General features: G+C 46.6%; 54 protein-coding genes and 1 tRNA gene (1 of these 55 only partly in view). 8 read left to right on the top strand and 47 right to left on the bottom strand.

Going from position 1 to position 57671, the window contains the following annotated elements; all coding sequences use genetic code 11:
- Positions 1-454 precede the first annotated feature (454 nt).
- From GUA98_RS24845 to GUA98_RS30065, 4 genes are all read right to left on the bottom strand, one after another.
- A complete protein-coding gene (locus GUA98_RS24845) occupies positions 455-622 on the bottom strand; it encodes a CxxH/CxxC protein (RefSeq protein WP_068964251.1) in 168 nt (55 codons plus the stop codon).
- A 281-nt stretch (positions 623-903) separates the two neighbouring features.
- Positions 904-1425 carry a hypothetical protein gene (locus GUA98_RS29795; protein WP_227780104.1) on the bottom strand — a complete coding sequence of 174 codons (522 nt, stop codon included), beginning with the start codon at positions 1423-1425 and terminating at the stop codon, positions 904-906.
- Between the two features lie 276 nt (positions 1426-1701).
- The gene (locus GUA98_RS24855) at positions 1702-2973 is read right to left on the bottom strand and encodes a S1C family serine protease (protein WP_193724736.1); all 1272 of its coding nucleotides are present in this window, start codon (positions 2971-2973) and stop codon (positions 1702-1704) included.
- A gap of 52 nt (positions 2974-3025) precedes the next feature.
- Positions 3026-3151, bottom strand: coding sequence for a hypothetical protein (locus tag GUA98_RS30065; protein WP_265333661.1), 126 nt, complete (start codon positions 3149-3151; stop codon positions 3026-3028).
- A 489-nt stretch (positions 3152-3640) separates the two neighbouring features.
- Here GUA98_RS30065 and GUA98_RS24860 point away from each other — a divergent pair, with 489 nt between their 5' ends.
- On the top strand, positions 3641-3853 hold the full coding sequence (locus tag GUA98_RS24860; protein WP_095290595.1) for a hypothetical protein: 213 nt from the start codon (positions 3641-3643) through the stop codon (positions 3851-3853).
- On the opposite strand, the gene GUA98_RS24865 is transcribed toward GUA98_RS24860, so the two are convergent.
- The 27 genes from GUA98_RS24865 to rpsF form a co-directional block, all read right to left on the bottom strand.
- Positions 3822-4628, bottom strand: coding sequence for an MBL fold metallo-hydrolase (locus GUA98_RS24865; RefSeq protein ID WP_153980480.1), 807 nt, complete (start codon positions 4626-4628; stop codon positions 3822-3824). The two genes, GUA98_RS24860 and GUA98_RS24865, sit on opposite strands and share 32 nt — an antisense overlap.
- A gap of 6 nt (positions 4629-4634) precedes the next feature.
- Entirely contained in the window at positions 4635-5378 is a 744-nt protein-coding gene (gene yycI / locus GUA98_RS24870; RefSeq protein WP_095290591.1) for a two-component system regulatory protein YycI, read from the bottom strand.
- A 234-nt stretch (positions 5379-5612) separates the two neighbouring features.
- The gene (locus GUA98_RS24875) at positions 5613-6893 is read right to left on the bottom strand and encodes a YycH family regulatory protein (protein ID WP_193724737.1); all 1281 of its coding nucleotides are present in this window, start codon (positions 6891-6893) and stop codon (positions 5613-5615) included.
- Positions 6877-8727 carry a cell wall metabolism sensor histidine kinase WalK gene (gene walK, locus GUA98_RS24880; RefSeq protein WP_193724738.1) on the bottom strand — a complete coding sequence of 617 codons (1851 nt, stop codon included), beginning with the start codon at positions 8725-8727 and terminating at the stop codon, positions 6877-6879. The genes GUA98_RS24875 and walK overlap by 17 nt, the downstream gene beginning before the upstream one ends.
- Positions 8727-9449 carry a response regulator YycF gene (gene yycF, locus GUA98_RS24885; RefSeq protein ID WP_193724739.1) on the bottom strand — a complete coding sequence of 241 codons (723 nt, stop codon included), beginning with the start codon at positions 9447-9449 and terminating at the stop codon, positions 8727-8729. Before yycF ends, walK begins: the two co-directional genes overlap by 1 nt.
- Before the next feature lie 248 nt (positions 9450-9697).
- Positions 9698-11230 (bottom strand): peptidoglycan DD-metalloendopeptidase family protein, encoded by a 1533-nt coding sequence (locus GUA98_RS24890; protein WP_154894422.1) that lies wholly within the window; start codon positions 11228-11230, stop codon positions 9698-9700.
- A gap of 542 nt (positions 11231-11772) precedes the next feature.
- Entirely contained in the window at positions 11773-12534 is a 762-nt protein-coding gene (locus tag GUA98_RS24895) for a hypothetical protein (protein WP_193724740.1), read from the bottom strand.
- A 172-nt stretch (positions 12535-12706) separates the two neighbouring features.
- Positions 12707-13993, bottom strand: a complete 1287-nt coding sequence (locus GUA98_RS24900) for an adenylosuccinate synthase (protein WP_193724741.1) — start codon at positions 13991-13993, stop codon at positions 12707-12709.
- A gap of 440 nt (positions 13994-14433) precedes the next feature.
- On the bottom strand, positions 14434-15795 hold the full coding sequence (gene dnaB, locus GUA98_RS24905) for a replicative DNA helicase (protein WP_095290580.1): 1362 nt from the start codon (positions 15793-15795) through the stop codon (positions 14434-14436).
- A 1-nt stretch (position 15796) separates the two neighbouring features.
- Positions 15797-16240 carry a 50S ribosomal protein L9 gene (gene rplI, locus GUA98_RS24910; protein WP_095290578.1) on the bottom strand — a complete coding sequence of 148 codons (444 nt, stop codon included), beginning with the start codon at positions 16238-16240 and terminating at the stop codon, positions 15797-15799.
- Complete coding sequence (locus GUA98_RS24915; protein ID WP_127537597.1) at positions 16237-18225, bottom strand: DHH family phosphoesterase; 1989 nt, start codon at positions 18223-18225, stop codon at positions 16237-16239. The genes rplI and GUA98_RS24915 overlap by 4 nt, the downstream gene beginning before the upstream one ends.
- A gap of 11 nt (positions 18226-18236) precedes the next feature.
- Complete coding sequence (locus GUA98_RS24920) at positions 18237-19148, bottom strand: DUF2232 domain-containing protein (RefSeq protein WP_127537598.1); 912 nt, start codon at positions 19146-19148, stop codon at positions 18237-18239.
- A gap of 5 nt (positions 19149-19153) precedes the next feature.
- Positions 19154-19456, bottom strand: a complete 303-nt coding sequence (locus tag GUA98_RS24925) for a MazG-like family protein (RefSeq protein WP_095290575.1) — start codon at positions 19454-19456, stop codon at positions 19154-19156.
- Between the two features lie 183 nt (positions 19457-19639).
- Entirely contained in the window at positions 19640-20065 is a 426-nt protein-coding gene (locus tag GUA98_RS24930) for a CBS domain-containing protein (RefSeq protein WP_153980486.1), read from the bottom strand.
- A 175-nt stretch (positions 20066-20240) separates the two neighbouring features.
- On the bottom strand, positions 20241-21275 hold the full coding sequence (locus GUA98_RS24935; RefSeq protein WP_127537600.1) for an LCP family protein: 1035 nt from the start codon (positions 21273-21275) through the stop codon (positions 20241-20243).
- 258 nt (positions 21276-21533) lie between these two features.
- The gene (locus tag GUA98_RS24940; RefSeq protein WP_193724742.1) at positions 21534-23126 is read right to left on the bottom strand and encodes an MFS transporter; all 1593 of its coding nucleotides are present in this window, start codon (positions 23124-23126) and stop codon (positions 21534-21536) included.
- 282 nt (positions 23127-23408) lie between these two features.
- Entirely contained in the window at positions 23409-25841 is a 2433-nt protein-coding gene (locus GUA98_RS30070) for an alpha/beta fold hydrolase (RefSeq protein ID WP_193724743.1), read from the bottom strand.
- Positions 25842-25946: 105 nt separating this feature from the next.
- Positions 25947-26840 carry a D-alanyl-D-alanine carboxypeptidase family protein gene (locus GUA98_RS24950; protein WP_193724744.1) on the bottom strand — a complete coding sequence of 298 codons (894 nt, stop codon included), beginning with the start codon at positions 26838-26840 and terminating at the stop codon, positions 25947-25949.
- Between the two features lie 302 nt (positions 26841-27142).
- Entirely contained in the window at positions 27143-28969 is a 1827-nt protein-coding gene (locus tag GUA98_RS24955; RefSeq protein ID WP_193724745.1) for an oligopeptide ABC transporter substrate-binding protein, read from the bottom strand.
- 17 nt (positions 28970-28986) lie between these two features.
- Positions 28987-29892 carry an ABC transporter permease gene (locus GUA98_RS24960; RefSeq protein WP_153980491.1) on the bottom strand — a complete coding sequence of 302 codons (906 nt, stop codon included), beginning with the start codon at positions 29890-29892 and terminating at the stop codon, positions 28987-28989.
- A gap of 27 nt (positions 29893-29919) precedes the next feature.
- Positions 29920-30882: an oligopeptide ABC transporter permease gene (gene opp4B / locus GUA98_RS24965; RefSeq protein WP_153980492.1), complete on the bottom strand. Its 963-nt coding sequence runs from the start codon at positions 30880-30882 to the stop codon at positions 29920-29922.
- Positions 30883-30889: 7 nt separating this feature from the next.
- A complete protein-coding gene (locus GUA98_RS24970) occupies positions 30890-31822 on the bottom strand; it encodes an ABC transporter ATP-binding protein (protein ID WP_227780107.1) in 933 nt (310 codons plus the stop codon).
- 4 nt (positions 31823-31826) lie between these two features.
- Complete coding sequence (locus tag GUA98_RS24975; protein ID WP_193724746.1) at positions 31827-32825, bottom strand: ABC transporter ATP-binding protein; 999 nt, start codon at positions 32823-32825, stop codon at positions 31827-31829.
- A 727-nt stretch (positions 32826-33552) separates the two neighbouring features.
- On the bottom strand, positions 33553-34143 hold the full coding sequence (locus tag GUA98_RS24980) for a M15 family metallopeptidase (protein WP_193724747.1): 591 nt from the start codon (positions 34141-34143) through the stop codon (positions 33553-33555).
- A gap of 190 nt (positions 34144-34333) precedes the next feature.
- Positions 34334-34606 carry a 30S ribosomal protein S18 gene (gene rpsR, locus GUA98_RS24985; RefSeq protein ID WP_062327715.1) on the bottom strand — a complete coding sequence of 91 codons (273 nt, stop codon included), beginning with the start codon at positions 34604-34606 and terminating at the stop codon, positions 34334-34336.
- Positions 34607-34660: 54 nt separating this feature from the next.
- The gene (ssb, locus tag GUA98_RS24990; protein WP_128104227.1) at positions 34661-35143 is read right to left on the bottom strand and encodes a single-stranded DNA-binding protein; all 483 of its coding nucleotides are present in this window, start codon (positions 35141-35143) and stop codon (positions 34661-34663) included.
- 48 nt (positions 35144-35191) lie between these two features.
- Positions 35192-35485, bottom strand: a complete 294-nt coding sequence (rpsF, locus tag GUA98_RS24995) for a 30S ribosomal protein S6 (RefSeq protein ID WP_153980495.1) — start codon at positions 35483-35485, stop codon at positions 35192-35194.
- A 199-nt stretch (positions 35486-35684) separates the two neighbouring features.
- Between rpsF and GUA98_RS25000 the strand changes: the two genes are divergently transcribed.
- The gene (locus tag GUA98_RS25000; RefSeq protein ID WP_153980496.1) at positions 35685-35879 is read left to right on the top strand and encodes a YjzC family protein; all 195 of its coding nucleotides are present in this window, start codon (positions 35685-35687) and stop codon (positions 35877-35879) included.
- A 403-nt stretch (positions 35880-36282) separates the two neighbouring features.
- Here the strand turns inward: GUA98_RS25000 and GUA98_RS25005 are convergent.
- The 4 genes from GUA98_RS25005 to GUA98_RS25020 all read right to left on the bottom strand — a co-directional run bounded on the left by GUA98_RS25005 (position 36283) and on the right by GUA98_RS25020 (position 37901).
- Positions 36283-36373 (bottom strand) — tRNA-Ser (locus GUA98_RS25005).
- A 102-nt stretch (positions 36374-36475) separates the two neighbouring features.
- On the bottom strand, positions 36476-36685 hold the full coding sequence (locus GUA98_RS25010; protein WP_095362223.1) for a DUF951 domain-containing protein: 210 nt from the start codon (positions 36683-36685) through the stop codon (positions 36476-36478).
- Complete coding sequence (locus GUA98_RS25015; RefSeq protein WP_153980497.1) at positions 36675-37634, bottom strand: mechanosensitive ion channel family protein; 960 nt, start codon at positions 37632-37634, stop codon at positions 36675-36677. The genes GUA98_RS25010 and GUA98_RS25015 overlap by 11 nt, the downstream gene beginning before the upstream one ends.
- 15 nt (positions 37635-37649) lie before the next feature.
- Positions 37650-37901: a DUF3343 domain-containing protein gene (locus GUA98_RS25020; RefSeq protein ID WP_193724760.1), complete on the bottom strand. Its 252-nt coding sequence runs from the start codon at positions 37899-37901 to the stop codon at positions 37650-37652.
- 162 nt (positions 37902-38063) lie between these two features.
- Between GUA98_RS25020 and yyaC the strand changes: the two genes are divergently transcribed.
- A complete protein-coding gene (gene yyaC / locus GUA98_RS25025) occupies positions 38064-38669 on the top strand; it encodes a spore protease YyaC (RefSeq protein ID WP_095362187.1) in 606 nt (201 codons plus the stop codon).
- Here yyaC and GUA98_RS25030 read toward each other — a convergent pair.
- From GUA98_RS25030 to rpmH, 12 genes are all read right to left on the bottom strand, one after another.
- Positions 38644-39144, bottom strand: coding sequence for a DUF4446 family protein (locus tag GUA98_RS25030; protein WP_193724748.1), 501 nt, complete (start codon positions 39142-39144; stop codon positions 38644-38646). The genes yyaC and GUA98_RS25030 overlap by 26 nt on opposite strands.
- Before the next feature lie 186 nt (positions 39145-39330).
- Positions 39331-40485 (bottom strand): aminotransferase class V-fold PLP-dependent enzyme, encoded by a 1155-nt coding sequence (locus GUA98_RS25035; protein ID WP_193724749.1) that lies wholly within the window; start codon positions 40483-40485, stop codon positions 39331-39333.
- A gap of 184 nt (positions 40486-40669) precedes the next feature.
- Entirely contained in the window at positions 40670-41515 is an 846-nt protein-coding gene (locus GUA98_RS25040) for a ParB/RepB/Spo0J family partition protein (RefSeq protein ID WP_193724750.1), read from the bottom strand.
- Positions 41508-42269 (bottom strand): ParA family protein, encoded by a 762-nt coding sequence (locus GUA98_RS25045; protein WP_095293506.1) that lies wholly within the window; start codon positions 42267-42269, stop codon positions 41508-41510. Before GUA98_RS25045 ends, GUA98_RS25040 begins: the two co-directional genes overlap by 8 nt.
- 189 nt (positions 42270-42458) lie before the next feature.
- Positions 42459-43277 carry a nucleoid occlusion protein gene (noc, locus tag GUA98_RS25050; protein WP_153980500.1) on the bottom strand — a complete coding sequence of 273 codons (819 nt, stop codon included), beginning with the start codon at positions 43275-43277 and terminating at the stop codon, positions 42459-42461.
- A 498-nt stretch (positions 43278-43775) separates the two neighbouring features.
- A complete protein-coding gene (gene rsmG, locus GUA98_RS25055; protein ID WP_193724751.1) occupies positions 43776-44501 on the bottom strand; it encodes a 16S rRNA (guanine(527)-N(7))-methyltransferase RsmG in 726 nt (241 codons plus the stop codon).
- Positions 44501-46390, bottom strand: a complete 1890-nt coding sequence (mnmG, locus tag GUA98_RS25060) for a tRNA uridine-5-carboxymethylaminomethyl(34) synthesis enzyme MnmG (protein WP_193724752.1) — start codon at positions 46388-46390, stop codon at positions 44501-44503. The genes rsmG and mnmG overlap by 1 nt, the downstream gene beginning before the upstream one ends.
- Positions 46391-46601: 211 nt before the next feature.
- Positions 46602-47978: a tRNA uridine-5-carboxymethylaminomethyl(34) synthesis GTPase MnmE gene (gene mnmE, locus GUA98_RS25065; protein WP_193724753.1), complete on the bottom strand. Its 1377-nt coding sequence runs from the start codon at positions 47976-47978 to the stop codon at positions 46602-46604.
- Positions 47979-48126: 148 nt separating this feature from the next.
- Complete coding sequence (gene jag / locus GUA98_RS25070; RefSeq protein ID WP_095293511.1) at positions 48127-48828, bottom strand: RNA-binding cell elongation regulator Jag/EloR; 702 nt, start codon at positions 48826-48828, stop codon at positions 48127-48129.
- Entirely contained in the window at positions 48825-49703 is an 879-nt protein-coding gene (locus tag GUA98_RS25075; RefSeq protein WP_154894407.1) for a YidC/Oxa1 family membrane protein insertase, read from the bottom strand. Before GUA98_RS25075 ends, jag begins: the two co-directional genes overlap by 4 nt.
- Before the next feature lie 74 nt (positions 49704-49777).
- Positions 49778-50128, bottom strand: coding sequence for a ribonuclease P protein component (gene rnpA / locus GUA98_RS25080; protein ID WP_095293513.1), 351 nt, complete (start codon positions 50126-50128; stop codon positions 49778-49780).
- 280 nt (positions 50129-50408) lie between these two features.
- Positions 50409-50543, bottom strand: coding sequence for a 50S ribosomal protein L34 (gene rpmH / locus GUA98_RS25085; RefSeq protein WP_024629517.1), 135 nt, complete (start codon positions 50541-50543; stop codon positions 50409-50411).
- 806 nt (positions 50544-51349) lie between these two features.
- Between rpmH and GUA98_RS25090 the strand changes: the two genes are divergently transcribed.
- From GUA98_RS25090 to dnaN, 5 genes are all read left to right on the top strand, one after another.
- The gene (locus GUA98_RS25090; RefSeq protein WP_193724754.1) at positions 51350-52024 is read left to right on the top strand and encodes a GntR family transcriptional regulator; all 675 of its coding nucleotides are present in this window, start codon (positions 51350-51352) and stop codon (positions 52022-52024) included.
- A gap of 211 nt (positions 52025-52235) precedes the next feature.
- On the top strand, positions 52236-53597 hold the full coding sequence (locus tag GUA98_RS25095) for a GntP family permease (protein ID WP_153980506.1): 1362 nt from the start codon (positions 52236-52238) through the stop codon (positions 53595-53597).
- Between the two features lie 63 nt (positions 53598-53660).
- Positions 53661-55208, top strand: coding sequence for a gluconokinase (gntK, locus tag GUA98_RS25100; protein WP_153980507.1), 1548 nt, complete (start codon positions 53661-53663; stop codon positions 55206-55208).
- 755 nt (positions 55209-55963) lie between these two features.
- Entirely contained in the window at positions 55964-57310 is a 1347-nt protein-coding gene (dnaA, locus tag GUA98_RS25105; RefSeq protein ID WP_095362173.1) for a chromosomal replication initiator protein DnaA, read from the top strand.
- A 220-nt stretch (positions 57311-57530) separates the two neighbouring features.
- Positions 57531-57671 carry the beginning of a DNA polymerase III subunit beta gene (dnaN, locus tag GUA98_RS25110; protein ID WP_127537619.1) on the top strand. The gene runs 1002 nt beyond the window's last position, so 141 of the gene's 1143 nt are visible here — the first part of the coding sequence; the start codon lies at positions 57531-57533; its stop codon lies beyond the right edge, outside the window.

A 57671-nucleotide genomic window follows, 5' to 3' on the forward strand; every position in this document is an offset into this window, starting at 1 on the left:
TATCTATTTATGAACGGTGCTTCACCACACCTATAATCTCACTTATTAAACGCAGATCCTCTTGCGAACCTCACTCACCTTATACAGCCTCAAGTAACCATCAATCCGCAGTTAGCAAACCTCACGCACCTTAATACGAGGAGACAAAGAATCTATACATATCAGTTCAGACAAAAAGCGTGTCTACGGTTCGTTAACCCACATATCGGCCCAAATCAACCCATTTAAGACGTATTGTGGTCCTTACATTACGCTTCAAAGAATGACTCTCCCTACCTGACTTCGCCCACAGATAGCAGACTGCACATACCACCATCTCCTCATTCTCTCACAAACACAAAAAGAGCGCTCCGACACGCTCTCCCTGCTTCTTGCCTTTGATGTTCATACCGGATGGCAGGCGAGCGAGTGCGTCCATAAGGGACGCCTCTGCTGCGGATGCCTACACAGTACGCTAGACGACGAGAAACTCAGCCTTTTGTTCGCACTCGGCGCACTTCGCAGGCGGGTCCCAATCGGCAAATTCCGTCTCCTTCAGATCAACAATATCCGGAGCGTCCTCATACTCATCGACAAACATGTCAATGGCAATGTCCACGTGTTCTTTGCATACAACGTACATCCGTTCAAGCATCCTTTCTGTAACCAGCTATGCTCCCGATTCACAACCGCTTATCCATATAGGATAGCCACTTCTCTGTTCTATCACACCTGGGGTGGAAAAGAAACCCCTATCCCTCATTTATCGTGTTTAACCCCCAATAATCTTCCCCAACCGGCAAAAATCAAACCAAAAAAGCGTTCTATTTCGACACAATTCCGTGTCCCTAAAGAACGCTCCAATGATTCCATACAATAGCGCTTATCTATGTTTCAACGCATTCAATCTTCAGTCCAACGTTCTTAGTTCAATCCGGATTGTGCCTTAGTCAGCAGCTTGCCACCCTGGAACGCCAGAATTGCATTAGCTCCCGTATCGCCAGCTCCCTTATAACTGTAGACGACCGTATTCTCCGCTTCGCTCAGCGCTTCACCTTCCCCGCCGATGATCTCCTTCACTTCATCATACGTCATGCCCACCTCAAGCTTCTCATATTGAGCAAATGTAATCCGTATGCCATCCCCCTTGCCGGCAGATCCGTTATTACCTGAAGCAGCAGAACCATTTCCACCCACTTCATTTACTACTGTTACCGTACTATTGAGCTCTTCCAGCTTCTTCTCCAGCGCAGCAATCTTCTCATCCTGCTTAATGCTCTTCTCCCCTTGTGAGGCAAGCTGCTTCTCCAGACTTGCAATTCGTCCCTCCAAACCGCTGTTATCTACAGATCCAGAGGAAGATACCTCAGGTCCACATGCAGAGAGTACGGATAAGGATAGCAGTATAGCCGCTCCTCCGAGCGAAGGTTTCATCAAATGTTTCATTACATAAGCTCCTCTTCTTGCCAGTTGATCTTCCAATCCAACCACGACAAATGCATGTTACTCGCACAATCGTGCACCTTGGCACGTTATAAAATAGTCTATCATAGCCTATCCCTTCTGTAACTGAGACTTTGGCTCTGGTTCAATCCGCTTATTCGGAAAGAAAAACAAAAAAGTCCCCGATTCATGTCAGAAGGCTCCACCATTCCAAATGAATGATGTCTTGCTTCTTTCACGAGCAGGGGACTTCTCGCCCACATTCATTTCAGATTACCTTTACTCCGGTTTATCGGTCAGCTTCACAGAAACCTTCTCGGCATTGCCGTCCCGATAAAAGGTGACTTCAATGGTATCGCCAATCTTCTTCTTATCGTACAGATATTTACGAAGATCCAGCGTAGAGGTAATTTTTTGCCCATCAAATTCCGTAATGACATCATTGAGCTTCAGACCCGCTTCGGATGCCGGACCGGATGCTTCAAGCACGACCACACCGCTGTCCACGTGAGAAGGCAGCTTCAGATCCTTACGCTGCTCGTCATCCAGTGGTGCATATGGATTGCTGAGATCAACAGTGTACACACCCAAGTATGGACGAGACACTTTGCCGTTTAGCAGTAATGAATCGACAGTCTTCATCACTTCGTTCATCGGAATCGCGAAGCCCAAGCCCTCAACGCCTGTATCCGAGATTTTCATCGTATTGATGCCGACCACTTTGCCGTTCAGATCAACGAGTGCGCCACCGCTGTTGCCTTCGTTGATGGCCGCATCCGTCTGGATTACGTTCTGCTCCCAGTCGTATACACCATCCTGATTAATGGACACGGGCAGGATTCGATCCGTATAACTGACAATACCGGATGTCAGTGTACCACCCAATCCCAGCGGATTCCCGATGGCGAGTACCGTCTGGCCGCGCTGAAGCTTGCTGGAATCACCAATCTCCGCTACTGGCCCAATACCTTTTTCATCCTCAACAGACATGACGGCGATGTCACTTACGCGGTCCTTGCCGACCAGTTTCGCCTTGTGTGTTTCGCCTTCGACGGTCACAATCTCCAGATCACTTGCTCCTTCGACGACATGATGATTGGTCATGATATAGGCTTTGCCATCTTCCTTCTTGAAAATGACACCTGATCCAAGCGCCGAATCATCCATAGATAGACTGCTGCCCGTCTTATGGTTCACGATGCTTACGACCGAAGGACGCACCTTGGCTGCTGCCTGGATAATCCGGTCGTATGGATCAGCCGTCTGCGTGGCCTGCAGGTTACCTCCGTTCCCGCCATTGCCTGTAGCGTTGGCCAGAGGAACAGATGCGGGCTGCATGATGAAGCTAAACAGCGTGACGGTCACGATGGAACTGATTACCGAACTAATGACTGCCACCTTCACGGTGGAGCTGATGCCTGAGCGCGACCGGCGTGGATTTTGCCAGCGATCCCGTCCACCGGGGCGGATAATCTGAAGTTTGCCTTTCTGTACAGGCTCGGCGCGTCTTGATACTTTGGTTGAATAAAAATCGTCTCCGAACAATCCCATCGTGATCCTCTCCCCTTCGTTGTCACGCATCCAGATCCTGACTGCCGCCTGATCATTGTGGCATGGCCAACGATGGTGTTCTCACATAGCCCATTCCGCCGACAGATGAACCTTTCGATTCACTTCTCCAAGTCCATTCTGTCGTCTCCGTTACGTGAAGACCCCAACGGTTTTCCATGCTTTCTAGCATTTTTCAAGCTTGTTTTGCATATCGCTGCATCCCCGCTATCCCGAAATGAAGCGTCTATGTACAACAGAACGGACACTCCCATCCTGTCTATGACTCTACCAGCAACGTTCTCGCATTCTACGACATGCCAACTTCCCGAGCAAACAAGCCTCTCTTTCAAGGCCCCATATATACTAAACACGCCAAATTCAAAAAAGTTGCATAATTACGAAGATTGACGCAAATTTCTGCTAAAGCAGGTTTAACAATAACGGACCTACAATAAAACGTCCATAGTAACTATCACCACAAAACCCGGTTCGCTAAGCGTACTTTTCCAATTTCCCAAGAACTTTTTCGGCCCAGAAAGCCACAGACTTCAGCATACACGCCTCGCAACTTAAATTATAGCGGCAAAAAGAGGAATGTTTTCCATCCAGCCTGACTACAATAATAGTAAAAGACCAATTCGAAGGTTCATAGAAGGAGGATTCACTTATGGAACGCACGCGTACTCTTACAGCCATGGATGAGGTTCATATGGCGGCCAAGCTGGCCGATCTCAAGGAAGAACATTATCGGAATACCCTAGCGTTAAGCACCATCATTGAGCTGCTGATCGACAAAGGCATTTTGACCCGTGAGGAAGTGGAGCGCAAAGCCGCCGAGCTCGACAGCTTTATGGCTCACCCACCCTATCCCATGGCGTAGGCCGATCATAATACGTATCACAGAGTTTGAACTCATTGTCTTTGTAAAAACAGCCCCGGCTTTCCATCGCTTCACGCACCGTCATTTTCGCGAGGTCCATCATATTATGGTCCCGGCTGAGATGTGCCAGATACGTACGTTTGATGCGTCCGTTCATCAGTTCACTGAGCGCTGCCCCTGCCGCTTCGTTCGACAAATGCCCAATGTCGCTCAGAATGCGGCGCTTGGTGTTCCATGGGTAACGCCCCATGCGCAGCAATTCGACATCGTGATTCGCCTCCAGCACAAGCACATCGGAATCTGCGATCGCATCGCGAACCTTGTCGCTCATATAGCCAAGGTCTGTTGCGACGGACAGCTTCTCGCTGCCATCATCGAACGTATATCCCACAGGCTCCGCTGCGTCATGAGAAATGCCAAAGGATTCCACGCGCAAGGAGCCAAAATCATGCTGCTCCCCTGTCTCGAACACCCTCCGGTTTTCCTCTGGAATGGCCCCAACCGACTTCTCCAGTGCCGCCCACGTATTCGTATTTGCATAGATTGGTAAATTATATTTCCGAGACATCGCGCCTAGTCCTTTAATGTGATCGGAATGTTCATGTGTAACCAGAATCCCGTCCAGCTCTGTCCCTGAAATCTCCCGTTCCAGAAACAAGGCTTCCAGACGCTTCGCACTAAGGCCCGCATCAATCATGAGGGACGTGCCCCCATGCTGTATAACCGTGGCATTCCCTGTCGAACCGCTGGATAACACGGTAAAATATATCCCCATAACGCATTACTCCCCTGGTTTGTCTGTCTTGGGACTGAATACATCCCCACTGATGCCCTGCACGTACAACACTTCGCCACTTTCCAGCACGAACCGCCATGCCGGCATCGCTACCTGTATATCGGAATTGAACAACTGGCCGTAATAGCCCAGCTGTATGTCTTTGACAATTGCATCATTCGGCAAAAAGTTCTCGATCAGCGTTCCCAGCGCCTTGGGCGCCGGAAGCACCTGCTGATCGCTCTCCTCTGCGGTTGTAATCCGCACCGGAGTCTGACGGTAACCCGTAATTTTCTGATCGCTGTAGAACAGCTCCAGACTGACATTGAAGAGCGGCCATTTCCCGTCGACTAGCGGGTGAAGCACAAACGCCCCATCCTCCGTCATCAGCTGATCCAGCCGGTACGTGCCAATCTGCGGAATTTCATCCGCCAGCACGTCCGCCAGCTCTCTTTGCGAGAAGATCAGCTTGCTGTCCACCGGCTTGTCCAGATCGATTTGAATCCCCGTCTTGTCCTCTTCTATAAACTCATAGGACAGCTTGGGCAGCTTCGGCGTTTCGTTCGGGATGGGTGCCAGCACCTGAATACCCTTCTCTTCCATCGCCTGCTGTGTATTATCTGCCAGCGAGGTGAAGTCCAGATTGGCTCCGGCCGTCTCCCGTGCATCCATCCAGATCTGGTAACCCAGCACCAGATTGAGCAGCAGGAAGGCATAGATCAATACATTTTTCGCCCGTCCCCAATCCAAACCATTCACCTCCGTTAATTGATATAAGACGACTAATCTCACACTGGACCACTACGCGGTCAGAACAACCTTCCGATCGCTGTTACCCCCGGATTTCATGAATTCTCTTCAAAAGGGGAAATCCGGTGGTAAACGCGAACGCTCCGCTTCTCTAGGTTATTTCTGCCCTCTCCGTTATCGTGTGACCTTACACCTCGCTCAGATCAAAAGACTCCGACACCCTACAAAAACCTATCAAGAAACAGTGGTTTCCTCTCCGTTGCTGAAGTGAATCACCCATACAGGGATCAGCTTCAGCCCGCCTTCGATCGTGGACGGACGATACGCCGGGTACACATCGACCACTTGACGGCTCTCTCCAGCGACCTTCTCGATAAGGGCCTTCAGCTTGTCTCCACCTGATAGCTTCACAGGTTTCTTCGTCTCGGCACCTTCGTTCAAGTATTCCAGCGAGCGTTCATAGCTGGACACGGTCTCCTGCTGCATCTCCATACTGATGGTGCCGAAGCGGAACTGCACCGAATCCATAATCGGGAAACTGCCGTAATACTGTTGGAACTCCAGCTGTGTTTTGTTATCCGCAGTATCCAGCATCATGCGTGAGCGACCTTTCCAGCCGCCATGCTGGTTCACAAAATCCACCGCAGACAGCGCGTCCTTCGCCGCATCAATCTGCCCTGCAGGCGGTGCAGCCGGGTCCGTATAACTGATCCAGCGCTGATCCTGCTTCACTTGCAGACTTCGTTTGCTGTCCGTATAGATCTCCGACCCATCCTTTTCCCGAATATTGCGGGTCATGCTGGGATCGAAGAACAGGCTGCGCTGCATCTGTTCCACCGTGAACTGCCCGGTTGGCACATCAGCCTCCACCGCATCCAGTGGCTCTGCCGGAATATAATATCCGCCGTCCGTCAGTGTGTATGGCGTCCAGTTGGTACCGAAATCGACATGCTGCTGTACGTCCTGGACCGTCAGGTCGGCCTGTGCAGCTTCATAGACAACATCACCCTTGGCACTGAAGAACAGGGCATGGGCTTTGGTTTCATTTTTCGCGGTATAGATCGCTATCCGGTTAATGGTTTCCCCCTGAAACAACGAATCCGTACCCAGCCGCATCACTCGCTGCAGCAGGGCAACCGGAATGCCTTCCTTGAACGACAGCTCAATGCCGGGGTTATCCTTGCGGATCTGATCCCAGTTCACAGACTGTAACGTGCGCCGCTGAAAATCATCAAATGTCCGTCCTTGCAGACGTGAATAGATCAGCTGGTAGAAGGTATTGCCTGGATAAAACACGGTATGTTTGTCCTCTCCCAGATGAATCATCATCTGATCGGGGAAGATCAGTTCCTCAATATCTCGCTCCTGACCCATATTCTCGGTCTTCACATAGTTCGTCTCAGACGTCACAATGGAATCCCCGCCTCCGGGCAAACGATAGATCAGAAAATAACTCTGCACCAGACTGGCGGCAACGAGAGAAGCGAGCACCAGGGATTTAATCCGTTCCTTCAAGGTGCTCACCTCCTTCTTCACGCATGGGCAGGGTGAACGTAACGGTTGTGCCGACATCCACTTCCGATTCCAAAGAAATGGTGCCGTCGTGCGCCCTAACAATTTCCCGGGCAATGGACAGTCCCAGTCCTGTACCGCCCATGCTGCGGGAACGAGCTTTGTCCACACGGTAGAACCGTTCAAAGATACGATCAAGGTCCCGCTGCGGAATACCCATCCCCGTGTCTGACACGGAAATGGCAAGGGTATGCTCATCATTGCGTCTGGCTGCAATCGTAATCGTGCCGCCCTCCAGCGTGTACTTCAGCGCATTGGATACGACATTATCCAGAACCTGATCAATCTGGTCCCGATCAAGAGGTACCTCAGGAATGCCATTCTCAACCGACAATACGGGCTGAATATCCTTCTGATGCATCTGGAATGAGAATCGATCCGTTACCTCTTCCAGCATATCCATAATATCCGTCGGCTGTTTGCGCAGCAGTGCTTCCTTGGAGTCGAGCCTGGAGAGATGCAGCAGATCCGTCACCAGACGTATCATCCGCTCCGTCTCATTCTGAATAACGCCAACGAATCGTCCCGCCAGCTGCGGGTCTTCAAGTGCACCATCATCCAGCGCTTCTGCATAACTTTTGATCGTCGTCAGCGGTGTACGCAGCTCATGGGATACATTGGCAACGAATTCACGCCGGGATGCCTCCAGCTCTTCCTGCTCGGTAACATCCTGAAGCACGGCAATCGTTCCCGTAATGCCCAGCTCGCGCCGATGGACTGGCGTAAATGTCATCCGGATCACCACGGGTTCCTCCTGCCCGGCAGGTGCAATCTGCAGCAGTGTCGAGCCTGTAAAGCCACTTGCCAGTGCTTCTGCATCTTCGGGATCAATGCCGAGCAATACGGCAAAATGTCTGCCTTCAATATCCGCAGGGCGCATACCCAGGATGCTGCTGGCCCGGCGGTTGACCAGAATGACTTTGCCATATTCATCAGTCGCGACTACACCATCACTCATGTTCGTCAAAATGGACGTCAGCTTCTCTTTCTCCTCTTCGTTCTGGGAGAGTGCATCCCGCAGGCGACTGGTCATGTAGTTGAACGCCCGGCTGAGCTGTCCAATCTCATCTGTGCCGAATACAGGTGTCTGCTGATCAAAGTTCCCTTCGGCAACGGCTGTTGCCCTGCGGGTAACTTCCTTGATGGGCTGCGTAATGGTATGCGACAGAATGACGCCAAGCACCGCGGTCAGTACCAAGGCAATCAGTATGCCGGAAATAAAAATTTTGTTGATTCCCTCCATGGTGGAGTACAGCTCGTTCATGGAGGCGGCGATGTAGACGGCGCCGATGATCTTGCCGCCGGACATGACCGGCTTGGCCACGACCTTTTTACGGACATTGTCTTCGTCCACAATATATTCCTCGTTATCCCGGATGCCTTGCAGTGCCCGGCTGACAACGGTCTGGGTATTTTTGCGACCCACGTAATCGGAATGTGAACTCAAGGAAGTGGTCAGCACTTTGCCACTGGCGTCCAGCACCTGAATCTCAGCGCCGTTAATGTTGAACAGATTGTTCACCAGTACGCGCAGGTTTTCCGTTTTGTCCTCGCCAGGCTCTGCTTCTCCGCCAGCCATGGTCTCACCCACAAGAACAGACAGCATCTCCGCCCGTGCCTGCAGATCCTCGGTAAAGTTGCTCGTCAGGGAGTTCTTCATCGCACTCACGAAATAAACGCCGATCAATTGCATTGCAATCAAAATTAGCAGTACATAGATAATAATCAGTTTCGCCTGAATCGTTCGGAAGAACGAAAATCGCGAGAAACGCCCCATTATATCCCCACGCTTTTGGGACTGCGCACGAGATAACCCAGCCCGCGGCGAGTCAGAATCGTTTCCGGTTTGCTCGGATTCTCCTCAATCTTTTCGCGCAGACGACGGATCGTAACATCCACGGTACGTACATCCCCAAAATATTCATATCCCCATACTGCCTGCAGCAGATGTTCCCGTGTCATGACCTTGCCGGAGTTCTTCGCCATATAATAGAGAAGCTCGTATTCACGGTGCGTCAGATCAAGTGGTTCACCGCTTTTATAAGCCGTATACATGTCCATATCAAATGCAAGATCGAACAGGCGCATGACCTGCTTCTCGTCGTCATCCGGAGCTTCGGCAGCCATCGCAGGCTTCTGTCGTCTGCGCATCTGTGCCTTCACCCGGGCGAGCAGCTCTCGCGTACTGAAAGGCTTCGTTACATAATCGTCCGCACCCAGCTCCAGGCCGAGCACTTTATCAATTTCGCCGTCCTTTGCCGTCAGCATAATAATCGGCAGCTCCAGATGGGCGCGTACCTCGCGGCACACATCCATGCCATCCTTGCCAGGAAGCATCAAGTCCAGCAGCATCAGATCCGGTTTCTCGGATAACGCCAGTTCAACTGCACGAATGCCATCAAAAGCACAGATGACCTCGTACCCCTCTTTTTCCAAATTAAACTTCAGAATGTCCGCAATGGGCTGTTCATCGTCCACCACCAAAATCTTCCCCTGCATCGGCTGTATTCACCCCTATATCCTGCTTGATCCGCTCTAGCGGTCTTTATCTCTTTTGAATCTTATCTTCTATGACAAATGTAATTCTAAGGTTTGATCTATAAAGGTATCTTTACTGTATAGTTTAACATACCTGAAGGACAGTCACATCCTGATGCAACGATCCAAATGCTACAAATTGAAAATATTTTACAGCATGAAAAAACAAGGCCGGCATTTCAGCCAACCTTGCTTCTGATTTCTTTCCCTTAGTTAAGATACGTCATCGGATTTTCTGGCGTTCCGTTCTTGATAATCTCAAAATGCAAATGCGTTCCGGTCGAACGACCCGTGTTGCCCATAACGCCGATGCTCTCCCCTTTTTCAATCACTTGTCCAACCTTGACGCCAATGCTGTCCAGGTGGCCATACAGTGTTTCATATCCGTTACGATGGTTAATGATAATGACATTGCCATACCCACTCTTCTGTCCTGCAAAAGTAACCACGCCTTCATCGGCTGATTTCACATCCCGGTTACCTACCAGATCAACACCTTTATGCTGACGACCCCAGCGTTGTCCGAAGCTGCTGCTCATCGTTGCGTTGGAGACAGGCCAAGCAAATTCACCTGTACCCTCACCAACCACTTTGGTTCCACTCAGCACTACTTCAGTAACCGCTGCCTTGATAACTTCCTGGCCCAGCCATTCTTCCTTGATGACCTCACCATTTTCCTTGGTTACACGGTACTGCATGCTTTTTAATCCGCTTTGTCCAGGGCGTACCACTTTGGTTGTGCCAGCTTTTAGCTCAGCACTTTTGCGTACTTCAACCTGTGGTTTGATTTCAATTTGCTCCACGACCTGCTCAACCGACTTCACCGTAACTGCCGGTTTAGGCACCGTCAGCGTAAGCTCGTCCCCGATCTGCAGTGACGTTTCCTTGATGCCTGGATTGTTCTTGCGAATCTCGCTTTGCGTAATCTCATACTTGGCCGCGATGGAAGAGATCGTATCTCCTTCACGCACCACATAGGTTACAGGCGCATCTTTACCAACGGTTAATGCTTTAACCGCCTCGGACACATCCCATATTTTGTTCGGATCAGCCTTCACTGACTCTGTCGCTACATCTTCCTTGATGTCCACGGATTTCAGTGTTGTACTTGGCCCTTCCGCTTTACTTGACGAGTTAGCCGATACCGACTTCGTCTTGAGCGAACTGCGCACAGCCGATGCCGATATGTATTTGCTCTGCACTTGTTCCAGAATGGCATCTGCTGTTGCCTGATCCTTCACAATGCCGATTACTTCGCCATCCACTTTGAGTTCCACGCCTTTGGCATATGCTGTCAGCATATCATCCAGCTTGTCCAGCGTTTCTTCGCTGTTCACTTCAGGTTTGTACGCTTTTACCGTTTCGGTCGTGATGCCATCTGTGTTCAGCACCATTTCCGCGTCAGGATATTTATTTTGGTATTCCTCGGTTTTGTCTGCAAAAAGTTTCTGTAATTGCGCTTCATCTGCGATGCTGCCAATCTCATTCCCTTTTACCATGACCTTGTAGTATGGAACGGTGTTTGCAGCAACGTATTGCTTGCCTGCGAATCCAACCGATGCAGCGATGAACACTCCGCATGCTGCAGTAATGATCCATTTACGCGAGGCCAGGACGCGCTTTTTATTTACACTGAAGTTGGACATGCTCATGTTGTTTTTGTCTTCGGCCGTCCGGTGTTCTCCGGATTGTTCGTGTACCCGGTTTTTGCCCGGTTGGCGTATGCCTCTGAAACCTTTCATGATTCTCTCCTTTTCAGCACTTCTCAGTTCGCATTTCTGTCAAGACACACCCATCCGTGTCTGTCTCAAGTTTGTCGATATTTGGTTCTGGGTGTCCGCAAATCAGGACTTTAGCTGCGCTCATAAAAGTGTCAAAATTTTAACCTTTAATCACACCCGTATACTTTAACACAGGTTTTACACTCATTTCAACTCTATGCGTCACAGCCCAAAGCCGCGCCCCGCTTGGTTTTCCTGTATTATCCATAACATGGAAGGCGAATATTCTTACCCATTATGCCTCATGTTCAGGTATACTATGTAGTTTCGGTCTAGTTTTAAGACTAGGTTCTAAGACCCACAATAATGCGACATTATTTTCATAAAAACACAATCAAAAAATCCCTCGCCAGAGGACCTCAGACAAGGGATGGTTATATGAATTGAATATGCTATCCTACTATATTTCTCGGTTGCTCTCAGGGCTTGAAGTGTGAATTCCTGTCCTGAATCTATAAATACGCCAAGCTGCATACACATCATGTGTATTTGTAAACCATGACTTATTCAGCCTGAAGCACTTCCATAAGATTATCGTATTCCTCACTCGTCAGATATTTCGATATCACCTGTTCAATATCACGTAATTCCTGTTCAGTCAGGCCATCTTCCATCGCGCCCGAGATCTGCTGCATTTCATTTTGGGGTAGCTTTGCCATCAGCAGACTGAAGATCTTCTCTTTTTCCTCCAGAGGCAGCTTGTCCTTGGTTCCCGTAATATCATCTGGTGATACCACAATATCATCATTACCTGAACCAGCAGAATGACCAGAGGCTCCAGCCGTACCATTGCCAGCTGCTGTCCCGTTTCCACTTCCCGCAGCACCTTCTGGAGCCTTATTAGGGTCTGAGCCTTTGCTGCCTGTGTCACCGTTACTGCTCGCGCCTCCCTCGGCTGAAGCCGTCTGGTCGGACTTATCTGACCCACTCCCTGTATTGCCAGAACCATTGTCAGTGCCTGTCTCAGATTGTTCTGTTCCATTCCCCATGACCGATATGGCGTCCTCTGGAACTTGTTCCTCTTCAGCACCAGTCGGCTGATCCGTTGTTCCTGCCCCCGGTTTGTTCTCCTCACTCGCCTTACCACCGAGTGCCCCCTGGAACATGGATGTTAACCCCAGCGGTTGACCTTCCCACTCAATATTAAAACTCGCCAGCAGCGATTTCACATACGACTGTACAATTAATCCGGTTGTCAGTAAGGTCAATGAGCTAACCAGCATGACGGTAAGTACGATCTTGGCAAACCATTGAAGCAACTTCATCCCTGTTCTCCTCCTCCAATTATCCAACCTGTCTGTGGCAGTCAGCACATCAGGTCTGTGATTCTACTGTTATTCAGTATTGACGGAAATCTCGGGATTATATCAGGAGATACGCGAAAAACCCCAGTCATCGCTTATGAGGCGATAACTGGGGTCTATGATTCAACTTAAATTATACGTAGATTGGAAGAACTTGATTCGTTTGCTCACGGTTACGACCTACGGAGAAGATTGCGATTGGAATCCCTGTCAGCTCGGAAACACGTTTCACATAGTTCTGTGTGTTCACAGGCAGATCTTCGAGTTTCTTCGCTCCCGTAATATCCTCGCTCCAGCCTGGCATCTCTTCGTATACTGCTTCACATTCAGCCAGCATTTTCAGGCTAGCTGGGTAGTGTGTGATGATCTCTCCACGGTATTTGTATCCTGTGCAGATTTTCACCGTTTCAAGACCTGTCATCACATCGAGAGAGTTCAGGGACAGTCCTGTAATGCCGCTGACACGACGAGCATGACGCACGACAACACTGTCGAACCAGCCCACACGACGCGGACGTCCGGTTACGGTACCATACTCATGTCCAGTCTCACGGATCTGATCACCAACTGCATCGTGCAGCTCCGTAGGGAATGGACCATCTCCTACACGTGTGGTGTAGGCTTTAGCTACTCCGATGACCTGTTGAATGCGAGCAGGACCCACGCCTGAACCGATACATACACCACCTGCAGAAGGGTTGGAAGAAGTTACGTAAGGATACGTTCCTTGGTCAAGGTCCAACATTACACCTTGTGCACCTTCAAACAATACTTTTTTGTTCTCATCAATGGAATCGTTGAGCACAACGGATGTATCACGAACGTAAGGACGCAGAATTTCTGCATATCCCAGATAATCTTTCAGAATTTCTTCTACATCTACTGGCTCACCGCCATAGACTTGCTCGATCACACGGTTCTTCTCTTTTACCAGATGACGCAATTTCAGTTCGAACTCTTCCGCATCAAGCAGGTCAACCATCCGAATACCGATCCGAGCTGATTTATCCATGTAAGCTGGACCAATCCCTTTACCGGTTGTACCAATCTTGTTTGGACCTTTGCTCTCTTCTTCCAGTGCATCCAGAACCATGTGGTATGGCAGGATGATATGTGCGCGTTCGCTGATGAACAGCTTTTTGGTCGTAAAATCATTATCATGAATATAGTTAATTTCTTCAATAAGTGCCTTCGGGTTGATAACCATGCCGTTACCAATGACACAAGCTTTATCCGTGTAGAAAATGCCCGATGGAATCATCGTCAGTTTATATTTTTTGTTGTCGATCAGAATCGTGTGTCCTGCGTTGTTACCACCTTGGTAACGAGCGACCACGTCTGCGCTTTCAGCCAAATAATCCGTAATCTTACCTTTACCTTCGTCTCCCCATTGCGTTCCCACTACAACTACCGTTGACATCGTACATACCTCCGTGGGTGCCTTGCGCACCTTTGTATTGGTCTGTCCGTCCTCTATCTCGGCAGGAATTCGAAGTGAAAATACCGGCGGAGAAGCGTGCTAACGGACAGTGAAAATCTCCCTCGTGTTACATATCAAGGAAGGTTTTCGCTGCTTTAACGCAGCAATTCTAGTGTACCAGTCCCCTTTTTCAAAGTCAAATGAAATGGCGAACAATTGGTAATCGCATTACTCTAATGTTCGGAATTAACCTCATAATCCAACGCAAAAAACCGGGGCAGCGTGTCAAAACTAGCTTGACGGCTAACTCCGGTTTATTTGCACGATAGATTAAGGCCCTACATATCGTATTTAAAATCAATTTATAAGTCCGTATTAACTAGTAGTTGATGAGTACCAAATCTTCTCTATAAACTAGCAAAACATATATTAACTATCTTCTACATGGCAAAGGCATCATTATGAGCCCGCTCATAGTTAACGAACTTATTGAAGTTTTTGAGGAATACCAGCTCAACCGTACCTACCGGACCATTACGCTGCTTGGCGATAATAATCTCGATAATATTTTTCTTCTCGGTCTCCTGGTTATAGTAGTCATCCCGGTACAGGAAGGCTACGATATCGGCATCTTGCTCGATCGAACCCGATTCCCGCAAGTCACTCATCATCGGACGTTTATCCTGACGCTGCTCAACACCCCGGCTCAGCTGGGACAAGGCAATAACAGGTACTTCAAGTTCCCGCCCAATCTGTTTCAGTGTACGCGAGATCTCCGATACTTCCTGTTGACGGTTCTCGCCCGCTTTACCGCGGCCGCTGATCAGCTGAAGGTAGTCGATCAGAATCATGCCAAGACCTTTTTCCTTTTTGAGACGACGGCATTTCGCACGAATATCGGCTACCGTAATCCCTGGCGTATCATCGATATAGATCTCTGCTTCGTTTAATGCAGCGATCCCCATCGTCAGCTTTTGCCAGTCCTCGTCGCCTTTGAATTCACCAGTACGAAGAACCCCTGCATCTAGATTGGCTTCCGCACAGATCATACGCTGTACCAGCTGTGCGGCTGACATCTCCAGACTGAAGATGGCTACTGTCTCTTGCGCCCGAATGCCAACATTCTGAGCGATATTCAAGGCAAAGGCTGTCTTACCTACCGAAGGACGCGCAGCTACAATAATCAAGTCACTACGCTGAAATCCGGCAGTCATTTTGTCGAGATCGATAAATCCAGACGGAATTCCCGTTGTGGTTCCCCGATTCTGATGCAGCGTCTCGACTTTGTCGAACACTTCCATCAGTACATCCTGAATGGCGATAAAACCGCTGCTGGAGCGACGGTTGGAAATCTCCAAAATGCGCCGCTCTGCTTCACCGAGCATCGCAGCAACGTCTTCACCGCCCGTATAGCCTTCGCTAACAATCTGCGTAGCTGTACGGATCAAGCGCCGCAGCATCGATTTTTCTTCAATAATCTGCGCGTAGTAATCCACGTTGGCAGCCGTAGGCACACCATGAGCCAGCTTCGCTAGATAGCTAACGCCGCCAATGTCCTCCAGCTCGCCTTTATCCTTCAGACGCGAAGTCAGCGTGACAAGGTCAATCGGTTGATTTTCCTCTCCAAGCTGAATCATCGCTTCAAATATCAATTGATGGGGCTTATCATAGAAATCCTCGGTTTGCACCCGTTCCATCGCTGTAATCAGGGCCTCGCCCTGCAACAGGATTGCACCCAGCACAGCCTGTTCGGCTTCCAGGTTCTGTGGGGGAATCCGGTCGAATAACATTTCGCCGCCCATCTTACTCCTCCGTTACCTGTACCTTCAAGGTAGCTTTCACTTCAGGGTGAACCTTGACGGTTACTTGCGTTACGCCGAGTGTGCGAATAGGCTCGTCCAGCTCAATTTTGCGTTTGTCGACTTTCAGACCTTTTGCTGCCAGAGCTTCAGCGATCTGTTTGCTTGTAATTGCACCGAACAATCGGCCGCCTTCGCCGGATTTTGCTTTCAGCTCAGTGACTTCTGCTTCCAGCTTTTTGCCGAGTACTTCCGCTTCTGCTTTCTCTTCCTGCTTGCGTCTTTCCTCAGCTGCATTCTGGTTATCCAATGTCTTCATGTTACCGTCTGTAGCCAAGCGCGCCATTCCCCTTGGCAGAAGGAAATTCTGTGCGTATCCCTCGGATACTTCCTTCACTTGTCCTTTTTTCCCCTGACCTTTAACATCTTTTATAAAAATGACTTTCATTCGAACAGCCCCTCTTCCTTTTCGATTTCAGCCAGTACGTTCATCAGCCGTTTTTCTGCCTCTCCAAGCGTTCCTTCCAATTGCACGGCAGCATTCGTCAAATGTCCGCCACCGCCAAGTCTTTCCATGACGACCTGAACATTCATGCGGCCTAGTGACCTTGCACTGATGCCAATCAGTCCATCCGGACGCTCACTAATAACAAATGAAGCGACCACATCCGTCATATTCAGCAATGTGTCTGCCACCTGGGCAATCATCATCTGTGAAATCTTGCTGCCAGGATCCGTGACCGCCAGCGCAATATTCCCGTATACCATTTTAGCATGCTTTATGATTTCTGCCTTAGCAATATATTCTGACAAATCCTCTTTCATGAGACGCTGGATCATAATGGTGTCTGCACCACTGCGGCGCAGGAAACCTGCGGCTTCGAAGGTCCTCGAACCTGTATGCAGTGCAAAATGCTTCGTATCCAGCGTAATCCCGGCCAGCAGGGCCGTTGCTTCAAGCGGAGTAAATTGTACCTTGTCATGAATATATTGCAGGAGCTCCGTCACAAGCTCCGCAGCCGAAGAAGCATATGGCTCCAGATAGATTAATACCGCATCGTTAATAAATTCCTCTCCGCGGCGATGGTGATCCACCACCACGACGCGATTGGCCGATTGCACAAGCTTCGGTTCCATCGTCATCGATGCCTTATGGGTATCTACCACCACGAGCAACGTATGCTCCGTCATCATTTGTGTCGCTTGTTCAGGTGAGACGAAGGCTTTGGACAATTTCTCATCCTTGTTCACCTGCTCCATTAATCGTTCAATGGATGGGTTGATGCCATCCAGGACGATTCTTGCTTCTACATTGTATAAGCTTGCTGCCTTCCACACGCCAATTGAAGCTCCGATTGCATCCATGTCGGGCATCTTGTGACCCATGATCAGCACTCGATCGCTCTCCTGCATCAAATCACGCAAGGCATGGGCAATTACCCGGGCTCTGACCCGTGTACGTTTCTCCACAGCATTGGATTTTCCACCGTAGAAGGACAGGCGTTGTCCGGACTTCACAGCAGCCTGATCCCCGCCGCGTCCAAGTGCCATATCCAAACTGGACTGTGCCAGTTCACCCATCTCACTGATCGTGTCCGAACCAAATGCAAGTCCGATACTAAGTGTCATCGGAACTTTAAGATCTGCCGTCATCTCTCGCACTTCATCCAGGATGACGAAACGGCTCTGTTCAAGCTCCTGCAGCGATTTATGATTCAGCATCATCAGATAGCGGTCAGAAGAGAGGCGGCGTAAGTAAACTTCATATCTCTTCGCCCAGGAAGTAATCTCGCTTGTTACCCGCGCAATAAGCGCAGTACGCTGCTGATCGTCCATCCCTTGTGCTGCCTCATCCAGGTTATCCAATACCAGAATCCCCAGTGCAATGCGTTCATTCTCATATTTATCGCGCAGAATGGCAAGCTCCGTGATCTCGTAAACATATACATACCGCTCCTGCGGATTATGAATAACGCCATAGAACCGGTCATCCAACTGGAACTCATCATGAAGTTCCTTGGCCGGTTCTTTGGTTCCATCCTTTTTTTCTTTCGGCTGAGGCAGCTTCGGGAAAAGGTTAAGCAGTGGATTGCCCACCATCGTCTTTTCCTGAAACATCTCCCCAACGAAACGGTTGTGCCACTCTACCGTACGATCCTCGCTGTACAGCACGATCCCGAATGGGAGCATGCTGATTGCTTCGCCCTCCATTCGTTTAATGCGAATGGACAGGCCGTTAATGTAGTCGTTAAGCTCGCGGCGGAACGCCATCTCCGCCTTAATCATGACGATTCCCAGCGCTGAAGCCAGTATCAGACTAATCAAACCAAGCGCCCAGTTATAGATGGTCACGAACATAACAAGCAGAAGCAGCAGTATGAACGCCCATACGGTATAGTAGCCGTGCCAGCGTTTCTTCAGAAATTTAGGCATGACTCATCACCCTAACGTTTTGGTCTCGATATTGCCTCGCGAAGCGGGAACGCCAGATCGATAATCCCGATAATCCGAAGCGGCCCAATGAAGAAGACCGCAACCGCCAGCAAATACGGTATAACCGGGTTCCACTTCTTCGCATGTGCCAGGAAGAAGAAGAAACCGATGGCTTGAATCATGAAGCCCAGATTAATCAAAGGCGACAAGTTCATCGCAATCATGGTCCAGTATGTCCCATCGCTCTGTCTGGAGATGACCTCGAAGAGCAGTGCCAGGAAGTAATACCAGATCAGTGCACGAGGCATACGCCATTCGCGCGCTGGTGGCAGCTTCGATACGGATACACCCATCACATTCAAAATAGGACGAGCAATCACGTGTGTGATGAGCGACATCACCATGGATGTCACAACCAAAGCGAACGGAATCATGAGCTGTGTCTGCCTTGCGACATCCTGAGTCATTTCAGGTGTCCACGCAAAGCCATTTACCATTTGATTAGACGTATTCGTTAGTGGTTCAATGGTAAGTCTCACTACATCATCAATATAACTCGACAGATCGAATTGGAAGATGACACTTCCAATCAGCAACAGCAGCAGGTATTCTGCCAGCATGGCTCCGGTTCCCGCCAATAATGCGAACAAGGCCGATTTCCTTTTCTTATAGGCATTACCCATAATGATCGCAGGCAGGGTGAACAGCAGCAGCAGTAATAGATAGATCGGATGAAACAGGACTAATATGACCGCTACCGGAACAAGGTGCCATATAAATGATTTCACAGATAAGGAAGCATACAAAATAACTCCGGGTACCATCATGAAAAATATGGCGAGAACCGATAAAGGAGTTAACAGCGAAAGCAGCAAGAGCAGGTATACTGCGCTCCAGACGGCTGACTTCAAGCTAAATTTCAACAAATTCACCTCTTACGCATATGATCTTCTAGCGCGGATATATCCTGGTACCAGTCTTCAAGCTGGTGACCTTCCGATTTGTGCTTTCTCAATTTCTCAATTAACAGTGCATCCAGATCCTTGAAAGGAATACCGAGCCTGCGGCCCAATATGTAACTACTCATCATCAGACTGGCGAGACTGTCCCCGATGCGGGAGGTACTGCCTTCCCATAACGCTTTGAACAATCGGGAAACCTGGTCAAGTACTTCGGTTTTCAGCCATTCAATCACTTTAGCGCGTTTGGCTACATCCAGTTCTTTAGGCATATTGGCGAAAGTCACTCTCCCCGAAAAAGCTTTATTCTCCATTATAGCATAAAAAGGGGGTCCACAAAATCATCCCCCATGGCAGTAAAATGCCCGCTCTTCTTATGCTCCCTAATGCTTAACATGATACTGAGAGGCTCTGATTATCCGCGTTCACTGAAGCTTCATTTCATTTACTATTCCTTACTTGGCTTTCATGGACTCTTTGGAGACAATGCCTTCACAGTATTCAATAATCTGACTGCGCCGTACAATACCAATAAAACGTTCCATATCATCAACTACAGGCACAAAGTTCTGTACCTTGGCTAGATTGATCAGGTCTTCCATATTGGCATCAATGGATACTGGCTTAATATCGAGGCGAAGAGGTACATCTTTGAGCAGAAATTTTGAAGCGTTTTCAAATGTGATCTTTCCCTCAGCGTTTTTCATATACCACAACAGATCACCTTCGGTGACTGTGCCTATATATTTGCCTTCCTTATTCAAAATGGGTACCGCCGTAAACCGGTGATATTCCATTCGTTCCAACGTTTGCCGCAGAGTAGAATCCGACGTTACACAGGTAACCTCTTGCTTAGGCAGCAAAAAAAATGCGATGTTCATACCCTTACGTATCCTCCTTGTATTTCTACTTCAAGTTACGCCTCAACTTATATTATACGAATCAAAACGCAAGATGTTCCAAAAGGTTGAAATTGCCTCCAATGAAAAAAAATCAGCAGCCCGCTCATTAACGTACTGCTGATTGTTGTCATACACATGGTCTGTATGGAATTCATTAGTCGATCGCTTGCCGGTCTGGAACCATGACTTCACCGGCTGGGGTCGATTCATCCATCCAGTTGTTAATCAGCTCTTTGGCATATTGGACATCCTTCTCATCCGCCTGACCATAATAGATACCGTCTTTGCGCATCCCTTCACCGAGAATGGTGAAGCTCGAGATTTGCGGTTTATCCTGGGTCATGACCTGTTTGGCCAGATCGGTAATAAATGATGGCTGCATGTCAGTCTGGAAGTTCTCTCCCATAATCTGAATCAATTCCGGAATTTTCGTAATCTGATTCAAACTCAGCATTTCGTTCGCCATGGCGTTCAGAAAGATCTGCTGCCGTTTGGTACGATTAAAATCACTATCCTCGCGGTATCTTACATAATAAAGGGCTTCCTGACCATCATAGATCGGTTTGCCGCCTTCAATCGTGAATTGTACGTGATTCGGGTCCTTGTTCACAATATCCTCTTCAATCGGCAGCTTCACCCCACCAAGCGCATCCACAACCTTTTTGATTCCGTCAAAATTGATCGTTGCATAGTAGCCTACATCCGCATCCAGAAACTTCTCCACCGTATTGATGGACATATTCTCTCCTCCGAAAGCGTAAGCATGCGCAAGCTTGTCGTAATCATCTACGCCATCCTTGTTGGCATCACGTCCAACAATCTGTACATAAGTATCACGGGGGATGGATACGAGCAATACACGTGATTCTTTCGGTCTGACCACGGCATAAATGACCGTATCGGAGCGACCACGCGTTTTCTCGTAAGCACGTTTGTCAGAACCAAGCAGCAGCACTGAAAACGGCTCTTTGCGATAGACGGTCGGGTCAGGCGTTTTATTGCCCTCCTGCGGAACATACGATTTGGACAATTGGCCCTCTACAGAGCCTGCCAGAAACAGATCAAAGGCAGCTACAGCGAGCTGCTGGCGAAACAAATATCCGCCAATCAACAAAACAACGAGCGACACGAGAGTAATATATATGCCTTTTCTTCTTTTCTTCTTCTTTTCTTTAGTTCTGCTTTTCATTCATCGATTCCTTCTTCACTGTCAAAATGAAATTCGATACTACCTATCATTAAACGTCTGAAACTGCTTATGACACGGTGCTCTCTGAACTTTTCTCTATCTCGGACAGGAACAACGCTCACGCTCGTTCTATTTTAAACATTGCTACAGGGCGAAAAGTTACAATACGGTTAAATTGAAAAGAACAGCACTTCCTTTTTGGCTCGTTCAAAGGTAAGGCTGTTCTCTTCAAATTATACGTATATCTATTCTAGAAGGTCAATTGGTGGATACTGTATCCAAACGTTTGTTTTTCTCTCGTGAACGCAAACGTCCAGTGATCAGGGCAGCGGCCAGGGTCAGCACACTGAAGATAACGGCAGACCAGAACAGCCCGTTGTAACCTTGACCGGTCGTTTGGTGAACGGCTTGGAGCAGCACATCCCGAATACCCGGGTCGGGAATTTGGGACAACCCTTCCGTCAGACTCGTCACATCGCTACCCGATGCTCCGCCTGCTCCTGAGGCATACTGTTGAAGTACCTCTTGAGGAACCTGAATCCCCTGATCCGCGAGACCTGACTGAATATTGGAGCCCAGGTTGGAGAACGAACGGGCGAGAAATCCTGCAAAGATGGTAGGCGCAATAGCCATCGCCATCTGGCGGAACAAGGAACTGGTTGCTACGGCAATGCCCTTGTTGTTCTCACCAGCCTGTTCCGTGACGAGCACGTTTACCGGCGCTCCCAGCATCATGCCGAAACCGATCCCCACAAGTACACTCGCAATAACGAACTGCCAGATATGCTCTACCCATAGCGGGAACAGCAAGAATCCAATGGCAGACAGCAAACCGGCGACGGATAAGGTCCAAATTGGTCCTTTGCGGTCAACCAGGTAACCCCCACCACCTGCGCCAATTCCTGATGCCAAGGCAAGCGGGGTAAACCAATAACCTGAAGCTGTACTGGATACACCCAGATATTGCTCTACGAAGCCTGGAATGAAGATCACGGATGCCAGAATGGCTCCCGAGAAAAAGGCAATCAGCAGCGTCCACCGAAAGGACGATATGCCAAGAAGCTGAGTTGATACGACAGGTTCACGTTGCGAGCCTTCCAGCCTTTTTTCCAAAAAGTAAAAGAGCACCAGAATGACCACACCTGCCAGGAAGAAACCATAGAACATTGGCGAGCCTAGGCTCTGCAGCATATTGACACCGTCCAGATTACTGAAGCTGTACATTAAACTCAGTACCCCGAGTGTGAGAACAGCAATACCACTCCAGTCCACAGCAGCACGGTTCAACTCCTGTTCTTCATGGATGAATCGAATGCCCGCGATAAACAAGAGAATGGCGATCGGTACATTAATGAGGAATAACCAGTGCCAGTTTCCCGTAATATCCAAAATAAAAGCACCAATGTTCGGCCCCAGAATCGCAGCAACACCATTCATGCCTCCAAGCAGGCCCAAGGCTGTACCCTGACGTTCAGCAGGAAACTTGCTCAGCACATACGAACTGGCAATGATGAAGATCCCGCCACCGCCCAGCGCCTGAATGACACGCGCAACCAGGAAGAAGGTAAATGAAGGACTCAGTGCGACAAGCAATGATCCTATTCCGAACAACGCGACTTCAATTAAAAACAGCTTTTTGCGGCCATAACGGTCCGACAGCTTCCCCGCAATCGGTACACTTACCGCAAGACCAAGCGTATAGAGGGTAATTGTCCATGCTCCCCACGTCGGAGATACTCCAAACGAAGCATTTAGCGTCGTCAACGATGACGTGATAATACCATTATCGAGTGCAGCCATGAATACCCCTATCGCAAATAAAATGAGCGGCCATTTCATTTGTTTTTGCATCTTTTCTTACCTCCCCGATCAGATCACAATGACCCAGCCTTATGCCGGGATGCTACATATATATTAAACAAAACAGAACATTAATGACTCACTGGTCATTTTAAAACAAAAGGATTTTATATGTCAATTCATTAATATGGATTTACAGTGTTAATAGCATGCTTTTTAATAAAAAAAGCTGCCCCCAGATTATGTTTGAATCTAATCTGAGGGACAGCTCGCTGACTTATGAAGATAACCTATGGCTTCTTATTTTAGAGAAACAGATAACTCGAATGTACACTATTCCTGCATCAGGTGACGATTGAGGAATTTCTCAATGGCTCGATACAGATCAAGCTGATTCTCGACATTGGCGAAACCATGGCCTTCATTCGCTTTTAACATGTATGGTACATCCACTCCACGTTTGCGCAGTGCTTCCACGATCTGATCAGACTCTGCCTGTTTAACCCGCGGATCATTCGCACCTTGTACGACAAATAGCGGCGCCTTCATCTGATCGATATGGAACAAAGGTGAGGCTGCAGTCAGCAGCTCCTTGTCTTTCACCGGATCACCCATGCGCTCATAGAACATATTCCGCTCAGACTCCCAATAGGGTGGAAGGGAATCCAGCAGGGTGAACAGATTGGAAGGTCCCACATAGCTGATGCCGGCTGCATACACGTCCGGTGTGAACGCCAGTCCGGCTAGCGCTGCGTAACCTCCATAAGATCCACCATAGATGGCTACTCGTTCTGGATCAACTGTTCCTTCTTTCACCAGCCAGTTTACACCATCCGTAAGATCGTTCTGCATCGCTTTGCCCCACTCTTTGTTTCCTGCATCCAGAAACGCTTTGCCATACCCGGTAGAGCCACGGAAGTTCACCTGCAGTACAGCATAGCCGCGGCTGGCAAGGAACTGGACTTCCGGACTGAAGCCCCATGAGTCACGTGCCCATGGACCGCCGTGCGGGACAACAACGAGTGGTAGCCCGGAAGCTTCCGCCCCGTTAGGGAGTGTCAGAAAGCCATGAAGGGTTAAACCATCACGTGACGTATAGGTCACAGGTTTCATGTCCGACATTTTGCTCTCATCAATCCATGGTGCAGCATCAGCCAGTTTATCCAGCTTGCCTGTCTTCGAGTCGTAGAAATAATAGGTGCCCATCGACTTGTCACTATAAGCAGCGAACAGGACCTGACCTTCTTCGCTCATGTTGGAAATGCTAACTTCCTTGCCGGGCACTTTGGCTTGAAGATCCTGCATTAATTTTTTGAACTCGTCATCGAAGAATTCATAGTTTACCTTGTCTGTCTCATAAACTGCTGCAAGAATTGTCCCCTTCTCTTTCGAAGGTATGAAGCTGGTTACATCCACATCTTTGTTTTCATAAATGGTTTTAGTTACCTTCTTGGTGCTCGGGCTAAATTCCACGATAGCTGTTTTATCCCGATCCAGGTTGGACGCAACATAGATATTTTTGTTGTCATAGGTGAACATCAGTGGAACAAACGTCTCTCCCAGCTCTGTGGTTAGCAATGGCTCAAACGGTTTATCCTCCGAATCTCGATACATTAACGAGGATACGTTGCCATCACTGGAAACGGCTACACGAATCTTACCTTCGTGGTCTGTTAACCAGCCAGAGATATTACCTGGATTCTCGGCAGCAAGCACAGCTTCGCCTGTCTTAATGTTGATGCGGTATACATCAAAGATCCGAGGATCACGTTTGTTCATGCCCACCAGAATTTCATCTGGAATGCTCTCCAGCGGATCAACCAACATGGCTCTTGTATTGGGATATGGGGTAAGATCCTTGCTGTTCTTCCCATCCATATCCGTAACATAAATATGATAATTCTCGTCTCCGGCTTCATCCTTCACATAGAGCAATTTGTCATCAGTAGCCCATACAAAGGCAGCAATACTGCGATCGGTCTCACTCGTAATCCGGGTCGGCTTGCCTGAGCCTCCAGTTTCCTTAACCACAACGTTCATGCGGTTATTCCATGGTTCCAGATAGGCCATATGTTTGCCGTCCGGCGACATCTGGAATCCAGCCTGAGCTGGCTGCTTGAAGAAATCCTCTAATGGGGTAAGTCCCTCAGCTGCTACATCAAGCCCCAGTGCCAGATACAAAGCTTCAGCAAATTCACCATGAGTCACTGTACCCTTGGCATTAAAAGCACTACCTTCAATAATAAAATGCTGCTTGAGGCGAATCGCATCCTCGGCATGTACAGCGGGAATTTGTTTCATATCACTGTATACGACCTGTATTCCATTATCCTTCAATTCAAATGCACGGGTAAATAATGAGGCCATCTGTGCCCGTGTGAGTGGTGCATCCGGTGCATAACCTTTGGCTTGTCCCTGAATGAGGCCACTTTGCTTCAAAGCATAGATGGCCGGTGCGGCTTCGTCTTGAGCCAGAACATCAGCGAAGCCTGTAAGAGAAGCAGGTGTGTCGAGCTTAAGTACACGTTGTAGAATGATTGCTGCTTGAGCACGCGTTATTGGTGTCTGTGTTTGTTGCATGCCATCTGTTGTACCATCTATGTATCCCAGCTGCTGGAGCGTCTGTGCTGCCTTCGAAGTTATGGCTTCAGAAACGGCTGCTGTAGGCTTGCTTGCTTCGGCTGCCAGAACAGCAGGCTGAATCAGAGCAATGGACATGGCCATGGTTAGCGTTACAGCATATACCTTTTTGCTAATTGCGTTCAATATTAAATCCCCCTTATAAGTGAAATACAGAATAATTTGGAATTATTCGTTAATCATTTTACCATGATCATCCATAAGTTTACAGTTAGGGGAATACGGCAACATTTAATTCTTTGAGCCAGAGAAACCATAATTGAGCAGTTTACGCGTTTCGTTAAAACGGCTTTCGCGGCTTTCTGTACCGAATACAACCGAGATCAGTCTTTTACCATCGCGCTCTGCTGTTCCTACAAAGTGGTAGCCTGTAAGTGGATCATAGCCCGTTTTCAATCCATCATTGCCATCATAAGCGTAAGGTCCTCCAATGGAGGATAGCATCCAGTTCGTGTTACTCATATAAATCCCTTTTTGATGCATCGATACCTGAGTTTGGCTGGAGACCTGGAGTACTTCGGGGTAATTTTCAATCAGATATTGTGCGAGTTTACATGCATCCGTAGCTGTCATGACCGTCTGTCCCTGAATTACATCAGGACGATGAGGACCCAGCTGTTTCTCACTTAGTCCCGTAGAGTTTCTGAAGACGGTATCCGTTGACATGCCAATCTCCGAGGATTTCTCGTTCATCATCTGTACAAACGACTGCTCTGTACCACCAATATGCTCTGCAAGCGCGACAGCTGCATCATTAGCGGAATACACCGCCATCGTCTGGAAAAGCTCCTGTACTGTAAATTTCTCCCCTTGCTTAAGTGCAAGCTGAGTGCCCCCCACCGAACTGGCATACAGGCTAACATTAACCGCATCGTCCCAGCGTGCCTCGCCATTCATAACAGCTTCCATCACGAGCAGCTCTGTCATCAACTTGCTGATACCCGCAGGGGCCATTTCTATTGAACCGTTATAATCCATCAAGATCTTGCCTGTACTCAAATCCATCAGTACTGCAGATTCCGCCTTGATTCCCGGTTTACCTATCAGTATGTCCGGTTTAACACCCACATATATAATGACCAGCAGAGCCAGCAGCATTCCTGCCCGTTTCCACCATCTTTTCATCCGTGAATCACCTCTTATAGATATAGACGAATGAAAGAGGCATTTGGTCTGCACTTTTTTGCAAAAAAGTTAAATTTTTTTTATTTTTTTGTCATCAAAAAAACATGGACTCTATTCATCCCATGCCAGAGTGATAGAATCCATGTTTTAATTGACACTTTTTTATCGTACCCAGAGGAATTCATTTACCCGATCCAGCAACCGACTTCGTTAAAGGACCCCAATCCTTTGGTTGCTCATAGATTCAAAAGTAACCTTTCCTTGAGAACAAGGCACTTATAATTAGAATAAGAAAAGTATAATTACTCAGCGACTACTGGTTTATCTGCGTTAACAGCCAGATCGTTCAGGTAGATACCCGTTCCATCCCCAATCGCGTAGTTCATCACACGTTTGTTGACCGGTGCTACTACAGCACGGTACAGTGTCGGGAATACTGGAACTTCATCAACCATGTACTGCTGCCATTCATTGTAGATTTCTTTGCGTTTCTCTACGTCGAAGGCTTCAGCAGAGACACCTTTTGCAAGCAACTCATCATTTTTGTCACTAGAGAATCTGGAGAAGTTATACAGTGCATCGCGACCATACAGGCCTGCTGGGTCTACGTCAATACCTACACCCCATGCTGCTTGGTAGACATCGATGTTTGGATCATCTTTACCTGTGTTACCTACACGGTCATAGAAGCTGTTAAACTCAACCATTTCGAGGTTCACTTTCAGACCGATTGCTGCCCAGGATTGAACATAATAACGTGCCAGTGGTTCAGCAGTATCGCCACCTGTCATGGATACGAAGTTGATCTCCAGTGGTGATCCATCTGGATTGGTACGGAATTCTCCGTCCAATTTGTAGCCAGCTTCATCAAGCAAAGCTTTGGCTGCTTCAGGATCATAGGCTACACCTGGATTGTTAGAATCATGGAATTCAGGGTGAGACGGCGGAATCAATGTTGTTGCATTCCAACGCAGACCGTTGTAGAAACGTTTACCGACTTGGTCGTTGTCTACAGCCATCCACATCGCTTTACGCAAGTTTTTGTCAGCCATTTTTGCATCAGGATTCGTTACAACTTTTCCGTTTTCTTCATCCCATGTACCCAGTTTGAAACCGATGTACGTATAAGCACGGTCGATTGCACCCAGGAATTCCACATTGGACATATCTGCATTGTCTTTATATTGATCTGTAGGGAATGCATCCACGAGGTCTACCCCGCCAGATTTCAATTCTTGAACAACCGTTGTTGGGTTGATAACTTTCAAAGTCACTTTATCCAGCTTTGGAGCTCCACGCCAGTAGTCTTCATTTTTCACAAATGTTACAGACTCACCTGGAGTGATGGTTTCCACTTTAAATGGACCAAAACCGATTGGAGTTTCACGCACTTCTTTGGAAGAGGACATTTTTGCTACATCCATATCACCGAAGATATGTTTAGCCAGCGGATATGTCCATACGCCACCTGTCAGCAGGGACGGTGTAGATTCTTTGTATGTGATGCTGATTTGTTTGTCGCTCAGCACTTTGATACCGGAGATCGTTTTTGCTTTACCAGCATGGTATTCATCCATACCTACTACGCTTGTGAAGTTGGAATCGTAACGAGGACCATCATAAGCCTTGTTACCGATTACTTCATAAGCAAATTGCAAATCTTCTGCTGTTACCGGCTTACCATCATGCCAGTTTACATTATCACGAATGGTCAGTGTGAACGTTTTTCCATCTTCGGATGTTTCATATGTTGCTGCACCATCATTGGTGTATACATAGTCTTTATCCCAAGTCAGCAAACCTTCATCGAACCAACCCAGAACCATCGCATCCGGATTACCGGAGTAGAAGTTATAGTTCAATGTTCCTTCAAACGCTGTGTCGGACACGAGTCCGTACGTGATGGATCCACCTTCAATGGCAGTTCCTTCGTTGGTTTTAACATTGTTAAAGTCCTCAATGGAGTACACGCCCTCTTCATTAGCAGGCTTCTCCTCTGTCTTAGTCTCCCCTGTGTTCGAAGAAGGCGTTGGTGTTGCTGCCTCTTTCTCCGAGCACGCCGCAAGCGCCAGTACGAAGACCAACATCATCGTGAAAAATAGTCCCCGTGAAAAAAATCTCTTTTTCATGAACCTTTCCTCCCTTTTTAACCTCTTCTTTGTCTTGCATCAGTCGCACGCTTAAGGGCTTGACCGACATTATTTATACTCAACATCAATACCAGAATAAGTACTGACGCAGGTAGCCATATCCACCATCTGGTTTCCAGGGTTTGCGGATTACGTGCATAACTTACAAGTGTTCCAAGACTCGGTGTGCTCTCAGGGAATCCAAATCCCAAGAAAGACAACCCGGATTCAAGGCCAATATTGGCAGCAAGGTTCAATGTCATCGTTACGATGATGATGGAGCTCAGATTAGGTAGAACCTGTGAAAGCATGATTTTGAGATGGGAAGAACCCAACGTTTTTGATGCCTTTACATATTCAAGTTCGCGCTCCTGTAATGCCTTAGACCGAATCAATCTGGCAATTCCCATCCATAGGAAAGCAGTCATGATTAGTGAGAACGAAGTAATACTATATTTAGGTACTGCTGTAACAAACGCGATAACGATCATCATGAACGGAAGAACCATGAAGAAATCCACTACACGCATGAATATATTATCAATCAATCCTCCGAAGTAACCGGACAATAAACCAATCACTATTCCCAAGAATCCTGTCATTACCGTAACAAGAATGGCGATGGATAACGAGTTCCGAGTACCTATGACTAATTGTCCGAATACATCTCGCCCGCCGTAATCTGTTCCTAACCAATACTGGGCTGAAGGCGGCTCATACAAGGCGAATAGATCTACTTTAACAATTTCGTCCTGATCCAGAACCAAAGCGGTTCCGTAAACTAGTAATAAAACTAATCCTAAAAATATGAGCGAAATTAGCGCCACTTTATCCCGGACTAGCTCCCTCCATAAGATACTCAAGCTAGAGGGGCTTTTATCTATCTTCTGTGAAGTTATAACGACATCATTGGCCTTGCTCATCTTATTCACCCCGAAATCTTCAAGTTCTTACTTGATCCGTATACGTGGATCTACCAATCCAAGAATAATGTCAGATAACAGCGAGCCCAGAATTGTGGCGATACCAAATATCAGGACAAGCGCAGTCACAACACTGAAATCCCGAAGAGAGATTGAGTTAAGAAACAGCTGACCCATGCCCGGATAACTGAATATACCCTCAATGATAATGGTACCTCCGATAAGTCCAGTGATCTCATAACCAAAGAATGCAGCAATCGGAAGTAGAGAGTTTCTTAGAATGTGCCTGTTGTAAACTCGTGATTCCGAGGCGCCCTTGGCCCTCGCAGTGAGAACAAATTCCTTGTGCTTAATATCGATAATTTCACTACGCAAGTATTGAACCGTTGATACTGTAGCGATCAACGCCATGGATAAGGCCGGTAATAACAGATGATAGAACTTGCTTGCAACGTAACTAAATGTTCCTGGTGTAAGTCCAGGTGCTACGCTGCCTCCAGTTGGGAATAACCCGAAGTGGAACCCAAAAATCCATAACATAACGAGTGCAAAAATAAATAAAGGTGCTGCAAAACCTAAATAGGTGTAACCCGTAATTAAACGGTCAGACCATGTATCATTGTAACGACCACTGATAATACCGAGTGGAATTGCGATCAAGTATGTGAACACAAGCGTTGCAAAAGCCAGCCAGAATGTATTTGAGATCCGTTGACCAATCAAGTCCATAACTGGCATTTTAAATCGGAAAGATTGCCCGAAGTCACCTTGTGCTGCATTTCTGATCCAGTCCCAATACTGTATATACCATGGATTGTTGAGTCCAAGTCGTTCTCTTTGTTCATCCAGAGCCTTAGGATCTATGCTTGGGTCAAGCAAGCCTGTTAGTGCATCGCCTGGCATCGCCTTGGCCATCAAGAATACCAAGAGACTAAGCAAAAAGATCTGAGGGATCATAATCATGATTCTTCGTAGTATTATATTCCACATATGGCCTTCAACCTTTCTGAGGTAGAGCTACTCGGTGAGTATTGGAAATGGATTTGAGCGAGTAAGCAAGCCCTTCCTCATCAAAGAAGTTTCGGTATGAATTTTCATACTCGGATTTAACCTGCTGACGGAAAGCATTCATCTCGTCACGTTTGGTTGGATCCATATCGGGAATGGCTGCTATGAGACGCTTGGTATAGATATGCTGTGGATTCTCAAAAATATCATCGGTCGTTCCTTGCTCTACGTAGCGACCTTTATACATAATTCCAATCTGATCACACATATGTCTTATAATTCCGAGGTCATGACTGATGAACAGATAGGTCAGATTTAGCTCTTTTTGAATCTCCTTCATGAAATTAAGCACTTGTGCCTGTACGGATACATCCAGAGCGGATACGGGCTCATCTGCAATGATTAGTTTCGGCTTCAGTGCAATTGCCCGGGCAATACCGATCCGCTGCCGCTGTCCTCCGGAAAATTCATGAGGATACTTATAGATGGACTCCGGACTTAGACCTACTTTTTCTAGCAAATCCCTGACTTGTCTCTTCTCTTCCGTAGCAGTAAGTCGCTCATAGTTGCGCAGAGGTTCAGCAATAATATCGATAACCCTCTTCTTGGGATTCAGTGAAGAATAGGGATCCTGAAAGATCATCTGCACGTCTCGCTGGAGTTGTCTGTCCTTACGGCGCTCTTTGGTAAGGTCCTTGCCGTTAAATAGAATTCTTCCGGCTGTTACATGGTTGAGTCCGATGACAGCTCTCCCTGTCGTCGTTTTGCCTGAACCTGACTCACCAACGAGTCCGTAAGTCTGTCCCTGCTCAATAGAGAAGCTTACATCATCAACTGCCTTGATACTTCCAATTTCACGCTTGATCAATCCACCGCGAATCGGAAAGTGTATTTTGAGTCCTTCAACTTCGAGTAATGCCATTATGTTATTCCTCCTCAGCTTGATCAGGGAAATGAAAGTGCTGGTAACAGGTGCAGCGTACAAAATGACCTGGAGCAATTTCATGCATCTGCGGGTTCTCTTCATGGGCCGAATCACTGATCCACGGGATTCGGGCCTTGAATCGGCACCCTTTGCGAGGAAGATTTTTCAATGAAGGTACAATGCCTTGAATGACATGCAGCTTCGATTTTTCTTCGGTAATCGTAGGAATAGAGTTCAATAGAGATCTTGTGTATGGATGCTTCGCATTGTTCATTAGTGTGTAGATATCTGCAATCTCAACGATTTCACCTGCGTACATTACTGCAACGCGATCCGCCATCTCAGCAACCACCCCAAGATCATGTGTAATCAGGATGATGCCAGCATTGATCTCGTTCTTCAAATCTCGGATAAGTTCAAGAATTTGAAGTTGAATCGTAACGTCAAGTGCTGTTGTAGGCTCATCGGCAATCAGCAGTTCCGGTTTATTTGCAATGGCAATTGCAATAACAACACGCTGCCTCATACCGCCAGATAGTTCGTGGGGATACTGCTTGTATATCTGTTCGGGACGTGGAATCCCTACTTGGTCAAGCAGATCAATAACCTTGTCTTTCTTTTCTTTAGAAGACATTTTAGGTTGATGTAGTGTCAGAATCTCATCGATCTGGTCACCAATAATCATCAGAGGATTTAATGCGGAAAGTGGGTCTTGAAAGATCATTCCCATCTCTTTACCGCGGAGTTTGTTTAATTTGTTAGGAGAGATATTCGCAATATCCTGTCCTTTATATAGAATCTGGCCATCAATTTTGGCTTTGTTGTGAAGACCCATAATTGAAAATGCGAACGCACTTTTGCCTGATCCTGATTCTCCAACAATCGCTAGTACTTCGTTTTTCTTAACCGTAAGGTTAACGTGATCAACTGCTGCATAATAGTCATCTTCAATTCTGAATGATGTAGTTAGATTTCTGACTTCCAATAGCTCTGTGTTCAAATCAATCACCCTAACCCCAAAATTTCCGCAGACTGTATTCATATATATAAGAATGCATCCACTGTATATTTCCATGTTCTTGAAGAAGACGAACAAAAGTTTATACAAAATACTAATCCATTAGGAGAAACGAGTTTCGATATTGCTATTTAGACCATTGGTCAATTAATGTTGATAAATCCTAGCGGGATTATATAGGAAAATAATTAATGTAATCATACGTGTAAATTTAGGTGACGTCAATAATTATTTTGAGATTTTTGGTATAAATGTTTTTTATATCATAGTTTTGGGTATTAGTTATATTTTTAAGGTACTTATCAAGGGGGATTTCGATATTATTTCGACTTTTTTCGCGTGAGGTTCTGAATTAGGAGAGTGAGAAAATTAAATATATAACATGTACCTTACGTTTATTATGTACTTACATGTTGAGTCAATTTAATTTTAGAATATATATGTTAGGTTTGTGGCAAATATTCGCTTTAATTTGTTTATTCTATGTCAGCTGTCTTTTTAGCAAATTTATGCCTATGCGATTATTTTTATGCTATTCATTAAGTCTGTGTTAAAATTCTAGTTATTCTAGTATAGTTTTATTTATTTGCTGCTGTAAAGGACTAATTGTAATCTTTTATCATTTTTTTTACAAAAGAATGAAAAAAGCCCTGCAAAATGCAAGGCTTTTCCGATATTTATACATCATATTGTATTTTAATTATAGGCATTATGGTGAATCCGGCGGGCGTTTGCCACGCTTCAACTCATTGATGCTTAAGCCAAAATCCATCTGCAGATGAGGATAATCCGGAAAGTTAGCCCAGTCGCCTCCCCATGTAAATCCTAACTCCTTGGCCAGATCGACAACCTCCATCCAGTCTGCTTGTCCATTGCCGTTATCATCACGCTCCATATCCCATACTACATCACCATCTGGGGTCCGAAGTGCAAAATCTATAGCCAGTCCATAATTATGATATGATTCCCCGCCTCTGGCATTCGTAACGATACTCCCAGTGGTGGAGCGACCTTGATTAAACAGCTCATCCTGCTCTTCTATACTTCGATAACCATGGGTGATAACGATATCTATACCACGCCGCGCTGCTTTGCGTACCAGTAGCTGCTCACTCTCTGCCACGACGGGATGGAGACCTGTGATGGGCATAGCTTCTCTAGTATAATCTGGCCAAATTTCGTAAGTATCCTCTTTCTGTTGCAGCCACACGTATAAAACGGAAATTAGCAGCGTCGCTATCAGCCAGAAACGTAAACTTTTCTTTTGCTTTCGCTGCTCTTTTTTCTTGATTTTCTTCATATGCACTCCTGATGTCTTGATCTGTTATAAATGGAATATTCATCACTTACTCAAACATAATCTATTCTATTATAAATGATTTGCATCCCAATTACTTCTCCATGATCATTCGCTCAGGTTCTCGTTCGTTTCAAAACATAAAAAAGCAGCCGGCTTATAGCCGGCTGCTTCGTATGCAAGCTGAGTAATACTACTCAGTTGTGTATGGCAGCAATGCGATTTGACGGGAGCGTTTGATCGCGATCGTCAGCATGCGTTGATATTTAGCGCTAGTACCTGTTACACGGCGTGGCAAAATTTTTCCACGTTCGCTGATAAATTTACGAAGCAAGTCCGTATCTTTATAATCGATGTGAGTAATTTTGTTAGCTGTGAAGAAGCACACTTTACGACGTTTGTTACGGCCGCCACGGCGAGCCGGTCTTTTATCGTTGTCTCCGCCTTCTCTTTGCTTGAAGCTCATGCTTTTCAGTCCTTTCCTATCGTTAAACCACTCACTCTAGAGTGTTGGTTCACGTTAAAATGGCAAATCATCATCCGATATATCAATCGGTTTTCCGTCATCGGAAAAAGGATCCTGATTGTTGCTACGCGAATTGTTATTGTTCGCGCGTCCGCCGCCTCCATAAGAAGGCTCTTCACGCATCGGTTGCCCACCGCCGCCACCGTTATTATCACGGTTAGCTGACTCCAAGAAACGGACATTATCGGCAATGACTTCGGTCACGTATACACGTTTACCTTCGTTATTCTCGTAGTTCCGTACTTGAATGCGTCCTTCGACTGCAGCTAGGCGTCCTTTGCGCAAATAGTTTGCACAAGTCTCAGCAAGCTGTCTCCAGGTTACGACCGGAATGAAATCCGCTTCCCGCTCTCCCCCTTGGCTTGTAAACGGTCTGTCCACCGCCAAAGTAAATTGCGTAACTGCAACTCCTGCTGGAGTGTAACGCAACTCAGGATCCCGGGTTAACCGGCCGATCAGAATGACACGGTTCAACAATGTAATCCCCTCCTTCAGAGCGTATTGGTGCGATAATCACGAGTTGTCTTAGGCAGACTTAACATCGTTCGTAATGAGATAACGAATTACTTCGTCAGAAATCTTCATGAGACGCTCAAGCTCAGTAACTACTGCTGGTTCAGCAGTGAAGTTTACCAGAACGTAAACACCATCACGGAATTTCTTGATCTCATACGCAAGACGGCGTTTACCCATAACGTCGTGAGCTGTAACCTCACCACCGCCGTTGGAGATGATGCCTTGGAATTTATCGACTGTAGCTTGAACAACTTCTTGCTCAACGTCAGGACGAATAATGTACATCACTTCATATTTGCGCATAATTTTCACCTCCTTATGGACTTTGGCCCTCAATCCAGGTTGAGAGCAAGGATCGAGCACAAACTCGAACCATATTAATATAACAAATATCCGGCACCAATGCAAGCAAACGTTCCCTGTTTGTATTGGCACATGTTCATTTCATTTATGGAGCACACTATGAAGGCATTAATAAGCAAATATCTAAGGAGGTCTTGACATGGGTGAACGTACTGAATTTGAACCAGGAGATAAAGCTCCCAATGACGGTGAATACACGGAAGTTGGGGAAAGAAGCTTCCATACCGAAATCCAAAATCCCAAAAGAGTAACTCTGAAAAAAGGGGAGCCCTTCCCTGAGACCAGCAACCAGGATCGCAAATGGAAAAAGCTGACGAAGGCTCGTGTTCACTAAAAAAAATTATTTTTAAGCAGCATGTATATAACACATCGAAATGCACATAATACAATCAGGCGGTACACGAGAGAGGTGTGGTTCCGTTGGACAACGCAGCCGATCGTGTAATGTTGGAGATTCATCACGTAATCTAAGAAGCAAGTGGTAGTGTGTAAGGCCCTTCGTCTGAGCACGAGTATTGCATGAGCAGTACGCCAGGTTTCTGATCTTACGACCGATTGTTTCCTAACTAACCGATGTATCGCCTACAAGGAGCCCTTCGGGGCTCTTTTGTTTTATGTCGTAGACTTTTTTTGGTTAAAACAAATAAAAAAACCTTCCATTCGAGGAAGGTCTGATCGCTTTATATTTACTCCATATAACTGAGTTCATTGAAATGCCATTGCATAAATGCTGTAAGTGGCGGAAAGGGTGGGATTCGAACCCACGCACGCTGTGACACGCCTAGCTGATTTCGAGTCAGCCCCCTTGGGCCTCTTGGGTACCTTTCCGCAGCAATACTGATTATAGCATGATCAATTGCAGAACGCAATACCTATGCTGCGCATGCATGAAACCGTTATTACGGTATACATTTTACCACAGACTTGCTTTTAAGATTCTGCAGCATCCTCTGCCGAGCGAAGAACTTTTTTCATGTTTTTCTCAAACTTTGCTCTTGGAATGAGTACGCTGTGTTTACAGCCTACACATTTGATTCGAATATCCATCCCCATCCGAATAATCTCCATCTCATTACTTCCACAGGGATGCTGCTTCTTCATCTGTACAATGTCTCCAAGCTGGAAACTCTTACGCTCCACCAGTACCATCCCCTTCATCCTTCTCCTGCCCGGCTGCCTGTTCCAATGCTGCGAGCTTACCCATCTCATGATACTCCATCGTTTTCTTAACATCACTCTGAATTTGACGCTCTACAGAGCCTCTGGAGTTTGGCATACACTCTGCAACAATCCGAACGACATACTCTGAAGTGGTCATCGATTGAATGCCGAGCACATCCGGAACTTTTACTATATTGAGATCCCGGTCTTCAATTCCAACCAGAGCCTGTTTGACCAAGTGAACAGATTCATCCAGGGTTTGATCACCCTTCATCGGAATATCCACCACAGCAAGCGAATTGGACATGGAGAAGTTTGTCACACTGGCAATCGTACCATTCGGAATAATATGAACTTCACCTTGCCAGCTAACCAGCTTGGTGGTTCTCAAGCCGATGACTTCAACGGTTCCTTTGTAGGTACCTGTCTGAATAACGTCCCCTACAGCGAACTGGTCCTCTAATATAATGAAGAAACCCGTAATAACATCCTTCACCAGTCCCTGTGCACCAAAACCGATGGCAAGTCCAAGCACACCTGCACTGGCCAGTAGCGGTCCGACTTGTATGTTGATCTCTGATAACAGTAACAGAATCATAATGAAATTACATGTTATGGAGGTCGCATTTTTGAGCAACTCACCTACCGTGACAAACCTGCGCGGGTTTACGCGGACTTTGCCTTCCTGCTTCCGTTCCAGGCTGCGATCAATAATGCGGTACACAATTTTGATTACGATACGGGTGATAATAAAAATAATAACAATGCGAATCGAGCTGAACAGAATGTTTAACCACATATCCGCATCGGTAACGGAATTCCATAACTTATCAGTCCAGCTGACAGCACTTTTTACGGTTTCTTCTAAGGCAGTAGGCTCTTCCGCGTTGTTAGCAGGAGCTGCAGCAAAAAATTTAAAAGGCAGCATCAATTCCGACCTCCTCTACAAGGGTATGTTATCATAGCTGTCTTCGGTTTTAAAATAGAGGCCCCGGATCTCTACAAACTCGTTCCGAATGATCTGCTGCACTCTTGCCAGATCTCCTTTTGGAAACTGTATACAGAGTGCACAGCCTGCCGTAATCTCTTTCGGGGTAGGAAATAAATCAATTTCAATCTCGGCAAATTCTAGCAGCATTTCCGCCCGCAAAGCCTGCTGGGTAGAATCAAAGGCAATCAGCATCCAATCATCCATCCACTCGTCCATGTCCGGCTCCTTTCCGATTTCCAAGCATCATCCATGGGTTGTTCTCTCTCGGTGTAAACCTTTAGGAAAAAGCTTGTCCTTGCGAAGTATAAAACCCTCTATCCTTCCATATACTGTTACTACCATTCTCAAGGGGAAAGGATAGATCCTATGAATCCCAATTCGCGTTCTTATTCATCCCAAGATATGACCAGTTTGAAGATACCACATACCGACCCAGGCATACACTCCGCCATTATACATCGTTTAATGTTTCATCTCTATAAGGCACACTCTTTGCAAAATGTCGTCATTGTCTGCATCGGCACAGATCGCTCTACAGGAGACTGTCTTGGTCCTCTGGTAGGCTCTTCGCTTGCCAAGTGGGACAGCCCCCTATTTCACCTCTACGGTACATTGGACGAACCTGTGCATGCAATGAATCTTCAGGACACCCTGAACACCATTCAAAATACACACCATAACCCCTATGTAATAGGAATAGACGCGTGCCTCGGGCAATCCTCCAGTGTAGGCTGTATTCAGGTGGTCAATGGGCCGCTCAAGCCTGGTGCGGGTGTAAATAAAGAATTACCGCCGGTCGGCGATATCCATCTTACAGGTATCGTTAACGTCGGCGGCTTTATGGAATACTTTGTTTTGCAAAACACACGGCTTAGTCTTGTCATGCGCATGTCTGAAATTATAGCGAGCAGTCTATACTCAGCCATTCGCGAATGGCATACACGCTCTACTCTGCTTGCTGTGCCAGAGTAATGGCTTCCTTCTCTTCAGGGGATAGTGTATAAGATGACTCTCCCCCTTTAAGAGGTTTGGCATACACATAAGAACCATCACGATTATAGATCCCTGTGAGGATCATCCCATCGTTATTATCGTTAATCATGGCCATGGAGAAACTCAGATCACTGCCTCTTTCACCATAGGCATTATAACGTTTCACGCCCACTTTACCCTGGATACGGGTCAGTTTTTGCATGACTGCCTGGATCTGACTAGTCTGCAATTTATGCTCGTCCTCAATGCTGTCCATCTGAATTTTCAGATTGATCAACAACGATTCCAGGTCCTCTACTCCGCTGCCAGCCATCATCGCTTCATATTTCCGTTTGAACTTGCGTAACTTTGCGCCTTGGGCAATACTTACAATCAGTAAGATTACCAATATTAATGCCATTCCGCCAATAATCCATAGCAGCTGTTCCAGAATCAGCTCGTTTAATTCAGCCATGTAGTGCAACTACCCCTCTGTTTGTTTGTTCATTAACCTGTCCATTCATTTTTGCCAACGAGCGATCGTACATTCGTTAGGCCTTCCCCTAATAAATAAACCCTTTATCTATAGTAATTAATCAACTATTTTCCAATTTCAATAGATATCCCTCTAATCCGCAGTCCCTCATACCGATCATCGTAGTTACCGCGGCATTGTCAGTTCGTTTACTGCATGAATTAGAGCATCTATCTCTTGGCTAGTTGTTGAATATCCTACACTGGCTCTGACTGCTCCGCTCAAGGTGGTTCCGGCCGATTCATGAGCAAGAGGTGTACAGTGAAAACCGGAACGCACCGCAATACCATAACGCCGGTCCAGTTGAAAAGCTAACTGAGCAGAATCATATCCCTCTACTGTAAAGGATACCAACCCGGTACGTGGTTGTCCAAGCTCTGGCCCAAGCATTCGAATCCCTGCTACAGATGATAACCCTTGCATCATATATTGCGTCAGTTCCCACTCATGCTTATAAATTGCTTCAGGAGTCAATTCCATCACATGCTTCACGCCGGCTGCCAGCCCTGCCATTCCTACGGTGTTCGGAGTTCCTGCCTCATATCGGTCTGGACGAACGAGCGGCTGCTGAATGGCTTCAGACTGACTGCCTGTTCCTCCATGGAGAAGCGGTTCGAGATCAAGCTCCGGAGCAATATAGAGGCCTCCCGTTCCCTGTGGACCAAGCAGACCCTTATGTCCTGGAAACGCCAGCATATCGATACCGAGCAGTTGCACATCGACTGGCATAATGCCAGCACTCTGAGCGGCATCCACGAGAAATGTCGCCCCATATTTACGGCTTATCAGCGATATCTCACCAATAGGTAAAATGCTGCCAAGCAAGTTGGAGCTATGTGTACATACAACCAATCTCGTGTTTGGACGAAACAAACGTTCGAGTTGAACCAGATCTATATTACCTGCAGCATTCACAGGTACATAATCGACTTCTACATTTCGGATCCGCCGCATGTATTCCAGAGGCCGCCTGACCGAGTTATGCTCCGCCATTGTAGCAATGACATGATCACCTTCTCGCAAGTGGCCCTGGATTGCAAGATTCAATGCTTCTGTCGTATTGGAACCGAGTGCAATATCATTGGCATTACTTATACCAAAAAGACGGGATAGTACCTTCCTCGTGTCAAAAAGTACACGGCTTGCTTGAACAGCCATTCGATGGCTGCCTCTACCCGGGTTGGCTCCGGCGACATCAAGGGCATGCAGCATGGCTTCACCAACAGCAGGCGGCTTAGGCCATGATGTCGCAGCATGATCCAGATAAATGACTTCCTTCACCTCACAACCACCTCTGTCCTGTTCATTGAGCGATCCACCATAAAACCAATCATAAACGCCTCTGCTGAATAAGAATAAAACACCTTTACAGAAAAAATAATGACATATCGTTTCTCCATCGTACAGAGGCGATATGTCATCAGATGAAAAGCCCCGCGTGTTGTAAGTTAATCTACAGGTTTGTCTATTGCAGCAGTTCTAACAATCGCTCCAGATCCTGTTTGCTGTAGTAGTTGAGCTCGATTTTGCCTTTATCTTTGTTGTGCTTTATCTTCACGGTTGTTTTGAAACGCTCGCGCAAGGATTCCTCCACCGTATCAATAAATGGATCCTTTTTCTTGAGTTTGGATTTGGCCTTGGCTTCTCCCGCCTTGGAACGATCCAGCTGCTGTACCGCTTCTTCCAGTTCACGTACACTCCATTGTTGGTCAATGGTTTGTTTGGCCAGCTGTTTCACCATATCCTGATCCTTCACACCAACTATGGCGCGTGCATGACCCATGGATAATGTTCCACGTGAAACATGGTCTTTCACTTCTTCCGGCAGCGAAAGCAAACGCAAGAAGTTTGCAATGTGAGAACGGGATTTTCCCACTTTGACAGACAGCTCTTCCTGTGTCAGAGAGAACTGATCCATCAGGCCTTGATAGGCTACAGCCAATTCCATCGCGTTGAGATTTTCCCGTTGCAAATTCTCAATCAGAGCAATTTCCATAACCTGCTGATCACTAAAATTGCGAACAACTGCAGGCACTGTTGCATTACCGCAATATTGAGAAGCTCTAAATCGCCGTTCCCCGGCAATAATCTCATAACCTCTCAGTACAGTACGTACGATAATTGGCTGTATCACACCGTGTTGACGTATGGACTCTGCCAGTTCATGAATCGCATCCTCATCAAATACCTTACGTGGCTGATAAGGGTTTGCCCGCAACTGGGCAATTGGAATTTCTACAACCTTGTCATCGTCATTTATTGAAAGCGATGGAATGAGGGCATCCAGACCTTTTCCGAGCCGCTTACTCATACGATATCACTTCCTTTGCGAGCTCTAAATACACTTCTGCTCCTCGTGAACGGGGATCATACGTAATAATGGACTGCCCATGTGAAGGGGCTTCACTAAGTCGCACATTACGCGGAATAATCGTTTGATATACCTTTTGTTGGAAATACTTCTTCACTTCTTCAATCACCTGAATCCCCAGGTTTGTACGGGCATCAAACATGGTGAGCAGCACTCCCTCTATTTGCAGAGAGGTATTCAAATGTTTCTGCACGAGGCGAACCGTGTTAAGCAGTTGGCTTAGCCCTTCAAGTGCGTAGTACTCACACTGGATCGGAATGATCACCGAGTCGGAAGCGGTTAACGAGTTGATCGTTAACATGCCAAGAGATGGTGGGCAATCGATCAGTATGTAATCATAGTTTTTTTTCACCATGGCGAGTGATTTTTTCAAACGAACTTCACGTGATATGGTGGATACCAACTCAATCTCGGCTCCGGCAAGTTGTATCGTTGCAGGGATGATATGAAGCCCTTCAATTTGGGTTTCCACAATGGCTTCCTGAGGATGTACTTCATTAATGATGACATCATATATACAATTGGCCACATCTGCTTTGTTGATTCCGACTCCACTAGTCGTATTTCCCTGAGGGTCAATATCGACAAGCAGTACCCTTTTCCCGAGTGAAGCCAGTCCTGCACCCAAGTTAACAGATGTCGTCGTTTTCCCCACACCGCCCTTTTGATTTGCTACGGCCATAATCTTAGACAATTACTTCACCTCAAATAAAATAGGAGTCTTTTCTTGTAGGTTGTGAGATACAGTTAACTAAAAGCAGGTGGCTATCGTCCACAAAAACAACAACTACCGTTCCGTTCTTCAAGCACGTTCTTCAATACACCAGACTTCAACCAGCTCTATAGACAGAAAAAGCGGCCCCATTGCCGCCTTAAGCTTCAACTATTTGCGTTTAGGAATATGAATGACGATCTCATAATGATCTTCGTGATCGGCTTCTTTTGTTTTGATATCCATACCAGAACCAGATACCATATCAATGGATTGACGGATCGTATTTAGCGCAAGTCTGACATCTTTGGTAAATGAGATGCGTTTGGACTTTTTGATTTTGGAAGCTTCCTTGTAAAAGGCAACCCTTGCTTCGGTTTGTTTTACGTTCAGCTCTTTATCAATAATCTCGCTGAGCAATTTCATTTGTAGTTCTTCCGAGTCCAGTGAAAGCAAAGCTCTTGCATGACGCTCGGATATTTTCCGTTCCATCAGTGCAGTCTTAATCCCTTCCGGGAGTTGTAACAACCGAATTTTATTGGCAATGGTTGATTGGCTTTTGCCTAATCGCTGCGCAAGACTCTCTTGCGTCAATTGGTGAAGATCAATCAACTTTTGATATGCAACCGCTTCTTCAATAGCCGTGAGGCCTTCACGCTGCAGGTTCTCAATCAAGGCAATGGAAGCGGCCTGAGAGTCATTAAATTCGCGCACAATGGCTGGAATATGCTCTAGTCCCAGTTTTCGAACCGCACGCCAGCGACGTTCCCCGGCAATAATCTCATATGATCCATTCCGCACACGGACAACAATGGGTTGAATGACTCCATGGGTTTTGATTGTCTGCAACAACTCATCAATTTTATCATCGTCAAAAATCGTACGAGGTTGATAAGGGCTGCTTACTATTTCACCTACCGGAATTTGTTTCACTTCATCTCCGTTATTGCGCTCCGCCAAACCAAACAACTTCGAAAATTGTTCTTTCATTCCGTATATTACCACCTAGTTTCGTAATAGCTCCCGCAGGAGTGCAGGTGCTTCCTATTCTATATGCGACCCCTCATATGTTGTCGTTCTTCGAATAAGTTTTGCTTTCTAAATCCACGTTCTGATGAAATGTCTATACTTCATGCCAAATCTATTTATATATAATCTATGATCTCTGATACACAGGATCGGCTACTTCTATTCTATCATCTTTTCTATCATAATCCTATTCTAACCTATTCTTTAAACCCTCCTAATTTTCCTGCTTTTCCTCCGAGCATCTTGTCGGTTTTACCCTCGTTTTCGCCCTTTTTTTCATCAGTTTATTTTAAAATGGTACTAGATTTGCAATATGTATCTGAAAATAAAAAGAGGATGTTTCACGTGAAACATCCCCTTCAATATTTTTCTAATCTGACTACGACATGCACGACTAATTATTGTATAAATCGATCGCCCATAAAGTAAGCAAAGTATATTGGTTTACCCAACATTGATTTACTGTACCAATGGTGTCTTGAGTGGAGTCCCCGGTTTACGAGGATACTTGTGAGGCGTTTTATCAAACTTCTGTATCAAGATGATATGACGCGCTGACTCCTCCACGGGCAGCTGGAATGGATGAACGGCTTTTACCCGTCCTCTCAGCTGATTGAAGCTAAATTCTGCTTCCTTCATTTCTTCACGAGGGTCTCCGCCTTTCATTGCGGCAAACATCCCACCTTTTCGAACGAAAGGCAAACAGAATTCATTCAGTACTGCCAGCTTAGCTACTGCGCGGGCAGTAACCAGATCGTAGCTGTCCCGATATCCTTCTTTGCGCCCCAGCTCTTCTGCCCGGCCATGAATTAATTCAACCTCGGTTAGACCCAGGGTATCCACGACATGCTGCAGGAACCCAATGCGTTTGTTGAGTGAATCAATAATGGTCAGCTTTATATGTGGGAAGCATATCTTGAGCGGAATACCGGGAAAGCCTGCCCCAGATCCAATATCCGCAAGCTTTTCCACTTTGGCCATATCCGTATAGAAAGCCAGAGATACCGAGTCATAAAAATGCTTCGTATACACCTGTTCCCGTTCCGTTATCCCTGTCAGGTTCATCTTTTCATTCCAGGAAACCAGCTGCTGAAAATACAGTTCAAACTGTTCCAGCTGACGTTCATCGAGCTCCAAACCATGCTCTTTCAATCGAAGCTGCAATTGCTGTTGAATATCGTCCATTATTGTCCCCTTGCTGCGGTTACACGGTTATAATGCTCCAAGTAGACGAGCAGAATGGAAATGTCTGCAGGAGTTACCCCAGCAATCCGGGAAGCCTGCCCAATTGAAATGGGACGGATCGTGGATAGTTTTTGCTTCGCTTCCATAGCCAAACCATGAACATCATTGTACTCAATCGTATCCGGAATTTTCTTTTTCTCCATCTTCTGCAAACGTTCCACGTGGATCAATTGTTTCTCAATATAACCCGCATATTTGATTTGAATCTCTACTTGTTCCTTCATATCTGCTGTCAGTTCTACCTCAGAAGGTGAAACCTGTTCAACCCAGTCATACGTAATTTCCGGACGACGCAATAGGGTAAGCAGTGTGCTTCCATCCTGAATTGGAGTCGAGCCAAACTCTTCAAGCTTCGGATTCACATCCGCAGGGCGTGCTTTAGCCGCTTTTAGACGTTCAACCTCTGCATCCACTTTGGCTTTTTTGTCGAGGAATTTAGCATAACGCTCCTCTGAAACCAGACCAATATCATGACCAATCTCGGTCAAACGCAGATCTGCATTATCATGACGAAGCAGCAAACGATACTCGGCACGTGATGTGAGCAAACGATATGGCTCGTTTGTTCCCTTAGTCACCAGATCATCAATCAACACGCCGATATAGCCTTGGGAACGATCCAAAATAACAGGCTCTTTGCCTTGTACTTTGCGTGCAGCGTTAATCCCAGCCATGATCCCCTGTCCTGCCGCTTCTTCATAACCGGAAGTACCATTGATTTGTCCGGCCGTGAACAGACCTGGTAGACGTTTGGTTTCAAGTGAAGGCCAGAGCTGTGTAGGTACCATCGCATCGTATTCAATGGCGTATCCATTACGCATCATTTCCACTTTTTCCATTCCGGGAATCGAGCGAAGGACAGCAAGCTGAACATCCTCCGGCAGGCTGGTAGATAGTCCTTGTACATAATACTCGGATGTATTTTTGCCTTCTGGCTCCAGGAAGATCTGATGTTTCGGCTTATCGCTGAAACGAACAATTTTGTCTTCAATGGATGGGCAGTAACGCGGTCCCGTACCTTCAATGACACCTGAGAACATCGGTGCACGATGCAGGTTATCATTAATGATCTGATGCGTTTCAACTGAAGTGTAAGTCAACCAGCATGGCAGCTGTTCATTTTCGGAAGACTCTGTCTCATATGAAAAGAACTTCGGCTCATCATCACCAGGCTGAATTTCCGTTTTGCTGAAATCAATTGTATCCTTATGCACACGAGGTGGTGTACCTGTTTTGAAACGAACCAGATCGAATCCAAGTTCCCGCAGATGCTCAGACAATTTGAGTGAAGGCTGTTGGTTGTTCGGTCCGCTTTCGTACATCAATTCACCCATAATGACTTTACCGCGCAGATATGTGCCTGTAGTCAAAACAACAGCCTGAGCACGGTACTCTGTACCCGTCTGCGTCACTACCCCCACACATTTCCCGTCTTCGACGATCAAGCGATCCACCATGCCTTGACGCATAGTGAGGTTACGCTCGTTCTCCATCGTTTCTTTCATTTTGTGCTGATAAGAGAATTTGTCTGCCTGAGCCCGCAGAGCGTGCACTGCAGGACCTTTCCCTGTGTTGAGCATTCTCATCTGAATAAACGTCTTATCGATATTCCGTCCCATCTCACCGCCAAGCGCATCAATTTCGCGCACGACATGTCCTTTAGCCGGCCCCCCAATGGATGGGTTACAAGGCATGAAGGCCACCATATCCAGATTTATTGTAATCATCAGTGTTCTGGAACCTATACGGGCTGCGGCCAGTGCCGATTCCACACCCGCATGTCCAGCACCAACGACAATTACATCATAGCTGCCGCCATCAAAAGCCATTCTTGTTTACCTCCTTATGCCGCAGCACGTTTGAATTCCATGCCCACGGTCTATTGTAAAAAAATTTGAATGCTCTCCCTATTCAGCCAGGGACATTCCGATCTATATCAAGCCATCAAGTCTGTGATTCCTACAGACGTCATTGCTATGCTGACCATTCACAAGAAATGAACAAACATACTACTTTTCAGAGGAAGTATGTTTGTTCATTTTACTTTCCTAGACAGAACTGGGAGAAAATCTGGTCAATCAATGCATCATGTGCCGTATCGCCCACAATCTCACCAAGGTGCTCCCACGCCAGACGCACATCAATCTGAATCATGTCGATTGGAATGAGCTGTTCAGCAGCTTCATATGCGTCAATCAAGGACTGTTTTGCCTTTTTGAGCAAAGCAATATGACGTACATTGCTGACATACGTCAAGTCAGCCGATTCCAGCTTGCCGCTGAAGAACAAGGTGGAGATGGCCTCTTCCAGACGATCAACACCCAGATCATCCTTCACTGACATCGGAACAAGACGCTCTTCCGGGATGTAGCGTAGCAAAATGTCGCGGTCAGCCTGCGGAGCTAAGTCCATTTTATTCATAATGATAATTGATTGTCTACCGCGGATTTGTTCCAGTAATTCAATCTCATCCTCATGCAATGGTTCTGCCGCATTGATTACCATCAACAACAGATCTGCCTCTGCTACTGCGGAGCGTGAGCGTTCTACCCCGATTCTCTCGACAACGTCCATCGTTTCCCGAATGCCGGCTGTATCCAGCAGCTTGAGCGGAATGTTGTTAATCGTTACAAATTCCTCAATGACGTCACGTGTTGTTCCCGGAATGTCCGTTACAATTGCCCGATTATCCTGAGCGAGTGCATTCAGCAAAGAGGATTTCCCTACGTTTGGCCGTCCTACAATCGCCGTCGTAATTCCTTCACGTAGTATCTTGCCCTGTTCTGCCGTTACCAGCAATTTATCAATTTCAGTCATTACCAGACTGGATTTTTCTTTAATAAAATCAGCAGTTAAGGACTCTACATCATGCTCGGGATAGTCAATGTTCACTTCAATGTGAGCCAGCGTTTCCACCAACGTATGTCTCAGATCACGCAGTTTGGAAGAGAGCTTTCCCTCCACTTGTTTAAGTGCTACAGAGAATGCTCGATCCGATTTGGAACGAATAAGATCCATAACGCCTTCCGCCTGTGACAGATCGATCCGTCCATTCAGGAAAGCACGCTTCGTGAACTCACCCGGCTCCGCAAGACGAATATTGAGCTGAAGCAGCAGATCCAGAACCCGCTTCACGGAGACTACTCCACCATGAGCACTAATCTCAACCACATCTTCTGTCGTAAACGAACGAGGTGCCCGCATGACCGTAACCAGTACTTCTTCAATGTTCTCTCCACTACCAGGTTCTATGATATGACCGTAGTGAACTGTATGAGATGCGGCTTGGGTCAAAGGGGTTTTACTGCGGAAAATTTTCTCCGTCTCCGATACTGCATCCGGACCGCTAACCCGGATAACGGCTATGCCCGCTTCCCCAACAGCCGTGGATATCGCTGTGATCGTATCACTGATCATCGTTATCTCTCCCTGCTCTATTTTAAAATGGTTGTCCTTACGGACCACATGTAAATTTCACTTTATGAGTTCTTACCAATATACTTATCTACGAAAAAAGCAATGGCTTCTGCACCGGGCAGGAAGCCATTGCGTCTTCAATTTCGTGTTATTTCGTCATGATGACCACACGCCGATTGGGCTCTTCGCCCTTACTGTACGTCTTAATCTGCGGGTGGTTTTGCAGTTTCGCATGAATGACCTTGCGTTCGAGTGGAGGCATCGGCTCCAGAACCACTTCCTTGCCAGAACGGATCGCTTGTCCAGCAAGACGTTCAGCCAGATCCTCAAGTGTCTTCCGGCGGCGTTGGCGGAAATTCTCCGCGTCCAGTACAATTCGAACGAAACTTTCCGAATAACGGTTAGCTACAATGTTCGTTAGATATTGAAGTGCATCCAGCGTCTGTCCACGTCTGCCAATAATCATGCCAAGATCCTCCCCGGCAATATTGAAGATATGTCCATCCCGCTGCTTTTTGATATCCACTTCAACATCCAGTCCCATACCTGCTGCTACTTCTTTTAAGAAAGCAGCCGCTTCCTCATAGGGATTTTTAGCTGCGACATCCTCAAGCTTAGCTTCAACCTGAGGTACATGTGCGGCCGGTTCGACCCGCTGTGGTACAGCTTCGGGCACAGGCAGAAGTTTCACTTCAACTTTCGCCGCCTTTACCCCGATCAAACCCAGGAATCCTTTTGACGGCTGCTCTAACACTTGTATCTCGACCTTGTCCCGGCTCACGCCAAGCTCAGCCAATCCTTGGTTTACAGCATCTTCAACGGTTTTTCCTGACGCAATGACTTTGGTCATTTCGATTTTTTGGCCCCTTTCGACCCTTTTCCAGAGACGGTTGCCTTGCCACCGTTTTTGCGTTTAGCTCCATTTTTAGAGGAACTATTCTGCTTCACGTTGACTTCAGCCACGACTTTATCATTATTCCGGTAAAGGAAATAGTTTTGCACGATCGTGTAGATGTTACTGTAGAACCAGTACAGCGGCAACGCTGACGGGAACTGGTAAGACATTACGAAAATCAAGATTGGGTATACCCACAGCATGAACTGCATTGGTCCAACCTGTTGTGCAGGATTCATGCGCATCATCATCCATGTTTGAATGAATGTTGTAATGGCAGCCAGCACAGGCAGTATAAACAGGTGATCCGGCGCTCCGAGCTGGAGCCACAAGAAGTCATGTGTTCTCAGACTGGAGTTACCGTAAATTGAGTTATAAAGTGCGATGTAAATCGGCATCTGAATCAGAAGTGGTAGACAACCCGCCATCGGATTAACTTTGTTCTCCTGAAACAACTTCATCGTTTCTTGCTGAACTTTCTCAGGTGTATCTTTATACTTGGCTTGAATCTCCTTCAACTGCGGCTGAATTGCCTGCATGGCTTTGGAGCTGCGGACCTGCTTCATTGTTAGTGGCAAAATCAACGTCCGCACAATCAGCACCATGACTAGGACAGCTAGTCCATATTCACCGTTAAACCAGTTGGCGAATGTATCGAGCGCCAGTGAGAACCAGTAAACAACATTGCTTTGCCAGAATGAGTCACTGTTTTTCAGATCTTCCGTCGTAACCCCGGAGCCTTGCGGAGTACACCCCGCTAGTACGGTGACCATTGCAATGACTGCAATGAGGAGAATCCACTTCCCCTTTGATGTCTTCAATCGCGACACTTCATAACCCCTCTCTTAACCATTCCATTCCACCGTAAATCATACCATAATTAGGAGGACAAATAAACCGAAGCTTACCGTTTGTTAGGCTTAAGAAGAGCCGCTTTGCGCATAACGTGCAGCAGGCTTTTCTCCATTTCCTGATAGGTCATGTCCAGCGCACCTTTTCTCACAATGAAGATCAGGTCCATCTGTGTGACAATCTCTTTTTCATGGTGCCTTATAATTTCCTTAATCATGCGTCTCATCCGGTTTCGTACGACAGCGTTTCCGATTTTCTTGCTGCACGATACACCCACCCGGAATTGCTCCGTATCTTTACGGCGGCAGCCATACACCACAAATTGATGATTGGCAAAAGATTTCCCATACCGGTATACGCGGCTAAAGTCCGCCCGGTTTCGCAAACGCAGTCTTTTATACACGGCGCTTCTCCTTGCTGTTCTCCACCATCCATATTGACGGAGGCCTCATTACTGATTTAGTATAGGCTTTCTTGAATAACGGTAAACTGTTCTAACGACAACTTCATTATATATAAGGTAACTTTTTTAAAAATTTCGTGACGGATTAGATCCTTCTTCAATAAAGAAATAGACACTTTCGCCCTTTTTCGCAGCCAATTCAGACCCGATCTATATCAGCATCCAGTCTGAAATGACTCATTTAAGAAAAAAAAGACCACCTCGGTGGTCTTCTCATGCATTAAGCACTCAGGACTTTACGGCCTTTCAGGCGACGTGCAGCCAAAACTTTACGGCCGTTGCTCGTGCTCATTCTTTTCCGGAAACCATGAACTTTTTTACGTTTGCTTACGTTCGGTTTGAATGTAGGTCTCAATGTATTGCACCTCCTTACAAGGAAATACTTATGTGATGAATCATTTTCATCTTCACAGAAAACACCTTTATACATTTAACCACGTACACCTGGAAAAGTCAACTCTAACCCACTTAGCTTCTCCCTCTTTTTATAGCCCTTTCCAGCCTGCCCCTCAGAGCTCGTAACACTTTAGTAGATTTTGATTTGAATAAAATAATTTTTGAAGCGAAAAAAGTTATCCCCAACAAGCCTCGCGCTGTCACTTCATCCATCACTCCAACGGTTATCCACACCCTAATTTGGACCTCTCTCTCATCTCTCACCATCCACTTCATTAACCAGAAGTTATTCACATGTGGATAACGAATTCTACTACGTTTTATTCGTATTGGAGCTTTCCTTTTATACATTATTTTCTTTCTACTGAAGGCGACAAATTCTCTAATTATTTTCTTAACTTATGTAGTACATTTTATTGAATATTGGACCTTGTTTAAAATTTGATGTATCCGCTTTAATCTGAAGGTTTACAAGCTTTCAAGAAAGGTGTAGGATAAAAATCATCATCTTGTATACAAGTATACTTAAGTATTCATGAAGAGAACATCCGCATTACCTAACACTCTTTTTGATTTACAAAAGTACTGATCTTCGGCTCTTTGAAAACGGTATTAGGAAAATAGGTTTTGGACTTTCGCTTCTTAATCAGGCAGCATGCAAACTGCAAAAAGGTTATGCTATGATCAGTGTACAGGTCCACCTGAGATGGATTACCGAGTACTGGACCTAGAGAACTGATTACTTGAATAGGAGCGTTAGCCATTATGTTGTTTCCTTCTTCCTGGCTGCAGGGAGCTTCCCGTGGGGAAGCCATCGCCTGCGAATTAAGGCTGCGCATCATCAGTGGAACCCTGCGTCCTGGAGAGATTTTGTCTGAAAATCGAATTGCCGCTGATTTTGACAGCAGTCGTTCACCTGTCCGCGAAGCCCTGAGAACATTGTCGAATGAAGGACTGATTCGGCTTGAACGGATGGGTGTCGTTGTCCTTGGATTGAAAATCAAGGATGTTGAAGAGCTGTACGACGTGCGTTTTTTAATTGAAAGCTTTGTCCAGCAGCGACTAGCAGGGTCTGTTCCCGAGCAATTGATTACTTCGCTTCGTAATATACTGGACAAAATGGAGCTGGCAGGTCGGCATCAGGATGCCGTCGAGTTTGCTTTTCAGGATCTGACTTTTCATGAGACCATCATTGAGGCGGCCGAGCATTCCCGTATTTCACATTTATGGAGAAGCATTCGTTATGTTGTCATGACGGTTATGCTGCTAACAACCCGCAGGGTGTTTGATCAGGGCCATCCAAAAGTAAGCGCTGTAATTCAAAAACACCAATTGCTGATTGAAGCACTAGAGTCAGGTGACAAAGCATCCATTCAGGCCGGCGTGCGTACGTACTTTCAAGATTCCGGCAAAACCCTGCATGAGAGCTTCGACTCCTGATCATGTCAGAAAGTTTATATTTTTCGACTTTGGTTTAAATAATGACCACCGTCTGCAATCACATCCAATTGGATGGATTGTCAACCAAGTTGTCGACAAGTATACAAAATGCGATTTAGTTTCAATTTTTGGGCATATTAAAGGGAGACAAACTTCCCTGACGGCAAATTCACTTGTAAGCGTTTATATTCAAAACAAAGGAGCATACATCATGAGCACTCTTTTTGGACTATCCCATAATGCAACATTGTTGGTGTGGACATTGATTGCGATCGTATTTCTGATCGTGTTGATCTCCAAATATAAATGGAATCCCTTCGTTACCCTTTTAATATCCGCTTTAATGCTTGGTTTGCTTGCTGGTATGAAACCCGCTGATGTGATCTCTTCCATTACAGGTGGACTCGGTGGTACGCTTGGAACCATAGCTATTGTCATCGGGCTTGGCACGATGCTGGGTAAAATGATGGCCGAATCAGGCGGTGCCGAGCGCATTGCAACCACACTGGTCGATCGCTTTGGTGTGAAACGTGTGCACTGGGCCATGATGATCGTTGGGTTTATCGTAGGTATCCCTGTCTTCTTCGAAGTTGGCGTGATTCTGCTGATTCCAATCATTTTCACCGTTGCACGTAAAACCAATATGTCTCTTCTGCAGATCGGGATCCCGATTTTGGCAGGTCTGTCGACTGTACATGGTCTGGTTCCACCACATCCCGCTCCTATGATCGCTATTGATGCATTCAACGCGGATTTGGGGAAAACCATTTTGTACTCCCTCATTGTTGGTATTCCGACCGCGATTATCGCAGGTCCCTTGTTTGGTAAGTTTATCGGCAAAAGAATACACACGGAACCGCCAGCGGAGCTGGCAGAGCAGTTCGCAACGAAGAAAAACACCAATCTTCCAGGGTTCGGCATTACCCTGTTTACGATTTTGCTGCCAGTCATCCTGATGCTAATTGGCTCCATCGCCAATATCGTAGATCCCAATGCCACAAGCAGCTTTACAGTCTTTTGTGAGTTTATTGGGCATGAGATTATTGCCCTGTTGATATCTGTTGTGTTTGCCCTCTTTTCACTCGGCTTCGCACGCGGTTTTACCAAACACGACATTTCCCGTTTCACCAGTGAATGTCTGGCGCCTACGGCAACCATCATCCTCATTATTGGTGGGGGCGGTGCGTTTAAACAGGTCTTGATTAATAGCGGTGTCGGCAATGCGATTGCAGAAGTTGCCACTCACGCCAATATCAACGTCATCCTGTTTGCTTGGCTGGTTGCGGCATTGATTCGTGTAGCCACAGGCTCTGCAACGGTTGCTATGACAACAGCAGCGGGGATCGTTGCTCCGGTTCTTGCGCTGACTCCAGGAGCCAACATTGAACTGGTTGTACTTGCTACTGGTGCGGGATCACTTGTTTTGTCCCACGTGAATGACGCAGGCTTCTGGATGATTAAAGAGTTCTTTAATATGAGTGTCTCTCAGACACTGAAAACGTGGACCGTTATGGAAACACTACTATCCGTTGTCGGATTGATCTTTATTTTGCTGCTGAGTACCGTAATCTAAGACAAGATCGCATCTATTAGAAGATAAATTTTACTGTATCAAGGGAAAGAAGGATTACACCAAATGAAAAAATATATGATTGGCATGGATATCGGGACCACCAGCACCAAATCCGTATTATTTACGGAGCAAGGTGAGGTTGTGAGCACTTCCACTCAGGAATATCCTCTATATACACCTGCTCCTGATGTAGCTGAGCAGGATCCCGAGGAAATTGTACAAGCAGCTATTCGCTCCGTACGTGGAGTCATGGACCAGAGCAGTGTAAGTGCAGGACAAATTATGTTTTTGTCCTGCAGCTCTGCCATGCACAGTCTGATTGCCATGGACCCGGATCATAAGCCGCTCACTCGCTGCATCACGTGGGCGGATAACCGCAGTGCAGCCTGGTCAGCCCAATTACAGGAGAGTGGGCAAGGTCATCGGATCTATTTGCGCACAGGCACACCGATCCATCCCATGTCTCCTCTAACCAAACTCATGTGGCTGCGTCATGATGAACCAGACCTTTTTCAGCGCACAGCCAAGTTCATTTCGATTAAAGAGTATCTGTTCTTCCGTTTGTTCGGACAATATATCGTAGATCATTCCATCGCCTCCTGCACCGGTCTTCTCAACCTGGAACAACTGGATTGGGATACGGAAGCGCTCGAGGTTGCAGGAATCACACCTGACCATCTCTCGAAGCTCGTTCCTACGACATATACAATAGAGGGAATGGACAACGAATGTGCAGAGAAAATGGGTCTCTCCCCCTCTACTCCTTTTGTGATCGGGGCAAGTGACGGAGTGCTATCCAATCTCGGCGTAAATGCCATCGAGCCTGGAGTTGTGGCAGCAACCATTGGGACCAGTGGTGCCATTCGTACGGTCGTTGATCGCCCTGTTACCGATCCCAAAGGACGGACCTTCTGTTATGCCCTCACGGAGGACCTCTGGGTCGTGGGTGGGCCTGTGAATAACGGTGGCATGCTATTTCGATGGGTACGTGACGAATTTGCAGCATCAGAAGTGGAAACAGCAAAAAGGCTGGGCATCAATTCATATGACGTCCTCACCAAAATTGCTGAGCGCGTCAGCCCAGGCTCTGAAGGACTACTGTTCCATCCTTATTTATCAGGAGAGCGTGCCCCATTATGGAATCCGGATGCCCGTGGTTCTTTCTTTGGGTTAACCCTCCATCATCAGAAAGAGCATATGATTCGTGCTGTCCTGGAAGGGGTCATTTTCAACCTGTATACGGTCTTGCTGGCCATGGAAGAACAGATCGGGCAACCGACCTCCATTCAGGCTACCGGCGGATTCGCACGTTCCCCTCTCTGGCGTCAGATGATGTCCGATATTTTCAATCAGGAGGTCGTTGTCCCCGAGAGCTTCGAAAGCTCTTGTCTGGGTGCCGTCGTCCTCGGTCTGTATGCTACAGGGCGAATCAAGTCACTTCATGCCGTCTCATCTATGGTGGGGACAACGCACAGACATACCCCTGTTAGAGAAAACGCGGCAATTTACCGGGAACTGCTCCCGATTTTCATTCGCATCTCGCGCAAACTTGAAGAGGAATATGCGGATATTGCAGAATTCCAACGCAAATTGTCCTTAAGAACCAAGTAACGGTTCCTTCATTTAATCACCAAAAAAAGAGGTTGTTCACTTAGACCACACGCTGGCCTGAAGGAACAACCTCTTTTTTGTCCATATATTTGATTCATTTTTTTGATTCAATCTATTCTTCCCATCCGGCATTTACGACAAAATTCATGACTTCCTTCCCCTATCCAGCCAGCGCTACAACCGGCCCCTTTTTAGTATTAATCAGCCTGTCCGCCTCTATTATAATTGCTGCGAACCTCTACTTGTTGCATACAACCCCAAATGAGGTTAAAGAGGTTAATTCAACAGATCCCCAAAACGCTCATTCTGAATTCGCGGTTATCCACAGATGTGTTATTCACAACTCAGGAGTCGTTTTACACACAATTTAGCGATTTTCGACGAACAACCTGTGTATAAAACATTTTGGCTTTTTGGGTCATCCTGTCGAAAATTAAACAATTTATAAACAATATATTGTGTTGTGATTAAAAATTATACACAAGTTATTGAATTTGTGGATAAAATCTCGCGATACGTTGAAATGCGGGGCTTCTTTTGCTATGATTGTATTACTTTTGGATGTGAATATGTGATCTGACCCATAATATTATCAACAGCCTGTGGATAAAGTTGTGAACAATTTTCCGTTGTTCATTCTTTTTTTGTTTTCGACCTGCGGGGGTTTGGGGATAAATTCCGGCAATATATCTCGTATTTCGACACTGCATCATGGCTTAAGCCACACTTGGAACATGTAAAAGGAGTGACAGTCTGTGGACAGCCATACTTCTGATTTATGGCAGCAAATTTTATCAATCATACAAAACAAGCTCAGCAAACCCAGCTTCGATACCTGGTTCAAAGCAACCAAAGCAACGAAGCTGAATGACAGTTCTATTGTCATTTCCGCGCCGACTACGTTTGCCGTCGAATGGCTGGAGAGCCGTTACACCAAATTGGTAGGCTCGACAGTATATGAACTGCTAGGCAAGCAAGTCGATGTGAAATTTGTCATCGAAGAGAACAAGCCTGCTGAACCGGATCCGCAGCTGCCGGCGCCAACGCCTACGGTAGTTCAGGAAGAAGCGGTTCTCAGCATGCTGAATCCCAAATATACATTCGATACATTTGTCATTGGACCAGGCAACCGCTTTGCCCATGCCGCATCGCTGGCGGTCGCTGAAGCGCCCGCCAAAGCATACAATCCTTTGTTTTTATACGGGGGAGTTGGACTCGGCAAAACCCACTTGATGCATGCCATTGGCCATTACGTTTTGGAGCATGATCCGGGGAGCAAGGTTGTTTATTTGTCATCTGAGAAATTCACGAACGAATTCATTAACTCCATCCGTGACAACCGCGGGGAGAGCTTCCGAAACAAGTACCGGAATGTCGATATTCTGCTTATAGATGATATTCAGTTTTTGGCGGGAAAAGAATCAACACAAGAGGAATTTTTCCATACGTTTAATGCGCTGCATGAGGAACGGAAACAGATCATTATCTCCAGCGACAGACCACCGAAGGAAATTCCGACTCTGGAAGAGCGGCTTCGTTCCCGCTTTGAATGGGGACTCATTACGGATATCCAGCCTCCGGATCTCGAGACACGGATCGCCATTTTGCGGAAAAAGGCGCGTGCGGAAAACCTCGATATTCCTAACGAAGCAATGATGTACATCGCCAACCAGATCGATACCAATATTCGTGAACTGGAAGGCGCACTAATTCGGGTGGTTGCCTACTCTTCACTGACGAATCAAGACGTTACGACTCATCTGGCTGCAGAAGCATTGAAGGATATCATTCCTTCCAGCCGTCCTAAAATGATCACTATTCAAGACATCCAACAAAAGGTCGGCGAGTATTACAGCCTTAAGCTTGAAGATTTCAAAGCACGGAAGCGGACCAAAGCCGTTGCTTTCCCTAGACAGATTGCCATGTATCTATCGCGTGAACTAACCGATTTCTCCCTGCCCAAAATTGGGGAAGCCTTCGGAGGACGAGATCATACGACGGTGATTCATGCGCACGAAAAAATCTCCCAATCGATCAAATCCGATCAGGAGCTCTACAAAGTTATCAACAACTTAACCGAAAAAATTAAGAATCCAACCTGAACAAGTCCCAAGCCTATGCACAACGTGTACACATGTGGATAGGCTTAATTTTATGGGTTTGTACCCACTTATCCACATATTCAGTGCCCCTATTACTATTATTACTAAAAAGATCTAAAAGATATCATCTCCAAATACGCCGTTTAAAGCTCGGCCTTCGGCCTTTTGTTTAACACCTTTCAATACCCAAACAGCCAAAAAATCCGCTAGGAGTGAAACCATGAAAATCAGCATAATGAAAAGCTACTTGAACGAATCCATCCAGCATGTATCCAAAGCCATCTCCAGCCGTACCACAATCCCTATCTTGAGCGGGATCAAATTCGACGTTAATCATCAAGGTGTGACGTTGACAGCAAGT

Origin of the sequence: Paenibacillus sp. P13VS, from assembly GCF_015143645.1 — a bacterium.
Lineage (GTDB): Bacteria > Bacillota > Bacilli > Paenibacillales > Paenibacillaceae > Paenibacillus > Paenibacillus xylanilyticus_A.

Excerpts from the sequence above, each read along its gene's own strand:
- dnaB (WP_095290580.1), bottom strand. The coding sequence starts at position 15,795 with ATGGGCGGCGAAATGTTATTCGACCGGATTCCCCCACAGAACCTGGAA.
- GUA98_RS25015 (WP_153980497.1), bottom strand. The coding sequence starts at position 37,634 with ATGCTGCCTTTTAAATTTTTTGCTGCAGCTCCTGCTAACAACGCGGAA.
- GUA98_RS25030 (WP_193724748.1), bottom strand. The coding sequence starts at position 39,144 with ATGGCTGAATTAAACGAGCTGATTCTGGAACAGCTGCTATGGATTATT.
- GUA98_RS24895 (WP_193724740.1), bottom strand. The coding sequence starts at position 12,534 with ATGAAGTTGCTTCAATGGTTTGCCAAGATCGTACTTACCGTCATGCTG.
- walK (WP_193724738.1), bottom strand. The coding sequence starts at position 8,727 with ATGGGGCGTTTCTCGCGATTTTCGTTCTTCCGAACGATTCAGGCGAAA.
- GUA98_RS30065 (WP_265333661.1), bottom strand. The coding sequence starts at position 3,151 with ATGGAAAACCGTTGGGGTCTTCACGTAACGGAGACGACAGAATGGACT.
- rsmG (WP_193724751.1), bottom strand. The coding sequence starts at position 44,501 with ATGGACGATATTCAACAGCAATTGCAGCTTCGATTGAAAGAGCATGGT.
- yyaC (WP_095362187.1), top strand. The coding sequence starts at position 38,064 with ATGAATCCCAATTCGCGTTCTTATTCATCCCAAGATATGACCAGTTTG.
- GUA98_RS24890 (WP_154894422.1), bottom strand. The coding sequence starts at position 11,230 with ATGAAAGGTTTCAGAGGCATACGCCAACCGGGCAAAAACCGGGTACAC.
- GUA98_RS25090 (WP_193724754.1), top strand. The coding sequence starts at position 51,350 with ATGTTGTTTCCTTCTTCCTGGCTGCAGGGAGCTTCCCGTGGGGAAGCC.
- GUA98_RS25020 (WP_193724760.1), bottom strand. The coding sequence starts at position 37,901 with ATGGATGATTGGATGCTGATTGCCTTTGATTCTACCCAGCAGGCTTTG.
- GUA98_RS24970 (WP_227780107.1), bottom strand. The coding sequence starts at position 31,822 with ATGGCATTACTCGAAGTTGAAGGACTCAAAATACACTTTCCGATTCGC.
- GUA98_RS24950 (WP_193724744.1), bottom strand. The coding sequence starts at position 26,840 with ATGAAAAGATGGTGGAAACGGGCAGGAATGCTGCTGGCTCTGCTGGTC.
- jag (WP_095293511.1), bottom strand. The coding sequence starts at position 48,828 with ATGACCAAAGTCATTGCGTCAGGAAAAACCGTTGAAGATGCTGTAAAC.
- GUA98_RS24845 (WP_068964251.1), bottom strand. The coding sequence starts at position 622 with ATGTACGTTGTATGCAAAGAACACGTGGACATTGCCATTGACATGTTT.
- GUA98_RS24915 (WP_127537597.1), bottom strand. The coding sequence starts at position 18,225 with ATGCCTAAATTTCTGAAGAAACGCTGGCACGGCTACTATACCGTATGG.
- GUA98_RS24935 (WP_127537600.1), bottom strand. The coding sequence starts at position 21,275 with ATGAAAAGCAGAACTAAAGAAAAGAAGAAGAAAAGAAGAAAAGGCATA.
- noc (WP_153980500.1), bottom strand. The coding sequence starts at position 43,277 with ATGAAAGAACAATTTTCGAAGTTGTTTGGTTTGGCGGAGCGCAATAAC.
- yycF (WP_193724739.1), bottom strand. The coding sequence starts at position 9,449 with ATGCAGGGGAAGATTTTGGTGGTGGACGATGAACAGCCCATTGCGGAC.
- GUA98_RS24930 (WP_153980486.1), bottom strand. The coding sequence starts at position 20,065 with ATGAACATCGCATTTTTTTTGCTGCCTAAGCAAGAGGTTACCTGTGTA.
- GUA98_RS24940 (WP_193724742.1), bottom strand. The coding sequence starts at position 23,126 with ATGCAAAAACAAATGAAATGGCCGCTCATTTTATTTGCGATAGGGGTA.
- GUA98_RS24900 (WP_193724741.1), bottom strand. The coding sequence starts at position 13,993 with ATGTCAACGGTAGTTGTAGTGGGAACGCAATGGGGAGACGAAGGTAAA.
- GUA98_RS25040 (WP_193724750.1), bottom strand. The coding sequence starts at position 41,515 with ATGAGTAAGCGGCTCGGAAAAGGTCTGGATGCCCTCATTCCATCGCTT.
- mnmG (WP_193724752.1), bottom strand. The coding sequence starts at position 46,390 with ATGGCTTTTGATGGCGGCAGCTATGATGTAATTGTCGTTGGTGCTGGA.
- GUA98_RS24925 (WP_095290575.1), bottom strand. The coding sequence starts at position 19,456 with ATGCCTAAAGAACTGGATGTAGCCAAACGCGCTAAAGTGATTGAATGG.
- GUA98_RS29795 (WP_227780104.1), bottom strand. The coding sequence starts at position 1,425 with ATGAAACATTTGATGAAACCTTCGCTCGGAGGAGCGGCTATACTGCTA.
- GUA98_RS25095 (WP_153980506.1), top strand. The coding sequence starts at position 52,236 with ATGAGCACTCTTTTTGGACTATCCCATAATGCAACATTGTTGGTGTGG.
- GUA98_RS24955 (WP_193724745.1), bottom strand. The coding sequence starts at position 28,969 with ATGAAAAAGAGATTTTTTTCACGGGGACTATTTTTCACGATGATGTTG.
- GUA98_RS24980 (WP_193724747.1), bottom strand. The coding sequence starts at position 34,143 with ATGAAGAAAATCAAGAAAAAAGAGCAGCGAAAGCAAAAGAAAAGTTTA.
- GUA98_RS24865 (WP_153980480.1), bottom strand. The coding sequence starts at position 4,628 with ATGGGGATATATTTTACCGTGTTATCCAGCGGTTCGACAGGGAATGCC.
- rplI (WP_095290578.1), bottom strand. The coding sequence starts at position 16,240 with ATGAAAGTCATTTTTATAAAAGATGTTAAAGGTCAGGGGAAAAAAGGA.
- GUA98_RS24860 (WP_095290595.1), top strand. The coding sequence starts at position 3,641 with ATGGAACGCACGCGTACTCTTACAGCCATGGATGAGGTTCATATGGCG.
- opp4B (WP_153980492.1), bottom strand. The coding sequence starts at position 30,882 with ATGTGGAATATAATACTACGAAGAATCATGATTATGATCCCTCAGATC.
- GUA98_RS25000 (WP_153980496.1), top strand. The coding sequence starts at position 35,685 with ATGGGTGAACGTACTGAATTTGAACCAGGAGATAAAGCTCCCAATGAC.
- GUA98_RS24855 (WP_193724736.1), bottom strand. The coding sequence starts at position 2,973 with ATGGGATTGTTCGGAGACGATTTTTATTCAACCAAAGTATCAAGACGC.
- GUA98_RS24960 (WP_153980491.1), bottom strand. The coding sequence starts at position 29,892 with ATGAGCAAGGCCAATGATGTCGTTATAACTTCACAGAAGATAGATAAA.
- rpsR (WP_062327715.1), bottom strand. The coding sequence starts at position 34,606 with ATGAGCTTCAAGCAAAGAGAAGGCGGAGACAACGATAAAAGACCGGCT.
- gntK (WP_153980507.1), top strand. The coding sequence starts at position 53,661 with ATGAAAAAATATATGATTGGCATGGATATCGGGACCACCAGCACCAAA.
- rpsF (WP_153980495.1), bottom strand. The coding sequence starts at position 35,485 with ATGCGCAAATATGAAGTGATGTACATTATTCGTCCTGACGTTGAGCAA.
- mnmE (WP_193724753.1), bottom strand. The coding sequence starts at position 47,978 with ATGATCAGTGATACGATCACAGCGATATCCACGGCTGTTGGGGAAGCG.